Source organism: Bacteroidetes bacterium GWF2_43_63, assembly GCA_001769275.1.
In the GTDB taxonomy this organism is placed as follows: domain Bacteria; phylum Bacteroidota; class Bacteroidia; order Bacteroidales; family DTU049; genus GWF2-43-63.
This window is the reverse complement of the sequence record MEOQ01000028.1, coordinates 57,672-115,342: the sequence shown is the minus strand read 5'-3', so window position 1 is coordinate 115,342 and position 57,671 is coordinate 57,672. Positions and strand designations below refer to the sequence as shown.

At 38.7% G+C, this 57,671-nt stretch carries 52 protein-coding genes (2 of these 52 cut by a window edge); 22 read left to right on the top strand and 30 right to left on the bottom strand.

Annotation, left to right across the window (positions count from 1 at the left end; translation table 11 throughout):
• A protein-coding gene (locus A2W93_09535) for a hypothetical protein (protein ID OFY54535.1) crosses the window boundary here: on the top strand, positions 1 to 1,184 show its 3' portion. 259 nt of this gene lie to the left of the window's left edge; only the last 1,184 of its 1,443 coding nucleotides appear in the window; the start codon falls outside the window, past its left edge; the stop codon is at positions 1,182 to 1,184.
• A gap of 66 nt (positions 1,185 to 1,250) precedes the next feature.
• Here A2W93_09535 and A2W93_09530 read toward each other — a convergent pair whose 3' ends face one another.
• From A2W93_09530 to A2W93_09490, 9 genes are all read right to left on the bottom strand, one after another.
• Positions 1,251 to 2,372, bottom strand: coding sequence for a hypothetical protein (locus tag A2W93_09530; GenBank protein ID OFY54534.1), 1,122 nt, complete (start codon positions 2,370 to 2,372; stop codon positions 1,251 to 1,253).
• A 195-nt stretch (positions 2,373 to 2,567) separates the two neighbouring features.
• A complete protein-coding gene (locus tag A2W93_09525; GenBank protein OFY54543.1) occupies positions 2,568 to 4,082 on the bottom strand; it encodes a hypothetical protein in 1,515 nt (504 codons plus the stop codon).
• Positions 4,075 to 5,499, bottom strand: coding sequence for a hypothetical protein (locus A2W93_09520; GenBank protein ID OFY54533.1), 1,425 nt, complete (start codon positions 5,497 to 5,499; stop codon positions 4,075 to 4,077). The genes A2W93_09525 and A2W93_09520 overlap by 8 nt, the downstream gene beginning before the upstream one ends.
• 160 nt (positions 5,500 to 5,659) lie before the next feature.
• Positions 5,660 to 6,382, bottom strand: coding sequence for a hypothetical protein (locus A2W93_09515; GenBank protein ID OFY54532.1), 723 nt, complete (start codon positions 6,380 to 6,382; stop codon positions 5,660 to 5,662).
• Positions 6,383 to 6,385: 3 nt separating this feature from the next.
• Positions 6,386 to 6,979: a hypothetical protein gene (locus A2W93_09510; protein OFY54531.1), complete on the bottom strand. Its 594-nt coding sequence runs from the start codon at positions 6,977 to 6,979 to the stop codon at positions 6,386 to 6,388.
• 429 nt (positions 6,980 to 7,408) lie between these two features.
• Positions 7,409 to 7,864 carry a hypothetical protein gene (locus A2W93_09505; GenBank protein OFY54530.1) on the bottom strand — a complete coding sequence of 152 codons (456 nt, stop codon included), beginning with the start codon at positions 7,862 to 7,864 and terminating at the stop codon, positions 7,409 to 7,411.
• A gap of 140 nt (positions 7,865 to 8,004) precedes the next feature.
• Positions 8,005 to 8,256, bottom strand: a complete 252-nt coding sequence (locus tag A2W93_09500) for a hypothetical protein (protein OFY54529.1) — start codon at positions 8,254 to 8,256, stop codon at positions 8,005 to 8,007.
• A 63-nt stretch (positions 8,257 to 8,319) separates the two neighbouring features.
• Positions 8,320 to 8,589 (bottom strand): hypothetical protein, encoded by a 270-nt coding sequence (locus A2W93_09495; GenBank protein OFY54528.1) that lies wholly within the window; start codon positions 8,587 to 8,589, stop codon positions 8,320 to 8,322.
• Between the two features lie 132 nt (positions 8,590 to 8,721).
• A complete protein-coding gene (locus A2W93_09490) occupies positions 8,722 to 9,018 on the bottom strand; it encodes a hypothetical protein (GenBank protein OFY54527.1) in 297 nt (98 codons plus the stop codon).
• Positions 9,019 to 9,030: 12 nt separating this feature from the next.
• Here A2W93_09490 and A2W93_09485 point away from each other — a divergent pair, with 12 nt between their 5' ends.
• Together A2W93_09485 and A2W93_09480 are read left to right on the top strand one after the other, a co-directional pair.
• A complete protein-coding gene (locus A2W93_09485; GenBank protein ID OFY54526.1) occupies positions 9,031 to 9,549 on the top strand; it encodes a hypothetical protein in 519 nt (172 codons plus the stop codon).
• A complete protein-coding gene (locus A2W93_09480; GenBank protein OFY54525.1) occupies positions 9,539 to 10,225 on the top strand; it encodes a hypothetical protein in 687 nt (228 codons plus the stop codon). Before A2W93_09485 ends, A2W93_09480 begins: the two co-directional genes overlap by 11 nt.
• Positions 10,226 to 10,628: 403 nt before the next feature.
• Here the strand turns inward: A2W93_09480 and A2W93_09475 are convergent, their stop codons facing one another.
• The 3 genes from A2W93_09475 to A2W93_09465 all read right to left on the bottom strand — a co-directional run bounded on the left by A2W93_09475 (position 10,629) and on the right by A2W93_09465 (position 12,656).
• Positions 10,629 to 10,859 (bottom strand): hypothetical protein, encoded by a 231-nt coding sequence (locus tag A2W93_09475; GenBank protein OFY54524.1) that lies wholly within the window; start codon positions 10,857 to 10,859, stop codon positions 10,629 to 10,631.
• A gap of 232 nt (positions 10,860 to 11,091) precedes the next feature.
• Complete coding sequence (locus A2W93_09470) at positions 11,092 to 12,090, bottom strand: hypothetical protein (protein ID OFY54523.1); 999 nt, start codon at positions 12,088 to 12,090, stop codon at positions 11,092 to 11,094.
• Entirely contained in the window at positions 12,090 to 12,656 is a 567-nt protein-coding gene (locus A2W93_09465) for a hypothetical protein (protein OFY54522.1), read from the bottom strand. The genes A2W93_09470 and A2W93_09465 overlap by 1 nt, the downstream gene beginning before the upstream one ends.
• 1,368 nt (positions 12,657 to 14,024) lie before the next feature.
• Here A2W93_09465 and A2W93_09460 point away from each other — a divergent pair.
• Positions 14,025 to 14,813, top strand: a complete 789-nt coding sequence (locus A2W93_09460; protein ID OFY54542.1) for a hypothetical protein — start codon at positions 14,025 to 14,027, stop codon at positions 14,811 to 14,813.
• 293 nt (positions 14,814 to 15,106) lie between these two features.
• On the opposite strand, the gene A2W93_09455 is transcribed toward A2W93_09460, so the two are convergent.
• The 15 genes from A2W93_09455 to A2W93_09385 form a co-directional block, all read right to left on the bottom strand.
• Entirely contained in the window at positions 15,107 to 15,856 is a 750-nt protein-coding gene (locus A2W93_09455) for a hypothetical protein (protein ID OFY54521.1), read from the bottom strand.
• An 11-nt stretch (positions 15,857 to 15,867) separates the two neighbouring features.
• Complete coding sequence (locus A2W93_09450) at positions 15,868 to 16,719, bottom strand: hypothetical protein (GenBank protein OFY54520.1); 852 nt, start codon at positions 16,717 to 16,719, stop codon at positions 15,868 to 15,870.
• 45 nt (positions 16,720 to 16,764) lie between these two features.
• Positions 16,765 to 17,277, bottom strand: a complete 513-nt coding sequence (locus tag A2W93_09445; protein ID OFY54519.1) for a hypothetical protein — start codon at positions 17,275 to 17,277, stop codon at positions 16,765 to 16,767.
• Positions 17,278 to 17,279: 2 nt separating this feature from the next.
• Positions 17,280 to 18,188 (bottom strand): restriction endonuclease, encoded by a 909-nt coding sequence (locus A2W93_09440; GenBank protein ID OFY54541.1) that lies wholly within the window; start codon positions 18,186 to 18,188, stop codon positions 17,280 to 17,282.
• Between the two features lie 26 nt (positions 18,189 to 18,214).
• Complete coding sequence (locus tag A2W93_09435) at positions 18,215 to 18,613, bottom strand: hypothetical protein (protein ID OFY54518.1); 399 nt, start codon at positions 18,611 to 18,613, stop codon at positions 18,215 to 18,217.
• An 18-nt stretch (positions 18,614 to 18,631) separates the two neighbouring features.
• Entirely contained in the window at positions 18,632 to 20,071 is a 1,440-nt protein-coding gene (locus A2W93_09430; protein OFY54517.1) for a hypothetical protein, read from the bottom strand.
• Positions 19,995 to 21,506, bottom strand: coding sequence for a hypothetical protein (locus tag A2W93_09425; GenBank protein ID OFY54516.1), 1,512 nt, complete (start codon positions 21,504 to 21,506; stop codon positions 19,995 to 19,997). The genes A2W93_09430 and A2W93_09425 overlap by 77 nt, the downstream gene beginning before the upstream one ends.
• A complete protein-coding gene (locus A2W93_09420; GenBank protein OFY54515.1) occupies positions 21,503 to 22,900 on the bottom strand; it encodes an SAM-dependent methyltransferase in 1,398 nt (465 codons plus the stop codon). Before A2W93_09420 ends, A2W93_09425 begins: the two co-directional genes overlap by 4 nt.
• A gap of 15 nt (positions 22,901 to 22,915) precedes the next feature.
• Positions 22,916 to 26,191 carry a type I restriction-modification system endonuclease gene (locus A2W93_09415; protein ID OFY54514.1) on the bottom strand — a complete coding sequence of 1,092 codons (3,276 nt, stop codon included), beginning with the start codon at positions 26,189 to 26,191 and terminating at the stop codon, positions 22,916 to 22,918.
• Between the two features lie 21 nt (positions 26,192 to 26,212).
• Entirely contained in the window at positions 26,213 to 27,385 is a 1,173-nt protein-coding gene (locus A2W93_09410) for a hypothetical protein (protein OFY54513.1), read from the bottom strand.
• 2 nt (positions 27,386 to 27,387) lie between these two features.
• Entirely contained in the window at positions 27,388 to 29,835 is a 2,448-nt protein-coding gene (locus tag A2W93_09405) for a hypothetical protein (GenBank protein OFY54512.1), read from the bottom strand.
• A gap of 61 nt (positions 29,836 to 29,896) precedes the next feature.
• Positions 29,897 to 30,907 carry a WYL domain-containing protein gene (locus tag A2W93_09400; protein ID OFY54511.1) on the bottom strand — a complete coding sequence of 337 codons (1,011 nt, stop codon included), beginning with the start codon at positions 30,905 to 30,907 and terminating at the stop codon, positions 29,897 to 29,899.
• Positions 30,908 to 31,259: 352 nt separating this feature from the next.
• Positions 31,260 to 31,466: a hypothetical protein gene (locus A2W93_09395; GenBank protein OFY54510.1), complete on the bottom strand. Its 207-nt coding sequence runs from the start codon at positions 31,464 to 31,466 to the stop codon at positions 31,260 to 31,262.
• Positions 31,456 to 31,746 carry a DNA-binding protein gene (locus tag A2W93_09390; protein ID OFY54509.1) on the bottom strand — a complete coding sequence of 97 codons (291 nt, stop codon included), beginning with the start codon at positions 31,744 to 31,746 and terminating at the stop codon, positions 31,456 to 31,458. The genes A2W93_09395 and A2W93_09390 overlap by 11 nt, the downstream gene beginning before the upstream one ends.
• 142 nt (positions 31,747 to 31,888) lie before the next feature.
• Positions 31,889 to 33,001, bottom strand: coding sequence for a hypothetical protein (locus tag A2W93_09385; protein ID OFY54508.1), 1,113 nt, complete (start codon positions 32,999 to 33,001; stop codon positions 31,889 to 31,891).
• A 496-nt stretch (positions 33,002 to 33,497) separates the two neighbouring features.
• On the opposite strand from A2W93_09385, the gene A2W93_09380 reads away from it, so the two are divergent.
• The 3 genes from A2W93_09380 (at position 33,498) to A2W93_09370 (ending at position 35,756) form a co-directional block, all read left to right on the top strand.
• Positions 33,498 to 34,250 (top strand): hypothetical protein, encoded by a 753-nt coding sequence (locus A2W93_09380; GenBank protein ID OFY54507.1) that lies wholly within the window; start codon positions 33,498 to 33,500, stop codon positions 34,248 to 34,250.
• Positions 34,251 to 34,439: 189 nt separating this feature from the next.
• A complete protein-coding gene (locus tag A2W93_09375; protein ID OFY54506.1) occupies positions 34,440 to 34,832 on the top strand; it encodes a hypothetical protein in 393 nt (130 codons plus the stop codon).
• A 3-nt stretch (positions 34,833 to 34,835) separates the two neighbouring features.
• The gene (locus tag A2W93_09370; GenBank protein OFY54505.1) at positions 34,836 to 35,756 is read left to right on the top strand and encodes a hypothetical protein; all 921 of its coding nucleotides are present in this window, start codon (positions 34,836 to 34,838) and stop codon (positions 35,754 to 35,756) included.
• Positions 35,757 to 36,146: 390 nt separating this feature from the next.
• Here the strand turns inward: A2W93_09370 and A2W93_09365 are convergent, their stop codons facing one another.
• Positions 36,147 to 36,452: a hypothetical protein gene (locus A2W93_09365; GenBank protein OFY54540.1), complete on the bottom strand. Its 306-nt coding sequence runs from the start codon at positions 36,450 to 36,452 to the stop codon at positions 36,147 to 36,149.
• A gap of 73 nt (positions 36,453 to 36,525) precedes the next feature.
• Positions 36,526 to 38,070, bottom strand: a complete 1,545-nt coding sequence (locus A2W93_09360) for a methylmalonyl-CoA carboxyltransferase (protein OFY54504.1) — start codon at positions 38,068 to 38,070, stop codon at positions 36,526 to 36,528.
• A 582-nt stretch (positions 38,071 to 38,652) separates the two neighbouring features.
• On the opposite strand from A2W93_09360, the gene A2W93_09355 reads away from it, so the two are divergent.
• Positions 38,653 to 39,315, top strand: coding sequence for a hypothetical protein (locus A2W93_09355; GenBank protein OFY54503.1), 663 nt, complete (start codon positions 38,653 to 38,655; stop codon positions 39,313 to 39,315).
• Positions 39,316 to 39,662: 347 nt separating this feature from the next.
• Here A2W93_09355 and A2W93_09350 read toward each other — a convergent pair whose 3' ends face one another.
• The gene (locus A2W93_09350; protein OFY54502.1) at positions 39,663 to 40,052 is read right to left on the bottom strand and encodes a hypothetical protein; all 390 of its coding nucleotides are present in this window, start codon (positions 40,050 to 40,052) and stop codon (positions 39,663 to 39,665) included.
• A gap of 139 nt (positions 40,053 to 40,191) precedes the next feature.
• Here A2W93_09350 and A2W93_09345 point away from each other — a divergent pair, with 139 nt between their 5' ends.
• The 14 genes from A2W93_09345 to A2W93_09280 form a co-directional block, all read left to right on the top strand.
• Positions 40,192 to 41,490 (top strand): hypothetical protein, encoded by a 1,299-nt coding sequence (locus A2W93_09345; GenBank protein OFY54501.1) that lies wholly within the window; start codon positions 40,192 to 40,194, stop codon positions 41,488 to 41,490.
• Positions 41,491 to 41,580: 90 nt separating this feature from the next.
• The gene (locus A2W93_09340; protein ID OFY54500.1) at positions 41,581 to 43,248 is read left to right on the top strand and encodes a sodium:calcium symporter; all 1,668 of its coding nucleotides are present in this window, start codon (positions 41,581 to 41,583) and stop codon (positions 43,246 to 43,248) included.
• A 158-nt stretch (positions 43,249 to 43,406) separates the two neighbouring features.
• Positions 43,407 to 44,165: a hypothetical protein gene (locus A2W93_09335; protein ID OFY54499.1), complete on the top strand. Its 759-nt coding sequence runs from the start codon at positions 43,407 to 43,409 to the stop codon at positions 44,163 to 44,165.
• Between the two features lie 331 nt (positions 44,166 to 44,496).
• Positions 44,497 to 45,369 (top strand): hypothetical protein, encoded by an 873-nt coding sequence (locus A2W93_09330; protein OFY54498.1) that lies wholly within the window; start codon positions 44,497 to 44,499, stop codon positions 45,367 to 45,369.
• Positions 45,370 to 45,468: 99 nt separating this feature from the next.
• The gene (locus A2W93_09325; protein ID OFY54497.1) at positions 45,469 to 46,167 is read left to right on the top strand and encodes a hypothetical protein; all 699 of its coding nucleotides are present in this window, start codon (positions 45,469 to 45,471) and stop codon (positions 46,165 to 46,167) included.
• 339 nt (positions 46,168 to 46,506) lie between these two features.
• Positions 46,507 to 47,871, top strand: a complete 1,365-nt coding sequence (locus tag A2W93_09320) for an aldehyde dehydrogenase (GenBank protein OFY54496.1) — start codon at positions 46,507 to 46,509, stop codon at positions 47,869 to 47,871.
• Between the two features lie 8 nt (positions 47,872 to 47,879).
• Entirely contained in the window at positions 47,880 to 48,710 is an 831-nt protein-coding gene (locus A2W93_09315) for a hypothetical protein (protein ID OFY54495.1), read from the top strand.
• A 6-nt stretch (positions 48,711 to 48,716) separates the two neighbouring features.
• On the top strand, positions 48,717 to 49,421 hold the full coding sequence (locus tag A2W93_09310; GenBank protein OFY54494.1) for a hypothetical protein: 705 nt from the start codon (positions 48,717 to 48,719) through the stop codon (positions 49,419 to 49,421).
• A gap of 307 nt (positions 49,422 to 49,728) precedes the next feature.
• Positions 49,729 to 50,832 (top strand): hypothetical protein, encoded by a 1,104-nt coding sequence (locus A2W93_09305; protein ID OFY54493.1) that lies wholly within the window; start codon positions 49,729 to 49,731, stop codon positions 50,830 to 50,832.
• 382 nt (positions 50,833 to 51,214) lie between these two features.
• A complete protein-coding gene (locus A2W93_09300) occupies positions 51,215 to 53,032 on the top strand; it encodes a hypothetical protein (protein OFY54492.1) in 1,818 nt (605 codons plus the stop codon).
• The gene (locus A2W93_09295; GenBank protein OFY54491.1) at positions 53,022 to 53,681 is read left to right on the top strand and encodes a hypothetical protein; all 660 of its coding nucleotides are present in this window, start codon (positions 53,022 to 53,024) and stop codon (positions 53,679 to 53,681) included. The genes A2W93_09300 and A2W93_09295 overlap by 11 nt, the downstream gene beginning before the upstream one ends.
• A 554-nt stretch (positions 53,682 to 54,235) precedes the next feature.
• Positions 54,236 to 55,006 carry a hypothetical protein gene (locus tag A2W93_09290; GenBank protein OFY54490.1) on the top strand — a complete coding sequence of 257 codons (771 nt, stop codon included), beginning with the start codon at positions 54,236 to 54,238 and terminating at the stop codon, positions 55,004 to 55,006.
• Between the two features lie 19 nt (positions 55,007 to 55,025).
• Complete coding sequence (locus tag A2W93_09285) at positions 55,026 to 56,243, top strand: ammonium transporter (protein OFY54489.1); 1,218 nt, start codon at positions 55,026 to 55,028, stop codon at positions 56,241 to 56,243.
• Between the two features lie 280 nt (positions 56,244 to 56,523).
• Positions 56,524 to 57,671, top strand: partial view of a hypothetical protein gene (locus tag A2W93_09280; protein OFY54488.1) — the 5' portion only. Its footprint extends 313 nt past the window's final position; the window shows 1,148 of its 1,461 coding nt (coding positions 1-1,148); it begins with the start codon at positions 56,524 to 56,526; its stop codon lies off the right edge, out of view.

Here is a 57,671-nt window from a genome sequence, read left to right as displayed (position 1 = left end):
CAAAGGCAAAACAGGCACCGAAAGAAAAACCAGCTGCATCTTCGAGAAAAGAGCCTGAACAGGTTGAAAAAGTTATTCCCGAAGTTCAGTTTATCAAGCGTTATGTAGCGATGCATGGCAAAACGAAAACACAGGATGAAATTCTGCGATTTCTGGATTCCTTACAGAAAGCCATTCTCGAAAAGAGAATCCGGAAAACTTCGCCATACGCAAAAGAGATCGAAAAAATTCAGAGTCAGCTGATCAAATGCTACGAACAAATGGGCGAAGCCATTGAAATCACAATCGAAAAGAAGTCACTGGAAAACCTGACAACCATTGCTGAAAGCCAGAAACCGATGTTGTCCGTTTCATTCATCAGGCAATATATTTCGCTGCATGGCAAAAAGAATGTGAAGGATAAAGCAAAAGCTCTTCTTTCAAAAATACATAAGGCTGCCGACACTCAGAAAGTTCGGAAAACAGACCCGTATGCAGATCGCCTGACCAAACTCTACAATTCGCTGAGTGATTATATCAGTGGAAAGACACAGGCGCCGCAAATAAGCGAAAGCCAGCTCAACGGCCTCATGGGCCTGCTTGGATGCAATCAAAAAAAAAGTCCAGAGCTAAACGGAATAGAAAGGGAAGAAAATCCTGAAGTGATCCGCAGCACCGATCTGGCCGGAATGCAATTTGAAACCATCGGCCTGCAGGGCAAATACCGCGAGCTGATCGGTGATCCCAGCATAGGATTTTCCGCCATGGTTTATGGTCTGCCCAAATCCGGCAAATCTACTCTTTGTATTGATTTTGCAAAACATCTGGCGGAGCACCATGGCAAAGTGCTCTATTGCGCCATTGAAGAGAAATTCGGTTACACGCTGAAAGAAAAAATCGAACGCCTCCAGGCAACCCATCCCAATCTCTACGTTTCCGAAACCATTCCCGACGATCTCTCAAAATACGACTTCGTCTTCATCGACAGTGTTTCCCGCGCCGGCCTCGACATGGACGCCATCCGCAAATTACGCATGGACAACCCGCGCACTGCATTCATTTTCATCTACCACACCACCAAAGAAGGCAACTTCCGAGGCAAAAATGAAAATGCGCATGAGGTGGATGTTATTGTTGAAGTCGCCGACGGGAAAGCTACCGGCAATGGGCGGTTTGGGATTGGGGGGAACGTGGGGGTGTTTTGAGGCTTGGCGGTATAAGATCGTTTGAGAGTGGTGGTGTTTCGAAAGACTTTTCTACTCACCGACCTTCTACTTTTTATCGTTTAGCAGTCTTTCAATTTTTATGAAAATATCTTTCAATGGTGTTTGTATAATTTGGTTGTATACATAGTTTGTAAAGTCTTTTATGTCTTCTTGTGATGGTTTTACTTTTCTTGTCGCGTAATGAATATAAGTCTTACGAACTTTTGTTGTTTCGTCAAGTAGCTTTTTCTCTTCGTCTGTAAATGAAATTTTGTTTATATTGTCAATAACCCCTAATCCTTCTTCATTTAATTCAACGAATATACAAATTTCTCCATCGCCATTAAATAAATCGTCAAGCCAAACAGTAAAATATACGGGTGCTGAATTTGAGAAAAAATAGCGAAGCTGTGAGCTGAATCTTCCTTGTAACTTAAGTCCAAGATTTAGCTTTTCGCAGACATCGTCCACTTGTTTGAAAACATCATTTTTGATTGTTAAATATAAAGAGTTTATTTCTTTAATTTTGTCATGATGTTTTAGAAAAAACTCATATTGTTCTTTTAAATCTATTGTCTGCGACATAGCTTTGATGTTTTGAATGAAGTCCTTTAGGATTACAGTTTGTTTTAAATCAGCGTTTAAAAAATACGAACCAGATGATTGTTCGATTTGATTTGTAAATTCATCGTGAGTAATACTGATAAACTGTTTAGGCAAGTTTTTTTCAGGTCGCAATGATAAAACAACACCAACTTTGTTTTTATTAACCTTTATTGAATCGTAATACTCAATTAAGTCATTATAAACAGCAGCGTTTACTTTATTTTCTATAATAATTGCATTTTCAACTTCATTACTAATTTCTGATGGTTCATTTATTACTATATCAATATATTTGCCATTGCTTGTACGCACTTCTCTCTCTGTATAGCAAATTTTTGAATTTTCGATTACAGAAAGTCCTTTAGCCTTACGCTCAATAATGTCGGACAATGCAGAAATGAAAAGGTCACCTAGTCCGTGCTGTCCGCTTGGGTTTAGGTAAAACGAATAAAAGTTACTCAAGACCGTTTCGTAATGAGGAAATCCCGCAATATCAAAAAGTGTTGTTGCCTTTTCAGGTAAAACCTTCAAGTCGGCTTGTAAAAACTCTTCGTAATGATTTTCAAGTTCTTTTAATGTCATTAAATATCTTGTTGTTAACTTTTGCAGTGTTATTTTCTAAAGCGATCTCCAGCCTCTTTGCCTTTTACTTATCGTTCTTTTACAAATATACAAATAAACATATTAAAAGGCGGCATTTCGCGCAACAGTGCTTCAGGTTTGGCATCGTTCAATAGACACTGAAAACATGAGTTATTAGGTGCAGGATTTTTGTCGTTATAAATAATGTTTAAATGGTAAAACTTCTGATTTAATATCACGCCCAGCTGTTAACACCTCGCCAATTGAGTCTGCGAAGCGCAAAGTAACTGGTGATCCGTCAGCGAAAATGCAAGCATTGTAATTAAGCTTTGTCAATGCAAGTATGTCCTTACAAACAGTTTCAATATCTTTTTCTCCTCTAACTACCTCAACACTTATTGGGTTTGGAGTTTCAAGTCCTAGTTGTGTTTGAATTCTTGGGATATAACCCTTTGTCCAAAGATATGCCGAGTTCTCAGTAACAATTAATGCAGTTCCTCTAGGAACGCAGTAAGAAAAATCTCTGTAAAGTTTAAATGCACTATCATCCTTAATTCTAACACCAATTATTTTGCTTTTCCCTACTGTTGCTTCTTTAAATCCCTCCCATTCTTCATCATTAAAATATGTTTTTGAGTGAATGAAAATCTCATTTGGATATTCTTTAGTTTCTGATTTGTCTTTGAATGATTCAATTGACATTGATAATAAGCTGTTCGCATCTTTTTTTGTTATATGATACTCTTTTGTTTTTGGATTAAACCAAGGGCCGATATTTCCGCGAAATACCATGCCATCACCTGAATCTAAAAACATTTGTGCGGCACAACAAGCATTCTTCCTGTCAATTGACTGTTCAATTTGTTTGTAAACCAAACCTAAATAACAAACATTCTTTCTTACTTCCCCCAATTTCCAAGGCAAACCACCTGATTTGTAATACAAAGTAGTAGAAATATTCCAAGCTTTTGCAGTGTCGAATAATCTTTCATATTCAATTTTCTCTTGGTCAGTCCAAAGCTCCTCATAAGCAATTGTACTTTCTCTAATTATTTGAGTTACAATTTTATCATTTAGAAGTTTTGCCTTTAACTGGTTGTGAAAGTTAATCTCAAAATCATAAGCCGCCTTCAGTTCATTCATTTCATCGAAAAGGAATAAGGCAGATGGATCTCGCTCCCTTTTTCGTAATCCAATTGATTTGTTATCATCCGATTTTGGTATCTTAGATTTTGGCCTTCCATATTGGTAAATTTCATCTGGAATTGCAACGAACCAAACTGTAACAGGAATTTCCTCTTCGTTCAAATATTTTTTTAGTTTGTCTGAATAGAGATTAGTTAAATTATACACTCTTTGATATCCGTCTGAATATTTCAAATATTCATCAATAATTTCTCTTTGAATATCAATTTCTTGTATTGCCTCAAAGTTGATTGAAATATCGAAAGTCGATTCTATCCCTGGGAAAAAAGGTCTTGCAATATCTGATCGTTTACTTATTATTGGCTTGTGAATTTTTTTTATATACGCCTTTACATGATCTCTTTGCTCTTTTGGGCCAATAATGCCAATACTTATTTGTCCTGAATGTTTGTTTTTGGAATATGATCCGAAAAGAGTTAAACCATCTCTTGGGTCTTCCATTTTTTGATCAAACCCAAAAGTTAATTTTGGCTCACGTATATGTATAAGTTTTGGCTCAATCATCTTCTTCAAAATTATCATCTTCAAAATCATACATTGATAACAAACCCTGTCTTGTTTTATCCTTTGGGTCAAAATAGCCAAAATCCGCCCAAAACATTTCTGGATAAACAGGCATATCTAATATGAAATTTGAAGAAAGCTTTATTTCAATTTTCCCATCTTTTTTTAAGGCACTGATAAAAGCTAAAAACAAATCACGCCAATCTTCATTAAATAATCGCTTCCCCTTCTTTCTGCGTTCCCTATGAATTTTTTCTTTATCAACCTCGTTTTTATCCGTTTTCCATACATTGAGCCCATCATCCGTGAACGCAATATGATTTTTAAGACTAAAGCTCAAGACAGGTGACAAAATCGGTTTAACTGATACCGCAAAATGCCAATACCCATTTGTGCTGTTTTTACCAATCAAATTTTTATTCTTTGACTTGTTAGTTTTTCGATTTGGAAAATCAAATTTTACTTTCAAAGATGTCAGATTACTTGTAGTATAATAATATGCTAACCTTTTATTAGCCATCTCATACCAAAACATGCCTCTATTCTTCATTATTTGATGAAATACTTTTTTCAATAGTTGCTTGAAATGATTTTCAGTGTCACGATGATTCGGAAATTTACTTGATTCAAAACCCATCAAAACGTCTGTTACTTTAATTTCGAAAATGCACTTGGGTTTAATTGTAATTTTACTTTCATTTTGTTGTAAATCAAAATCTGAAAGCTCTTCAAACGAACTCAAATTATTTGTAATTTGACTAATGGGAAAATTTGTTTTTTGCTTTGCAATATGATTAGCTTGTTCTTTATTTTCAAACTGATAGATAAAGAAACTCTCAGGTAGTTTGGGTATTGACCACCAATTTGAATAATACAATTCGTTTTTGGGTAAAACCTTTTGTTGAGTTATAAAATGGTTCTCATACCAATCTCCAAAACCAGTATTTTGATATTCTGATTGTTTTAAAACCTCTTCCTTTATCAACTTTTTTTCTAGTTGCTTTAATCCAGACGACCAATTTTCATAAAATGGTATTTGATTAAGCCTGTCTGCGCCTATAAATAAATTATAATCAGCATTATCAATGTTCATCAAAATAATAAAGTCTCCCAAATTATACTTTTTCCCAATACTTTCTGCGAAGCTGTATTCTTTGTAAACACCATCTTTAAGTTTTCCTTCCTTAATAATTCCATTGACGTCCTTTTGGAAAATGTTTTTTGAATAAACCAATAGAAATTTGACAGCCTCGTCCCTAATAACATTGTCTATTGTTTCCCAAAATTTCTCGCCACCTAGTAACCCGTTTTTATCAATCCATATCTTATATCCTAGAAGTTCAAGTCTCGATGCTAACCAGATTGTAAAATCGTTGTCTTCAGGTGTTGCGTGACTAATAAAAATTGTTTCCCTCATTAAAAATCGATTATTTGTCAAATTGTTTTGGCTTCTTTATGGTTGCACCTAACGGTTTACAAAAATACCCAGTAGCCGTTTTGCGTCACCCGATTCAAATTTCCTGCGGGACACTGCTGTTTCAATTTGCTCTTTCATAGGCTATTGGGCAGAGTTGCTGTTACATGCCGTTATTTATATTGTCAACCTGTATATCAATCAAAGATTTGTATTTAATTAATCTAATACCGTAAATATAATCTTCGTCTTTATTCCCTTTACATACAAGAGAAACTAAGTTTCCATCATTATCGAAAATTGGGGCTCCACTTGTTCCTCTAAAGTATTCATGTCCAGGGTGTTTATTTGGAAGTTTGAAAACGTAAAAAGAACCATCATCTCTTACATATTCCAAATTCATGACTAATTTACCAACAGGTATTATTATTTTACCATTATTTTTAAATTCAGTTTGTCCAAAGAAAGAATACTTTTTGTCAAAAGATGGTTTCGTTGCAAAATCATAGTCAATTATTAATCTTTCATGCTCAAATATCTGATTTGACTCAATATCGATAACTTGGTGAAAGGACTTGATGTCAGAGGGTAATGTATTATAAGAAAAATCTATTCTATTAATTTCTTCACAGTCTATACTCGCTTCAACAGCATTACCCATTTGTCCTAGCTCCTTAAGCCAAGTTCCATTTTTAAAATCAGATTTTATTTCAATCGCCCAGTTAGTAAAATCTCTTGTTGCATGAAATACACTCATAATTACTTTTTTATTACAGTAATTAATTATTACGCCTGAAGCATAATTTTTTGGCATTCCATTTTCGCCAATTTGTCTTAAAGGCACACACGATAGAATCGTTTTGAATATTAAATCTTCTTCTTTCATATATTAACAATTAAAATCCTCATTTGCTTTTCTTTGAAAATCTTCAAAATCTTTTCTTGTCTGACCATAATTAATTGGCTCCCATAGTCCAGTAGCTTTATTGTAAATAAATTTTGCTTGATTATAGTCATATTCTTTTGATAGAAAATCTCTATTGTTTAATATTTCCTTAATCTGCTCTTGTTTTATTGTATCAAATGATTTGTCAATAGCTCTCTCAATTAAATCGTCAGATAAATTTGTTTCAATCTCAAACTCTATGATTTTACCATATATTCTATGATTAATACTAATTTTTCTTAGGTTTTCAGTTTGTTCTTTGGGAGATTTCTTCTTTAACCCTTTGATTAGTTTTGTAATTGAAAACTTTAGCAAGTCATAACTTGCACGTACAATGAGACCTGAAACAATTAATCCTGTCTGGTTCTCATTGATAAATATGACAATGTCATTAAAAAGATTTCCTGTTGAGTAGTGGTATTCAGAGTCTGGTTGTTTTTCAACAATTACGGTGAATTCTTTAAGGTCTTCTTGAAATTCGAAAATAATTTCTTCTGGAACTGTTTCTTGATACTGAATTAAAAAGTTTTCATTCATGATATTTAGGATTTAATTTTCTGTCTTATAATGGTCTGTAACGTCTTTGTGACACACCTTTTTTAACACCCAATGATGGGATTTTTATCAATAATGGGTTGTATATCCCACCTTTTTAACAAAAGAGATGGTGTGTTATTTGTCCAAAGATCATTACAAAATATCCAATTTTACGAAAATTGTGTAGTAACCAGTATCATCTCATCACACATCTTCCAACCCCAAATATATACAGAATTTTGTTAAATGAAGGATTTCTAACGAAAATATTTTGAAATATCTTCGATGAGTTTGATGGAAAGCCGTATAAATGTAGTTTGCAGAGGACTAATTATCTACATCCCACATTTAATCGTTACTGCGTAATTCAGTATTGCGGAGCTTTGGCTCATAGTGCTAGCTTGCTGTTGCCTGTAAGATAGTGCATAATCAATGCACCCCATACATATCAAGCGTAGCATCATCAGATTTGCGGGAGTCGATTGGTTTGGGCAGTTTTGAGGTGTTCGGTTTGACTCGGCTATTGATGAGTTTTTGCTGCTTTTTGTCAACCATCTCTTTCATCTTTTTTTCTTTGATGCGAATTTCGGGAATCCCGTTTTTGCAAATCAAAGTCCAATCGGCATCTCCAATCCTGATTAATTCATCCCTTGAGGTTTTGGTGCTTTTTATTTTGAGCCTTTCCCAAGTCCGCATCATTTCCAATTTTGGTCCGAATTCTTTGACCCAATTAAACAAAGTGGTTTGTCGCACACCGATCAATGATTCAATTTTTGTAATGCTTAATCCAAAAAGGTACAATACAACAGCTATTCGCTTGACATCCTGATCAAATCTTTGTTTACGAATAGCAACCGTAAAATGGTATTTGCATTCTTTGCACAAATATCGCTGTCGTTTCAAAACGATACCATCTTTTATCAATATCCCTGATCCACACCTCGGGCAAGTTTTTGAAGGGTCAAAACTCATATTATTAATCCAAAATTTAGGAGCAAAGCTAATAAATATAACTCTGCACAGCCTTATTCGGCTGGCAACCCCTCAATCAACCCCTCAACCACCTCCAGCTCAAATCCCGTCAACAACACAATATCCTCAACACAATATCCAGCGTAATGCAATATGATTGCTTCGCGCTTTGTCTCTATGTTTTCGGAATCCTGTAATACCGGAATCGTCAGATTAAACCCACACACAGAGCATGAGTACAGGCTTCGGCCATTCACAGTTCCTTCTTCGCTGAAATTTTCAGCCTTGCATTTCGGGCAGAACATAGTTAATAGGAATTATTTCCGGCAGGCGTAATAAAACCATGCCAGGGCAGTAGCTAATTTATTTTACCAAGCTCTTCTTCGTGTCTTTCGGGGTCTGTAATCGTCTTCTTCGATTATATTTGCGTTGAAGGGAACCTCTTTTTGATAAACAGTCTTCCACATATCATACTCTGCCCGTGAAAGCTGTTTCTCCGCAAAGGCGAGTTCAAGCTTGTTCAGCTTATCCAGCGTGGTAGGTTTGTCTGATTTAGTCTTTTTAGCAGCGGTCTTTGCGGGCGTGGCTTTAGCAGCTGTGGCCTTTTTGGCCGGGGTCTTTGCAGAAGTCTTTTTCATGGATTTGTTGAAATAGGGTCGCAAAGATAATAATGTTTTGATTTGATTGATTGAGGTTTAACAGGAGTAAATGAAAATATGTAAAAATCTTTATATGTTGTTTTTTTCAGTGGCGCTGTTTGGGCCGGAATATCAGGCATGGTCTCTAAAATTTCTGGTTAAAAAGACTTCAGTTTTTGTGATTAGGGGTGGCGCTGTTTGGGCCGGAATCGGTGGCACTCTTTGCTCCGAAATAGTCGGATTGTCAATTGTTTGGGCCTGATAAAATGCTGAAAGGAAGGTTGTTTTGGAAGTGGCGCTGATTTGGCCGGAATATGTGGCGACGATATCGTCACATACAATATCGCATATCGCAATACGCGATATATATTTAAAAAACATTTGTTTATCAATGATTTTTGTTGTAATATTGCATATCGCAATACGCAATATTTGAAAAACATGAAATCAGCAACCATACAAATGAAGCCGCAGGATGTTGTCATTCTGCTAAAGATTATCGCTATGCGCAGCGACAATTGGCAGCAAAAACCATTGGCCGATTCATTAAAGATGAGTCAGTCGGAAATAAGCCAGGCAGCATCGCGCATGCAATATGCCGGGCTCCTGTTGGGCAAGAAGGTGATGCGGCTTGCTTTTTTCGATTTTCTGAAATATGGGCTCAGCTATGTGTTTCCGCAAAAGCCCGGACCCATTGTAAGGGGCATGCCTACTGCGCACTCGGCACTACCGCTGAATAAAAAAATTATAAGCGAAGAACAATTTGTATGGCCTTATGCGGCCGGAAAAGTAAGAGGACACGGTATTGTTCCGCTCTATTCGTCGGTGCCCGATGCAGCCATGAATGACAGCGCACTATATGAGCTGCTGGCGTTGGTCGATGCGGTCAGAGTTGGCCGCACACGCGAAAAAGATCTGGCGCTGAAAGAACTCGAAAAAAGAATTGTGAATGGAGAATAAAACAATCAATCTCGGGATGGTGTCCGATGTCGCCAAAGCATTGCAGGAACTGAATGAGAAAATGGTTTTTGTGGGTGGCGCTGTTATAAGTGTTTACACCGACGACCCTGCTGCCGACGAGATTCGTCCCACATCCGATATAGATATGACCATTAAGCTGGCAACCTATTCCGAGTGGGTTAATCTTGAAAAAAGGTTGCTGGAACTGAAGTTTGCACCTAATCCGGAAGGACATGCGCTTTGCAGTTTTTTATACAACAAGATAGAAATTGACATCATGCCTTCGGAGCCAGGAGCATTGGGCGATTCCAACCGCTGGTATGAACCGGGCTTTGAGTCATTGCAGGAAATTAAAATCCATGGTCAAACCATTCGTGTGCTCTCAGCACCCTATTTTATTGCCACCAAACTTGAAGCTTTTCACAGCAGAGGCACTGATTACAGGACCAGTCACGATTTCGAAGATGTAATCTATATAATTGACAACCGCACCAATATTGTCAAAGAAGTGGCAGATGCCAATGATGCAGTTAAACAATATCTCAAAGACGAATTCACAAAAATTCTGAGCAATAAAAATTTCCCCGAGATTATAAGTGCTCATATTCATCCGTTGATGCTGGAAGAGCGGATGTCAATTGTGACAGATAAATTAAAAAATATGTGCGATTATTAATTTCAATAGCCCCAATTCAGTAGAACATTTTATCATTTACCAACTCGCCGCAACAAACCGAATACCACCCCGACGGAACGTTCACCCCGCTGGATGACGAAACCGCCACACACCCACTCGATATCGGACACTGGAAAGATTCAGAATTGAGGTTTGCGAAACATTATGCGGTGGAGAGGATGAGGGCGTGGTTGAGAGTTGCTTATGGGGTGGCGCTGGGTGGGCCGGAATAGTAAGCATAGCTACTCTCAAAAATACTTGTAATTTCAAGTTTCTTCATTCAATTACGAAAATGCAATAAAATAAGATGTTTCAACGGCTGCATTTCGTGTGATATTGATTCATCTTGAACTTTAATAAGAAGAAATATAATCCAAATCAATGAAATGTAATCTTCGGTTACCTAACCTAAAAATGTCGGCAAGGTTTCAATCCACCCTATTACAGTATCAATTGTTTCACTTTTAATGTCGCTGTCTGAAAAAGGATCGTACTTGTGCCATCTATTGTTTTCTTTGTCATAGTATGCGACATACGAGAACACGAAACGTCCATTACTAAGAGGTTTTGATGCACTTACAAGATATACTCCTGATTTCGATGGGAGTTTAGTTTTTATGTTTGTCCAATCCATATGTTTGGTATTTATTCGGTTTTAAGTTTCTTTAAAATTCCTTTCGTTTGCCTTATCAAATGTACAAAAACTTCATCCTATTCACCAATGTTAATCTTGTAACACAAAAAAAACAAGCAGCACTGAAATTGAATAGAAGCACAAAGCTAAAAGTTTGCACGACAGTCCGACTAACGAAAAAAACTTTGTTACAAGTTGGCCTGCATTCCATAAAGTAATACGACGTTTCAATTTACTCTTCTCCTTCTTCATTATTATCCATTGCTGCCTTTTTCAAACTGTCATAAAGCAATTGAGTTAGTTCTGATTTCAAAAAATCATCATTCAGTATTTTGATGAAAAGTTCCTTTGATGTTCTCGTTTTTAAACTAATTCTTGTTTGGTCGCCATTGAATTTAATTCTACGCTTAAGTTTTGGGTGGGCTAGAATAAAATTTTTCACATCATTAAACGGAATATTCAGAACTGGCGAATGATGCCGGATGCTCATTATCTTCTTTGCATACTTTAATTCACCTATTAGCTCTCTCAATTGTTCAATATCTTCCAAAAGATTGGTTGCCTCAATTGTCAACAAATTTTCTTCTGCTTTGTTTCTGATTATTTGGTCATAACCAAAACTATTCTGAAATGTTTTTAAACTCAATACAATCAAAGCATCGTTTACCAACATAAATTCAACTGTTTCATTTATTTTGATTACGTTATCAGTGAACCGTTCTAATCTTGTGTTAGAAGGCACTAAGCCGTAATATGAACCTTGCCGCATTAGACTAATCGGATACTGTTTTTTGTAAAGCACAACTTTGTTTGCCTCGTTGCCAAGGCAAATAATAAATGCTTTAATTTTCCCTAAATCATCTGCTTTAAAAGAGAAGTTTGCAAACGATTGTTCTCCGTCTTGTTGCAAAACAAATAATTCGGCTGCATTTACATCAAAAAGCGGTTGCAAAAGTGCAGGTTGCTCTTCTAAGTTGTAATAATATGCGGCATTTCCACTGTCGTCTGCTTCTGTAATTGAACCATAATTAAGATCTGCATTATTTGCAATCCGCTGTTGAATGTAGCCTGTAAACTGTGTTTTCAAATCAGTTGCAACTTGTGGAGAGATGTCTGCAAAGCGGATTAAACATTCTCCATTATCTTCCAGAACGAAATAAACTTTAATCCCAATCGGATTACCGTTGGCAAAAAGAAATGCAATGTTCTGATTTAGTTCTTCTCTTGTCATTATTGTAGTTTTGCGTAGTAAATATTGTCGCTGATGTGTTTGCAAAAAAGCCAGTCATCTTTTTTTGCTTTTCCTTTTACTATTACAATTATTCCTTCTTGTTTCAGAGTGCTGATTTTATAAATTTGAAAGCCCATAAGTGCCAATGTTGGGTTGGTGTAAAACATATTTGTTTTCAAGTAAATCCAACCTATTAAGAAAAGCACACAAAAAAGCATCAACAGATTTCTGTTTTCGTCAAGGTTGAAATCCAAATCGAAGCAAACCAACGGTATTATGTAAGTCGCAAGAAAAGTAATTGTTTCATAGTTGCAGTTTTCAATTTTTGTAACCTGAACTGGAAGATTAGTTGCTCCTTCAATGATTTGGTGATTGAAACGCAAATAAAAAAAAGCAGCCAATGTCATAAATATCAAACTTATGACGACAACAATATGGTCAGTAAATAGAGTTTTAAAGGAAATAAAACCACAGCCTTCACAAAAGCAATATGGGACCTTGTTAATGAATAACAAAAGAAAAAGTAGGAATATTGAGATGATATATAATTCAAACTTTTGCCACATTTCTCTGATCTTATTGTTTATAGATTGTCCATCTCTGTTGTATCGTTATTTAGTCTTGCTCGAACACCCTTATTAACTAACCCAATTCTGAACAAAAGTGTAGTCGCTAACCCTTCTGGTTAACCGTACCTTAACGCCCAAGAGGTCGACTTGTTTATCCGTCTAAAAGATTGTCTGTGTGTTAGGAATTATTTAACCGCCCACCACATCTTCCAACCCCAAATATATACACATTTTTGTTAAAAACAAGGTTTCTAGCGAAAATATTTTGAAATTTATTCGATGAATTGAGCGGAAAGCAGTATAAATGAGGGTTGGGCGTGGTGTCTGATAATAAACAGACACGGAACCATGGCTTTGCATGTTGTCTTCTTCCAAGTTGCGCTTCCAATCAGTAAATTGAATATGTTTTATGGGTGGTCAGTTTGCGCCGGCGCAAGGTGGTCAATTTGGTCCGGCGGAGGGTGGTCAATTTGCAGCGACGCGAACTGATTTTTTTAACGTTTTTTCCACTTACGTACATATTATCTAACAATGCATCAAGTGCGTTACTAACAGTGGACGGTTGTTGAATTATTGTTTTATACATTATATTTACTTGATATTTGTTTTCGAAATCTTGATGTTCTTTTTCTGTTGTGTGGGCAAAACCAAATTGGGTTTAATTGAGCAAGTGCTTTTGGGTGACATTTCAACTGTTGATAAAGAGCATTAAAAATTTAATCGTTAACTTAACATGAGCTAAAATAATTATTGATGTATTTTTGCAATTAATATTTAATAGAGCAATCCATGAGACAGATGTTAATGAAACTTTATGAAGAAATTCTTGAAGTAAATCCCACGGCAATTTTAACGGGCAGCATGGCGCTTGCATTCCAGAAAATTAGATTAAGACGAGAGCCTTGTGATTTAGACATAATTATCCCAAAAGCGGGGGGGGAATTCGTATTAATCCCCGGGCTTGAATACAAAACTGAAGAAGACACAGGAATTGGTGAAACCATCTATGAGGGCTCACCTTACATTTGTAAAAAATATTACTACATGAGTGACAATATTGAGACCCCTAGTAATTCAAAAAAAATAGTCGTCGATGTTTTTTTGCCAAAGTATGCGAAGGACGTTTATCCTGATTACTATGAAACACATGCTGGGCTGAAAATTGCAATGGCTTATGGGATTTGTGAAGCAAAAATTAGAGGGGCCTTAAACATAGAATATTCTGGAAGGCATAAACATGTTATTGATTTGATATATATTATTCTGAATAACTCAGATTTTGATCCAGTTTGCTTTAAAGAGCTGGCTGTTGAATTATTGGAAAAAAACTTCATTAACACTTATTCAAATAATAGAATTTCTCATATGTTGCGTTTAAGTCGACCATTAGTTTTCTTTGACACAGAAACAACAGGCACAGATACTGTAAATGATAGAATACTCGAAATATCGGCAATAAAAATACACCCATATGGAGAAAAAGAGACAATAACGCAAAGAATAAATCCTACGAGACCTATACCCAAAGAAGCATCGAATGTGCATGGGATTTATGATTCTGACGTAGAAAACATGCCTACCTTTTATGAATATAAAAATACTGTAATTGATTTTTTCAAGGACTGCGATGTTGCGGGGTTTAACATTCTTTCATATGACGTTCCAATATTAGTAGAAGAAATCCTTAGGGCTGAAGGCGATGAGCCATTTGATGAAAAGACAAAATTTATTGATGCCTTAAAGATATATCATGAAAATGAAAAAAGAGATTTATCTTCTGCATATAAGTTTTACTGTGATAAGAATTTAGAAGGGGCACATGGAGCTGAGGCAGATACAAACGCAACTATTGAAGTGCTGGAAAAGCAAATTGTAAAATATGGGCTGCCAAATACGGTTGAAGAATTGCATGAGATTTCCAATAAGGGTAACGCAATAGTTGACTACGGTAGAAAGTTTGTTAGAAATCAAAAAGGGAATATAGTTTTTTCATTTGGGAAACATAAGGACGAGAGCGTTCATCGGCATTTTGATTATTTAAAATGGATGCTAGGGGCAGATTTTTCAAAACATACAAAGTATATTATTCGACAAATACTTAATGGAAATTTCGGTAAAGAGCAAAGTGAATACCCTAAGGATTTATTTCTCTAAACACTTTCTGGGACTATAGAAGAAAAGTAGGTTGTAAGAGCTATGTAGATAACTAAAGCCATTGATGTTGCTGCATGTGTAAGTCTCCCCAAAATCCAGAAAGTCCATTGTCTTACAAGGATGCCGTTTTGAAAACTAATAATTACAGCAGCTTTACTTAACATCCAACTTCTCATGTGAATTAATTAGCAATAGAAATTAATTCCGACGATGGGCGGGGCTGCTGGCGAACGGGGGAATTAGCTTTCTGACCGAATCAGCTTTGCATTTTACTATTGGCGCAGCATGTAATTTTACTGGGTCTTAAACTTTCCGGCATTCTCCATACCCCACCAGGTCTCGTATGCAGTTATTTTTGAATGGTCGTTGAAATGATGTGATGGATACACGGCCTCTCGCAAGAGTGGGTTGATCCCTTTTGAAATCAGGATTTCAACTACTTCTTTTACGTTTTGCGTCATTTCTTTTGAAGCACTGTAAGTAGGGAAAGAAATATGGTTCACAATAAACAGTAAATGATTGTACCACACATAAACAGTGGGAATACTGCTTCTGATGTTTATTCCTTCTCTTTCAGACAAAATGATTTCGTATAGTTCTACAGCTGATAAAGACTCGGGATCAATATAATCTGTACCATCACATTGCGAAATCGAAGTTGTGTCTGCTGCCTGTATAACTGATGAATGCCCGGCTGTTACTCCGTACAGCTCACACAATCCCATTTTAATTAATAGGACGATACTGGTGCCGGCCGCTAATGAGATATTTTTATCATTGAGTAGTGAAACACTCAGAACTGCCCCGGCGGAATCAATGCACACAATTTCAGTTGGGATATAGCTTCTGAAATTGAACTTGCTTTCAAACAGAGAAATGTTGTTTATTAAAATGGCTGAAACGCCCCGGTTATAGTATGCTGTAGCGGATTCGAGTTCATTACCGGTATTAATAGAGTATGCCCATAAAATGAAACTGAGGCCGTTTACGGAGCTTAGTGAAAAGGGAATCGGATTTTGATAATTGGATGATTGCTCTGTCATAGTGTTTCAGGTTATATACGGTTGTAAAAGTAACTTTTCAATTGAGCGGCATCTAGCCCTTCAAGCTGCCTCAGGGTGCTAACATTATTCAGCGTGTTAAATGCGTTTCTAAAAGCAATTATTAAAGAGAAAAAGTTTTTGAAAGTCGCAAAATTATAGTCTTCTTCGATTGATTCTCTCGTGAAATATTTTGCATGCATAATAACATTTCGCAGTTTTGCAATTTTTTCACTTTCAATACCAGATAAACCAATCTTTGATTTTATCTCTGGTTCCAGCCATCTTGACTTAGAAAAGCCCAATAAATCACTTAAATACAGAACCTGCAGAATACCCACTTGCTCCGCGGATTTAATGGTTTTATCACTATTGAGTGATTTAATTTTTTCTACAAAATAATTGTCTTTTGAGTCCTTTTTGTGTTGATATTGAAAATAGTCTCTGAAAGATTGAATATCGAATCCAAATGTATTCAGGTGATTGCGAAGGGCTGTTTCAAAATTGAAAAAATTCTGATACAACGCCTGATATACTTCAAGGACATTGTAGTTCGTAAAATGAACAATACCACATAGTTTTTCGTTATCAAATGCAAAAAGCAAATTGCTCGGAGAGAGCTCCATACTTTTCAAAACTGACTGGTCAAAAATATTGCGTCGAATATCAACCTTTTGGTCAGCATCAATGGGGTTCGACGACCACTTGCCGTTTTGAAACTGCCAGTATGTTTCTCCCGATGCATCAGGCACGATATCGATGCCTAATGTTGTACAGATACGCGCACAGGTATCTGCATATTCTTTTGAATAAAATATCACATCGCTTGTGACAATACTTTCAATTTTGGGTTCTATCCAGTTCATGGTTAATTAATTATAAAAATGGGACGTGCTGAATGCTTTGAAATTTTAGATTTGTTGTGACAAGTTTCTCTCACTCCCCAAAAACTCCCCCACATACTCCCGATAAACCTTCAGCGACTCAGCACTCAACCCAAACAGATTATCACTGCGCAAGGCTGCCGGCTTCTTCCCGGCTTTCAAATCCTGATAGGTAATATGCAACATACTCCGATTCGTCACAATAATGAAATGTGCATTGGTGTACGGATAATCTTCAATCAAATCTTTTAGCGCAAAATGGCCCCAGGCGCGGTATTTCACTTCCACATAAAACAACTCTCCGTTTCTGGTGTTTTGCATCACAAAATCGGGCATGCTGCGGATGGCTTTAGCTACCTCGCTGTTCAGCCCCTTAATGCCATGAATGATGGCCGGCACAGTGCGCTCCATGCCATAACTAAACACATTATAATCGTTTGCTTGAAACAATTCCTGAATGATCGTTTCCGCAACGCGGCCTTTGATGAGGTTGTGGGAGAAGTGGGTGGTGGACATGAATGATGAATTTTTGCTGAACAATATTATTCTTCACTAAAATAATCACTATCAATTCGCTTTACAGCATAAGTGTTGACCATAGACACTCCAATACCAAAATCAATCATAAACTGTGAGAGCTTTTCTCCGTCAATCAAAACTATTTTAGTTTCATTTCGTGGAGTATAATCAACAGCTTCTCTTGTAAAAGATGAGGTTGTTATGAAAATCCCCTTTTTCGCACCTTGGCCAGCCAAAGCACCGACAAATTTTTGAATCTCTGGGCGACCAACCACATTTCCTTTTTGCCACCGTTTTGCCTGAATATAAATGATGTCAAGACCTAGCCTGTCTTCTTTGATTGTTCCATCAATGCCTTCATCGCCACTGCGGCCAATTGCCCTGCCAGCATCGTTTATTGAGCCGCCATAACCCATCTTTACGAGCAACTCAACAACAAGGCGCTCAAAAAATGCCGGAGACATGCTTAATACTTGTTGAAGTAAGTCTTGCGCGAGTGACTTTCTCAATTCCTGATATGAAGCTTCAAGAGATTCTTCGGGAGTCTGCACTATTTCAGATTTTTGTTCGGCCTCATCAGTAATTTCCTTTTTGTTTCCAATGAAATCCGTAAAAGCTGGAAATCTCTTAAGATATGCAACATCAATTCTGTCTGGTTTTTCTTTTAAAACCATGAGTCCATCCTCAGTTATTACAGAATACCCACGTTTTGGGGACTCTATTAACTTAGCTTTCTTAAGATACGTTCTTGCCCATCCAATCCGATTATCAAAAATGTTTTGAGAACCACTTGGAAAAAACTCTTTTCTTTCTTCTTCCGTAACACTAAATTCCACAGCAAGATTTTCGATTATTTCTCTGAACCCATGCTCTTTTCCATCAGCAAGTTGTTTTAAAAATGGCAGCATTACAGTTTGGTAGTCTGGTATCATTGGTTGTTGTTTTTTAATTACATTGTTTACTTTTCGAGTTTTTCCCAATTATCTTTAAATTCTGAAGAATTTATTGTGTTCAAATCAATTATACCTCTTGTTACATATTGTTTTACTTTTTTACGCGCTTCATCAGCCGTGCAAATAAAATAATCCGGAAGAGCCATTGTGTCTGCATTCAGATTGACAAAAATGTAGAAACACTCATTTCTAACCTGATCTCTCATGATTGGCCAGCCGACATTCTTCTTTTTGTAAATTGATTTTACCTGAACAGCAATTCTCTTGTTGTCTTTTTCAGCAAAAAGATCAACTGCTTTTGCATTGCCAATGGTTATGCCCACTGACCAGCCACGCCTGTAGAGTTCTGCAGCCACGAAAAATTCTCCAGAGAGACCAGTGTTATTTCTAGGGATTTCTGCCATGCTAATTATTCTGTTACTTTATAATTCTATTCTGTTATCAAAACCCATCAATTTAATTGCATTATGGTAAAGACAATCTTTTCCTTTATCTACTGGATTTACTACTAAAAGTGGTTCTTGAAGACACAATTCATCATTTTTATAATCTGCTTTACAAATTTTAAATTCTGAATGAAAAGGGCAATTGCATTTTGAGCTATCTGTTAAATCTTCTAATACTTTGATAACCCCAAAGAAATATGTCAATGCATCAATTAAGTCAGAATTATATGTAGATATAATAGGAGTTTTATCTTTATATCTAATTATAGGAGTTCCTGTAGAATTTAATAAATCTACCCAAAATGCTTTATCCCTTAATAGAGTTGGATTGTCAAAGATTTTCTTACTACTAAAGTCATGATAAATATTATTCATTAATTGAGTAAATATTATTGAATTAAATTTATAAAAACTGTGATCAAAATATTTTGTACATAGAGCAAGCTGTTCAGTGATATTTTTTAAAGTTGCGTAGAATGAAAATGAAAAAGCAATTACTTCGGTTGGTGTTGCAAGAAATCCATGTACGATGTTTAATAAATTGTCTTTCCCACCTAATTCTTCTTTAAAGTCATTTAAAAACTTAAAAAATCTAATAATTGACCTATTGGGGCTCGCTGTAGATAATGAAGTAGAACATAATAAAACCAGTCCTTCTGCTACGTTTTTATAGTTATTTGTAAAGAAGAACTCAAATAATATCCAATATTCTGGATTTTTTTCAAGGGTGCCATTAGAGGTGCAGTGTATTTTTGAATTAATTAAATCCTGATGAATTTGTTCATCTGTATAATTTAAAAACAATAACGAAGAATATTCTGCCATGTGTTCTCTTATTGTACGTCCGTTAAGAGAAAATGATATTCTGCCATTATTAAAAATTATCACATCTTCGGAAATTTCTTTAATAACGACCTTTGGGTATTCACCAATTTTTTCAAAAGAAGTAGTGCCTTTTATATCGCCAATTAATGAATAAAACTTATTGTAGTGTTTAACTCCAGAATTCCATAATTCAGCATCAGAAATTTCTTTTATTTTTAACGGTAATTTTAAAATAATATTATCATTGACTTTTGAAGCCCCCATTTTATCTAAAGCTAGTACCAGTTCGCAAAAGACAAGTCCCCCCCAACTACAATAAAAGTTTTGTAAATAGTGAACATATTCATGAACAAAAATTCTTTCATTTTGAGTATTACCAAATTGTTTGCTCCCATTAATAATACTTTCAAGATCGATATCTTGTTTGTTAAAATTAAGATCGATATTCAGCGATGCCCAATTATAATTCCTGCCAATTGAAACTTGATCGATAAGATTAAAATAGTTTTCCATATTACCTTTTATTTTTTTTGCTGCTATTAGATATATTGTTTTTTTTGATCCTCTCCACCAACTTCTCTGCCGGTTCATCCTTGGGATTTTGCTTGACTAATGAACCTTCAAAAGCTTTTTTTAAAATTGAATGAGGTAATTGTTCAACAGAGGTTAAAACTGTTTTATATTTTTCTTCTATTGCATCCGCATAAAAAAATAAATTCTCGACACGACGAACAATTTCCTTTTGTTCGATAATTGACGGGATAGGTATTACAATTTTTCCAATTGGTTCGATAAAGAGATTGGCTTGTGCTGTAGCTTTCTGAAGCTTCTTAATCTGATTTTGTACAAGATCCGACCTTAAAACGAATTCAATATATTTTGCAGAATCCTGATTAGATTGAAGTTTTATCAATGCTGCACTTCTGACCATTACAAATTTTAAATTTATAGGGACAGTGCAAACTCTACCAACACTTCCAGAACATGATATTAATACATCATTAAATTCAGGATTACATCTTTTTTTAATTCTTAGATATTCGTCCTCCGGAACAAAATCAACCTTGTCAAGACTAATATAACCATTTTGAATATTTCTTGCTGATAACAAATAATATCCTTCAGAAGATCTTTTTGGGGTAGCATGTTCACCATCTGTGATTAAATCAGCAATATTTTTTATGTTTGCAATATTCCACGAGGTTGGTAATTTATAATTTTCATCAAGTTCAAACTTATTAAATGGAGTACTGTTAGGCTTCTTAGAATTTCCGACTTTACCTATTTTATCAAAATATTTCTGCCGATTACTCTGAATTTCAAGTAACCCATTTTTCAATTTTTTTCCTTTTCTCCAATCCTCAGTCAATTTACCACTCACGGCATACGAAAGTACTTGCTGGCGGAATTGCTTTAAAAGCTGCGGTATAGTATCAATGCGGGAATTAAGTGAATCAATATGCATAAATATGGTTTCGATTTTTTGAGAAATTCTATTTTGTTCTTGTCTGGGGGCAAGGGGAATATTAATTTCTTTATAATCGCTAAATCTCAGGTTTCTAAGATTATTGCTGCCACCCTGATACTTGATAATATCTCCAGATAAATAGTGAAAATGTAAATAATTCTGAATGTATCTTATATTTACAAAATCAGTCATACGAAGCAAGCGAAAAAAATTTGTGCAAACTAAAGGAACCGGGCTTTGTTCAATTGTTTCCTCATCAATATAAACTGTGCGACCAACAGGTTGGTCAGGTCCACCGCCAGAAATTTCTAAAATAATATCTCCTGATGTTAACTCCCTTGATTCAAGGCTAGAACCTTTGATTTTTCTGAGAGCTGCGGTTTTGCCTTTCTCAATTCGCCAATTTTTTAATTCTGCTGCTCTTATACAACCAACCTCAAAGAAATCATTGTTTGTTTCGTCTTCGACATCTTTTCCCCAATCACCACCAATGACAAATGTTGTTAAATCATTTAGTTTGATACTTGACCATCCTATTTTTGAATCTGCACTCATCATTTCAATTCTTTTGCGATTAATTCAATATCTTTTAAGATAGCTTTCAAGTTCTCGGAGGCGCTTTGTAACAATACTTCAGGTGAGGAAATGTTCTGAGATTTTAGAACATTATTGTCTTCAATTAAGCCCAAATCCAGATTATCGCCTTTTATTTTAATATCCTCCCGAGAATAGACAGACCAGCGTTCGTCTTTTATTTTACTACGGTCTTTGGCTTTGTATAATTTCACAAAATCGGTGAAATCCTCAGCAGATAACTGGTTTCGTTTACCAAAGCTTTCCATGTTGGTACGAAGGTCATAATACCAAACTTTCTTTGTGTTATTTGTGTCTTTTTCGCCACGCGTAAAGAACAACACATTGGTTTTAACACCTTGAGCGTAGAATATACCAGTAGGCAAGCGAAGAATTGTATGGAGGTTGCATTTGTTCAGGAGGTCGGTACGCACTTTTTGGCCATCACCATCCTGAAACAATACATTGTCGGGCAACACAACTGCTGCACGGGCTTTGCCATTTGGTTTTAGTGAACGATAGATGTGCTGTAAAAAATTCAATTGCTTGTTGCTGGTTTTAAAAGTGAGGTCGCTTCGAGTTGGACGTTCACCGCCTTTTTTTGTGCCGAAAGGAGGATTAGTAAGAACAAGATCATACCCTTTCAGTTTTTCACCAGCCTGTGATAGTGTATCTGCAAAATATATGGGGCCATCAATTTCATGTAGCATTGCATTCATCAAGGCCAGGCGATGTGTTTCCTGAACCAGTTCGCAACCAGACAAAGCTTTGGTGCGCTGAAAATTTGCATCAACACCATCGGCATAATAATCATCGTATTTTGCTCTGAGGTATTTATCAACTAGTACCATAAAACCAAAAGTGCCACAAGCGGGGTCGTTGCAAAGCTCGCCAGGCTTTGGTTCCATCAGGTTTACCATCACTTCAATCAGGGGGCGAGGGGTAAAATACTGCCCGGCACCTGATTTTTTTTCATTTGCATTTTTCTCCAACAGGCCTTCGTAAAGATTACCCAAGCCTTCCTCTTTTGCTGAATACCAGTCGAGTGCATCAATATTTTTGATGATTTTTTCAAGATTTTTTGGCTCATCAATATTTGTCTGAGCATTTGTGTAAATCTGTTTTACTTTGCCAGAGCCGATGGTGCCTAAATCAAGTAGAAGCTGGCGATAAAATTTCTTTAATTCGACGCCCTCCTTCTTTACTAATTTATCCCAACGATATTTTTCCGGAATTTTATCTTCTGTACCTGTTTCTTTTGCCATTTTAAGGAAAAGAATATAGGTGAGTTCAGAAACATATTGGTGATAAGTGATACCATCATCACGAAGAGTATTACACAAATTCCAAAGTTTGTCAACAATTTCTTTAGTGTTCATTTCAAATCAATTTAATTATGCTGTAAGTTGGTACAAGTTCTGATTTATCATATCAAGAACAGTATCCAATTCGTTGTTAAAAATCTTATTTATTCTGTCAAAACCACCATCTGCCTTGAATGGCTGCATGTTGAAATCCTCTTTTGTAAGTACATTTTCTTTTAATAATTGTTTTTCAAAACGGTCTAACCACTTCAACTGAATTACAGACCATTTGTGCTGACCACGAATTTTTTGAAAAGCTTTTTTAATGCGTTCCTCGTGACTGATCAATGAGCTACCTAATGCCATGGTGCGGACAAAAGAAATGATGTCAGCTGCGATATCTTCATTTCTTGCTTCTTTCCACGCTGTATTCAAGGTTGTTGCAGTAAACCCAGCAGAGTCAAGTGTCCTTTTAAGCTCTCTTAGTGTTTGCCTTGAAAGCTCTTTAGGCTTTGTGCAAACAACAGATAGGGCAGGAACTTTATTAACATTGTCTGTAATGAATTTCCTGAAACTTTCAATATAGTCTTCAGGTTTTTTTGCTTCTCCGTAACCACGGTCCACATCCTGAACTTGATCTGGATGTTCTGATATGAATTGTAATTCAGGTTCTTGAACCATTTTATCGAGAAAGCGAAAAAGGTTAATATGATTATTTATTAAACTCTTTGCTTTAGCTGTTGAAGATTTTCGCAAGCTTTTAATAAACTGTTCAGGGGTTTTACCACCAGAAAGCTTTATGAACGATTCGAGATTTTCATCCTTAATTCTGTTTTTTCTACGATTTAATCTAGCAATAATTTCGTCAATTACCTGTTTTGCTACATCTTTTTTCTTAATAATTAAAGCCTCTTTTACAAGTCCTTCAAGAGATGTTTTTACTGAAGTTACAACTGGCTTCATAGTCGTAAATTCCTCTAGCGTGCTATATAGGTCAACAGCATCAAAAATTTTAAAAACCTCTTTGTTTATATGATCCGCCTTTCGTGTGGCACGACCCAGCATCTGTTCATACAAAATGCGAGACTTTACTTTTCTTATAAAAACAAGATTGCAAATTTCAGGAATATCAACTCCTGTTGTAAGTAAATCTACTGTTACAACTATGTTCGGGTTTCTTTCATTTCTGAACAAATCGACTCTCTCCTGAGGAGTGGGTTTTTGAACTGATCCGGTAATTTTTAAAATCGCGTCATTTTCTAATTCAATTCCACCTTTTTCAAATTCCTTTATCAAAATATCTACAACCATATCTGCATGATTGTCTGAGGCTGCATAAATAAGCGTTTTTTGCTGCGATGCAGGATCAATATGATTCACTAGTTCTCCAAGAATTGCCTTATTAAAAGGCTCGGTGATGACCTTTTTATTGAATTCTTCTACATCGAATCCAAGTTCGTCCTTCAGTGCGTCGAGGACTTCTACAGATTGTGTTTTCCGGACATACACTGTGGGCCTTTCACCTTTCACCCATTTAATTCCTTTCTGATTAAGTTCGGTCTTAATTGTATACGGAGGCTCATGATCTACTAGATAATCGTCTAAAACCGCATCCCTGTATGTATAACGATACACCGGATTTCCAAAAATCTCAGTTGTATGAAGCGCTGGTGTAGCAGTCAAGCCAATTCTGAAAGCATCAAAATAATCAAGAACCATTTTGTATTTACTCATGAAATCTAATTGATCTTTGTAATCAATCAATGTTTCATCAATTTCGCGGTCGAGAATATATCCTCGGTGAGCTTCATCCACAATAATGCAATCATATGAGCCTATCGAAGGTGTTTCATCATCGCTATTAAATATTCGTTGCACCATCCCTTGAACAGTTGCAAAATGTATTTTTGTATCAACATCAGGTTTTCTTTCTTCTAAATCTTTAAGATCGTATATATCGGAGAACACCTGTAAATCTTCAATAATTACATCTTTGAACCGGTCAGAAGCCTGGCGTCCCAAAATGTTTCTATCAACCAAGAAAAGTATTCTTTTAAATCGATGTGTTTTGAGTAGGCGGTAACATAAACCAAGAATTGTTCTGGTTTTCCCAGTGCCTGTTGCCATTGCAACGAGAGCTCTGTTGTCAAATTTATCTGCATTTGCAATTGCATTTTCAACAGCTTCAATAGCATCTAACTGGTAATACCTAAGGGCCAATCCGTTTGGATCAGTCAGGTAATCTAATGGTTCTTCCTTTAAATCACTGTTGGCTTTATCTATGTCTTTTTCAAATAATGCTTTTAGATCGTTTGGCGAAAACCAATTACGCAGAACTTTAGGATGGTTTGTGCTTTTGCGGCCATCGAGAAACCACATCCCCGATTTTATTTCAAGCTGAGGATGATAAGGTCTACCATTTGCAGAAAACATAAAAGGAACGTTATAATCATCCCATTTCCCAAGTAAAATAGCAGTGTGTTTGTTTTCAGCGTTTTTAGAGTATATTTGAGCCTGACTAAGATCGGATATAACATCTTTGCCCTTCTTTTTGGCTTCTATTATCCCGATAAATTCTAAGCCACAAAACAGTGCATAGTCAGCCCAAAGTTTGCCAACTGGCCATTCTGCTATAGCAAGGTTTTTTCCTTTTTCTGGCAGAGTTTTATTTTTCTTGAAATTCAAAATCTGAGTATCCACTTCCCAGCCGGCATCTTTTAGTTGGCGATCAATTATAATGCGGGTTTCGCTTTCGTCGAGCTCTATTTTAGAAGCAATTAAAACAGCTTTTTCCTTTAATTTTTTCGTTTCTGCATCACTAAGCTGCTTCTTTGCCGTTTCGTGTTTTGATTTTAACTCTGCAAACTCCTTTTCTAGCTTATAAAATTCTTTTGAAAGCAATTGTAAAGCATGCCTCACATCGTGATTTTCTGGTTCAATAAATGATATTTTTTCTAAATCAATTTTCGATTTACCATAAACACCCTGAACCCACTTAGCCACTTTGAATGTACAGGATAATATTGTTATGGCTTCTTCTTTTGTACCGGTATTGTTATGAACAGCATGGTTGCCCTTATCTTTTATTGTATAGAGAAGATTGGTAATTGTAGGTGGTAATATGTCTTTGTATTTTAGAGCTCTTAAGCGATTGCTAAAATCATTTTTTTCTGGGTACATCAGAACATGATATTCAAACATGAGTTCTGTTAGTTTCTCTCCGAACAAACGAGATTTTGCAAGTGAAACAGCTGGATCGGAAAAACAGTAAAATTCGGCAGAAGTGCCGATATTGGCTAACAATGAAAAGTCAACTTCAAGAAACTTAAAATTGCTGTTAAAACTATTTTCGGATCTGCTTGTCATAGCTACAAATTTATTTAATTTCTAATGCACAGACTCTTGTTGTATTTCGATTACCTCCAAGCCCTTTCCCTTTGGAGTATACCTAGTCAGAATTCGTTGATTTTCACACAAGGAAAATTCAGTAACCAAAACACTTGGTATATAGGCATTTGGGGAGCCATTATCAGGCTTGAAGAATGCAAAGCCCGCTTTAGAATTAATGTTGATGACTTTACCGGGGATCAGTTCAACTGTTGACTCGCATATATCTTTAACAGCTTCAACTTTTACCCAATTCTCAGTTTTTGGATTAGAATCTACATGCATTTTAAACCAAACCAACACATCTAAAAGCTGAAAAAGAACACTTTTGAAAAGGTATGGCGTTTTGATGGTCTTTAAATATAAATCAATACTTGATCTATGAGACCCTGCTTGCGTTACAGATAAAATACATCTCAAATACGATGCGATTAGGGGTGGAAGATGAGTTTCTTGTGAATGACGATATCCCTTTTCTATAAATAAGGTTTCATTTGAGCCTTTTCCTGTCAAAAACTTACTGCTTTCATTTAAAGCAACAAATGGCTTCACAAATTCATCAGGTAATAAGCCTAATTTATTGAATGCGAAAAAAAGGTCTTCAATAATTTTTCTGATGGTATTTAGGTGATTGTCAATATCAGCCTCGTTATTGACTTTCAACAAGCTCAAAATATCATGCCCTGCATGTTCACCAATGTATTTTTTCGTACAAACTTCAAATACACGTTTATAGCAATGGCGGATTTGAGTGTCTTCTTGTTTGTCAGAAGAAAGCTTAATCTCTTTAAATAAACGGTCAATTTCCTCGTCACTGCCTTTTTTGTAAACCCTGGTATAAGCTTTTTTAAAGGTTTTGTCTTCATAAGCCTCCGACTGGCCTGTAAGAACAAACACCTCAAACTTCTTGTCAATTTGAAGCATCCGCTCCGTTGCTCTAAATAAGTTGTAGGTGTCTTCTGTGCCTTTTACATCATCTTCGTTTTCAAAGATTTTAGCGTCAAACAAAATACCATCATAGAATGAATAATTCCGTTCCAATTCATCCATGCCATTATTCAATGATTTAAATGGCATCAAATTAATGCTGTTTCGCTTTGCTCTGCCTTTCAGTCCAGTAAGGGTTTCATGTTCATCGTCTATCCACAAAATATTGTAAATTTTATCTTCCATAATCAATTTATTAGTTTGATTGGAAATTGAAAAATAAATATCACAGGAAACAATGGGTCCTTGTTCAATGATAAAATCCAATCTGGGTTATTAAATTCTGTTGCAATTCTGTGAATGTCATACCCGCCTATACCACTACCATTCTGTGAGTCAGCTGTGGAATATTTGGTAATGAATTTCTCCCTATCGAAGTTTTTCGGGAAAGGCTTTCCGTTATTTTTAATCTCAAGCAAAAGAGAAGTTTCAACCACTGTTAATTCAATAATCACATCGTTTCCTGCTGCCTTTTTGTCAAAGGCATATTTATTAGCATTCGTCAAGAGGTTGTCCAGTAATATTTTAAAAAGTGTTCTATTCGCATAAATTCCTCTTTCTTTTAATTTTTCGCCTTTAAGTAACAACTTTTTAATTTTAAAGATGAATCCATTATTTGAAAGTTCACCAACAATGCTATTTATTTCTAAAAGCGAGATTGTTTGCTTTTCATATTCAGAAAGAACAAGGCCATTTTCACCTTTTTCAAGAACGTCAGTAATGAAATTTGTATCTCGTTTGATTTCTTTTAACGCCGAAATGATATCAATGTCATAAAATTCAGCGAATGCCTTATTTAATAATTCAAATCCTTCATTTTTCCTATTTAAAAAATCAAGCAAATTGTCTGACCAATCAAGAATATTCTGCCGAGGCCTTCCCAATGTATGTTTTAAAGAAGAAAATTCATTGAATTGCCTGATTAACTTTCCGTGAGCCAAAGCATCACGTTCATCCTGAAGTTTTTGAATTTTATTTGAAAGCTCAAAAAGACCTTGAACTTTAGCTCGTTGCTCTGCTAAAGATGGCAGTTTAATAACGGCATCTAGAATATCCTCTTTCCTTAATGATGGAATAATAGCCCCTGTTCTCACAAATTCAAGCTGTTCCAGGACATAGTCTGCATGTAATTCGTTGATTAAATATTTTAGGTCAACAATTGATTCATCAATTTTGAACGAGAGAATATCTTGACTTAGGAATAAGGATTCATTAATATACTCAAAATAGGTTGGTTTAATCGTTCTCCATCGCGTTGCCAGAAGCAAGCAAGACTCATTAATCATACGAACAGCCGGCCTTCTTAATTCCATGTCCTCTAGGGATGAAAGATCCAACTTGAAATTGAATTTATCATCTTTCAAGTTTTTAATTTGGATAAATTTTCCTGTGGCTGGAATATTTGCTCTTTCGCCTCTCACAACCTCAAGAATCTCTCTGAGTTTTACTCCATCTATTTCCTTTCGAAAATACCTTGACACACTTAAGTTATAATCCTGGTCCCAAACTTTTTCAATCTCAATGTGTCGAACGAATTTTGCATTCTTGTTGTCAGAAATGGCCGAAATCATAGCAATATCATTGAGTTGTTTTTCCCTTCTGGAATTTGTTTCAATGAAAGCCGTACCATCAATGAACCGAACAAAACCTGGAGTATCTTTTTTCTTGCTAATAACTAAAATTGCCAATGACATTCCTGTGTTATAAAGCAATCCTCCAGGAAATGAAATTACGGCATCTACCAGATCCTGATCTAAAAGGCGCTCTCTCAGCTGCCGTGCTTGTCCACTTTGGAAAAGAAATCCTTGTGGAATTAAAGCTATTAATTTTCCACTTTTTGTTAGGGACGATAGTCCTCTATCAATAAAAAATGATTCAACTGTACTGTAGTTACCTGCAATGTCATGATAATAATTCCCAATACGCATTCCAAATGGAGGATTGGCAACAATAAGGTCAAATTTTTCTAATGATTTAGGCCAATGTTTTATTGAGTCATCACAGATATATTTTACCTGATTTCCTATTTCATGAGCCAAAATTCGTAGTGTCCCAATAGCCCATGTGCGTTGGTCAATTTCTTGCCCGAAATACTTTTCATTATCGTTCAGAATTACCCCAAATGATGCAAAACCAGCAAATGGATTAAATATTTTAGCAGAGTTTCCAGCCAATGCATTAATGAGTCGAGTAAGCTCAATTGGTTGTATGTACTCTCCACCAAATCGACCTTGAGATTGTGAAATACGATAGAGTATACTATCAAAAATATCTGGAAAATTTTCAGAAAGACACTTTTTATCAAGTCCATGGAATACCTGAAAAATCTCACGAATTCCAATATCGCTCATGTTTTCAATACCTGACTTGAAACTATCCAATAAAGGCCTGTATCTAACTATTGTCTCATTTGAAGATTCGTTAATTGTTTTACAAATCATCTTTTTCAGATCTGTCTCAGAAAAAAGAGTTTCTTTTGAAATTATACCATCTTTAAATACAGACAAAAAAAACAAAACGATGTAATAATCTCTTGCCACAACGTTTTCATTTCTTAAAACATTGAATACTGACCAAATGCGAGTCTTAATATTCTCAATAGTTGTGGCCGAGATGGTATTAGCGTTCTTCATCATAAACAATTATTTGATTGATGAAGCAAAGGTGAAATACATCTGTGCAGTACAAGCGCATAGGTCAAAGGTATTTATTATAAATGATTTCTGACCTTTTTTTAAACAACACCCTAAGTGGTTCTGGTTCAAGCACTTCAATAGCATCCATGTACGAAAACAAAAGCGCATTTAATTCATGATTAATTTGCACTGTAAGCTCGATTTCTACCCCCGATTGGGTTTTTCGCTTAATTCTTTGTGACCCATGAAGCGGCTTGCTTTCAATATAAGGCCAGACTTCATCAGAAACAATGATTTTAATTTTCTCAACTTTGGCATTTTCTTTCACTGTAACACCGATTACATCAAAAAAGTAATCATCAAAATCTATGTCAAGGTTTTCAATGTATGTTTTTTTCGACTCTTTTATTGATTTTATTCTGTCAATTGCCAGATTCGAGATTGAGTTGTACCCATCGTTTAAACCAAATAAAAACCATCTGTCATTGAATTCTTTCAAAAACCATGGATGAAAAACAAGTTCTACAGGGCTATCTTGTTTAAATCCTTGATACTCGATTTCTAAAGCTTTCTGGTTCTTTATGGCATTAAATAAATCCGAAAAATGGCTTAGCCCTTTCAAGAATGGATTCTGCTCGAAAGCAACTACTGATTTAGAATGATCTGATAATTTAAACGTGTCTACCAGGCGAATTTGTATTTCATCAATCCAGTCAAATTGTGGCATGCCTTTAAACCGGGAAAGAATCGATAGCGTCTCGCTTAGTTGTTTTGCTTCAGATTGATTAATTCCTTGATTTGTAATTGAAAATGATTTGTCTGAGTATCGATAATAGACCCGTCGGCCTTCTTTGATGCGCTCAAGAGGTATGGCCCAACCTTGATCACTTTCCATAAAAGTGATATCATCAAAAACTTGTCTCCTCTTTATTCCATCAGAAATTCCTGCAAATTCGAAAATAGCATCATTACAAGCCACAATAAGATCTTCAACAAAGTACTTGCGGCCAAAGTTGCTAAAGCAACGGTCCAGCGCCAAATATCTCATTGTAGCATGCTTGTTTGTAGCCATTATATTTTCTTCAATTCAATCTATCAGAATGTTTCTCTGGGCTAAAATACAAATAATTGTGAATTGAACGTCAAATATTTGAATACAAATCAAAAGTAGGACAAATGATTTCTATACTTCAAAGCCTTTCCCATTGCTCATTCAAACAACTTAACTATTATTAGTCAAGCTATGTGTCTTTTTCAATTCAGCTGAGTGCTAGATTCCCCCTTTTTCTAATAATTGGTTATTATACAGAATGACTTTTTGAGTAAAGCTTGATACTTTTAATTGAAAACACTCAAATCCAAAACAATATCCTCCCCAAAACCTCCCCGGAATTACTCAAAATCATCTGACAATCATCTGAGATTTACCCGATTTTACCCAAAATTATCCAAAATCGTCCAAAATTGCCCGGTTTTCGTCCATTTTCGTCCGAAATTGCCTGAAAAACGCCCAAAATCGTCTGGAATTGCCCGAATTTCGTCCGGAAATAAACAAAAAAATGACCCGGCGGAGGAAATTGCCGGATCATTTTTGTGATTTTGTTGTTTTTGGAGGGTTTTTCAATACCCAAGCAAGGGTTTGTAGTTTTTCGTGAGAAATTTCTGTACATCGGAGGCTTTGAAGTAGATCTTGTGGTGGATCTGGGAGAAGGGAATCTTTTTGTCATCGCGATACGTCTGCAATAATCGCTTGCTGATACTGAGAACCCGACAAACCTCTGAGTTGTCGAGCCAGCGATCGGCCAGCGGGTTATGAGCTTTCTTTACTATGTCCAGAATTTTCTGTTCAATGTCGTCAATGCGCCTGACTATTGCGGCGAAGGCTTCGGATTCTATGGTTATTACGTCCATCTTGGTTTGATTTTAAAAGTTAAACAATCTGTTGATGGTTCGTTGCAACTAAAACCAAAGCAAGAATACGCAGGAAAAAACGGTCTTTTAGTCTTAAAAGGGTCTCAGGTACCTGAAAAGACCCTTTTTGCACTTTGCTGGCTCATTCCTCTGTTTCAAAAAGGCCGGAAAGGTCAATTCTTTTGGGGTTGTCCTGCTTGATATGCTTGTCAACCCGGTATGGCTTCAACAAAGTATTAATAGTGGGTGAGCTCAAAGGCTTGTTATTCCTGTCAACGAAGTTAGCCACTAAAAAGGCTTCGAGGTTTTCGCGCGAGGTTTCAAGGAATGGCCCATCGGGAGTTCTTTGTTGGTCAATCAACTGAGTGAATATATCCACCAGAACGTTGATCTGACCATTGATTTTGATGGGTTGATATTTCACATTGCCAATGTTTTCATTGGTCTTCATGTTGTTTGAAAAAGTCTTTCCGCAATTGATAAAGCTTCTCAGCATGGATATACCCGGATCTGCAGTGTTTCCAAGAAAAGACTTTTGCAAAGACTCCAGGTTCTGCATCAGATAATCCTTCAGAATTTTGTCGATTTTGCTGAATGATATTTCTTCAAGAATTTCAAAAAACATAATTTCTTTTTTTTCTTCCGGCGCATTGATGTAGGGCCTGAACAGGTGCTGGTAGAAAAGGATTGTGCGGACAATGAAAATATTCAGAATTATCAAAATGTAGATGTTTTCAGCAACCATTGTTTCCTGAATCTCGTTCAGGGCTCTTTTGGACTCGGCAAACAACTGCTTGGCCTTTTGAATATGTTTGAGCGCATAGGCGCATACCAAATCGCGGTCGTTGCAGAATTCGAGCATCCAGCCAGCCCGTATCTTAATTCTTTCAAATTCGTCACAAATCAGTTCACAATAGTATTTGCTCTTAATGCTTCCAAACAGGGGTATCTTTATTCTCTCATGCAGTTCATAGATTTTGACAGGGCGTATCTGAATTTCAAATTTCCCATCTGGTCGCTTTACCACTTCAGTCAGGTAATCATCTTTGTTTTTATAACCAAAAGCAAGCAGGTCAATACTGCCGAGATATGCATTGGGATTATCCCCTGCTGATATCACTGCGACCGTGGTAGTCTGCGCCTCAAGGACAAGATTTTCCAATACCAACCGGTTACTGAACCGCGGTATTTCAGGGAAGTATTTTCCCTGGACAATTTCACAATACACTCCTATGTGAATCTTGTCAAAGCACATTTGACTAAATTAAAACGTGTTGTTAAAAAACTACAAAATCGCGGTTTTATTGTGGTTTTTAGCTACAAAAATCATGGAATTGTACAAAAATCTTTGAGTCTTGTCAAGAGTGATTTTTTTTGATTAAAAAAGTAAAAAAGCAAACGAAAGGTGGCTGTCGATATAATGCGAATACATGCCTATGAAGCACTAATATTATTATTTAAAAGGTTTGATTTTTAATGAAATAATGTATATCTTTGCAGTGCCGAAAAGCTAAGTTCTTTATATTCAGCTCATAACGCTAAAAAAGCCAAGTGGATTTTTGAGTGGACTAACTTAAAAATTCTTTGTTTATGAGTGTATATCGGAGGTTGACGAGTGGGTTTTTATCCCTGTCTCTCCGCCACCCAATCACAAACAGCCATGCCGTCGCGTGGCTGTTTTTTGTTGCTGTGCGCTGAAAGCCTGCCGCAATACACTCCCTGGAAACCGGATTTTTCATACTTTTGCATCAATGTGGCCGTCCGGACAAAAAACTGAATTACATCTTATGAAATCGACCCTGATACTTTTTTTTGCAATCGTTGCTCTTTTTTTTAATGGCCCCTTATCGGCGCAAAGCAAAAAAGAATTACAGCTGGAAAACGAAATGCTTAGGTTATCAAATGCTGTCTTGCAATTAAGACTGGACAGTTGTGAATTAGCGGGAAGAGAACTATTTGAGCAGCTTGAGCCAAAAATAGTGGAAGCGGATGAGTTGACGCAAAAGATTTCGGCTTACGAAGTAGAAATACTCTCCAGAATTGACACTTCTGAAAAAGACGCAGATGCAGTTGACAGAGCCGTTGCCTGGAACGATACGATCGTACATGATCAGAAAAAAATGCTTGATTTAGAGTCCGACTTTATTGACGCCATTGTTGATGGAAAAGATATTTCGGACATTGAAAACAGTTTTAAAATATACGCGGCCTTTCTGTATACATTGGCTAAGAAATACAAAGATATAGCACCTTTTGACGAAACAGACACCTTCAGAAAAGCAATGATAGAGCTGGTTAATGAATTCAAAAGTGTGGCTGATAACGAATATAAAGAAATGATAAAAATATATTCCAAGGATGCAGAAGCGCTTACCGACGCAGATTTTGATAGATGGGGTGTACTGACCGACATAGTTGACGAAAAAGAAGGTGTTGCCAACGAATTATTCCTGCTCAGGCAGAAAATTTTTACCGTTGAATACCATTTCACATTGCAGAACTGATTGAAACAAAATGTCCCCGATCTGATTGCGTAAGACAATGTGTGAAAAATCGCCTTCTAAAATCAAGTTAAACATCTTTACGGAAGATTTGTGTCTGTTTATCTATAAACTTAACACCTCAAATCCTGATATTCAACAGCTTTCGTGCAACTATTCCTGGCTTTAATGTATCTTTGCAGTAAATTTACAATGATGAAAAAGTGGTTTTTAGCGCTCGTGATGGTTCTTTCTTTTTCAGGATTGAAAGCAGAAGGCGGTGACACTATATATGAAGGTTTGAATCTTTCTGAAGAATTTTTGTTATTCATGCCCAACGCGTTCTCTCCCAATGGTGACGGACACAACGACAAATTTGCTCCCGTCGGCGCTGGCATTACCCTCGATTATTTTGAAATGAGAATTTACAGTCGTCGGGGAAATCTTGTATATTTGAGCACCGATATCAACCAACCCTGGGACGGCGACATTACAGGAAAGCGATACGATGAGAACTCCACAGAAGTTTTTGCCTATCACATTACTGTCAGAACGTACAAGGGAGTCGAACGGGAATATTTCGGCTACGTCGTACGATTACCATAATGCATGAACCGATTCAAATTCATTAAGGAATTTCTGAATTTATCCAAAACCGAAAAAGCCGGAATCTGGCTTCTGATTTCGATTTTTATAACTGTTATTCTGCTTTCTTCATTTCTTCGCTCCGCAAAAACCAGCGTAGCTGATACTGATTTTTCGCAATTTGAACAACAGATTCTGGCCTGGGAAAGCAGCATCTGTAGCGACGATAAGCAATACAACAATATTAAAAGTGATCTCGATGCGCCCGGTTATTCATCTGCAAAATCGAAGCTGAATCCATTTGCATTTAATCCAAACGAGCTCGATGCTGACGGCTGGAAGCGGCTTGGGCTCACTGATAAGCAAACAAAGTCTATTCTGAATTACCGGCAGAAAGGTGGCGAATTCCGCATCAAAAAAGACTTTGCAAAAATGTATACCATCAGCGAAGAAGAATATTTGGTGCTTGAGCCATTTATTCAGCTTCCTGAAAAACAAGCTCAGAAGCCCGATTACAAAGCTTCTTCGTATGAAAAAAAAGAAGTCGTGCGTGTTGAAATTAATTCAGCAGATACCTCCGCCTTGATGAAAGTGAGAGGCATCGGCCCTGCCTTTGCAATGCGCATTGTCAGCTACCGGAGCAGGATTCACGGATATATCAGCATTGATCAGCTGAAAGAAGTAAAAGGAATTGATTCATTGAAATTCGCCGAGATTTCTCCATCGCTTTTTGTAAACCCATATCTGGTGCGTAAGATAAACATCAACACAGTTACTTTTGATGAATTGAAAGGCCATCCATATTTCGGCTACAACATTTCATTGTCGCTCATCAATTACCGCAAGCAGCACGGAGAATACAAAGTGCTCACCGATATCAAAAAATCGGCGCTGGTCACCGAAGAAGTTTACAAAAAAATCAGCCCTTACCTGACGGTGCAGTGATCGGGCTGCCTGCATAAAGAAAGCCGTGTTGTAAGTGGTCAGTGGTGAGTGAAACAGAACTGGCTACTGAACGCTGATACAATGATGTGAAAATGTGATGCTGCGCATATGTGGCGCTTCGCGCATGTGGAAATATTTGATTCTGGAAAAAATTTGTAACGACTGTAACGTTTGTAACGAGTAACGACCCTAACGACTCAGCCCCTTCTTTAACCTCTCTGCGTCGCGCAGCGACCTGAGTGCGTTAAAGAAGCACCCACTTCTCTGCCACTTCTCAGAGCACCGACGCTGCGGTCGGCACATTCTGCTGAAAGCTGACAGCTATAAAAAAAGGAGGCCCGTATCGATGCCTCCCTTTTTGTCTTTCCGTGAATAAATTACGGAACGCTCTTATTCGAATTCTACCATCAGAAAATTCTTTGGAACGCGTACGCCTTCTGTTACATGAATCGACTTAATAATTCCACTCATGGGAGCAAGAATTTTATTATGCATTTTCATAGCGTCAAGTTCAAGCAGTACATCGCCTTCAGCCACTTCATCCTTCAATGCAATGTTAAGCTTTATAATGGTTCCCGGAATAGCTGAGATCACATTTTTGATGTTCAATGGAGCATAGTTTTTCCGAATCAGATATTTTCTCGAAAACGTGGTTTTGTATTCACCCTGTTCGGTCACTAAAATGTCATATTTCACATCGGCAACCGCAGCTTTCTTTTCGGCTTTCTTGCCTATTCTTTTTGTTGTTAATTTCATAGCTTCGGATTTTTCAGAATGGAGGAATGCCGTGTTTTTTGGTAGGACGAGTTACCATTTTCTGCACCGAAACTTCAAGTGCATGAGCAATAAAGCTGCGTGTTTCGTCAGGATTGATAACTGCATCAACATATCCGTAAGCAGCTGCTACATATGGGTTGGCAAATTTATCCTTGTATTCCTGCACCTTTTTCAAACGCATTTCTTCTGGATTTTCAGCAGCCAGAATTTCGGCACGGAAAATAATGTTTGCAGCGCCCTCTGGTCCCATCACGGCAATTTCGGAAGTCGGCCACGCAAAAACAAAGTCGGCTTTCAGGTGACGTGAAGACATGGCAATGTATCCTCCACCATATGCTTTGCGCAGAATGATGGTGATTTTTGGAACAATTGCTTCGCTGTAAGCGTACAGCAACTTGGCTCCGTGGCGGATTACACCGGCAAATTCCTGGTCAACGCCCGGCAGATAACCCGGAAGGTCAACCAATGTTATAATCGGAATATTGAAAGCGTCGCAGAAACGTACAAAGCGCGCAGCTTTGTCGCTGCTGTCAACGTCAAGCACGCCGGCCAACACCAGTGGTTGATTGGCAACAAGCCCGACCGTATCTCCTTCGATTCTTGCAAAACCAATTACAATATTGGGTGCAAAAAGTTCCATAACTTCAAAGAAATCACTGTCATCGGACAATGCCCTGATAACCTCGCGCACATCGTACGGAGTCTTAGGGTCAGTCGGAAGTATCGAAGATATTTTATATTTCTTGTTTGGTTTTACAGATTCAAACCGATCCGCTTTTTTCGTGTTGTTCCACGGAATAAACGACAAAAGGGCTTTTATCTGTGCAAAACACTCAAACTCATTGTGGGCAAAGAAATGGGCATTTCCTGTAATCTCAGCATGAACGCGGGCTCCGCCAAGATCTTCCATCGAAATTTCCTCTCCAAGCACTGTTTTGATTACTTCGGGGCCGGTAATGAACATTTTTGAAATATTGTCCACTACAAACACAAAGTCGGTCAGGGCCGGGCTGTAAACTGCACCACCAGCACAAGGGCCCAGAATCACAGAAATCTGTGGAATTACACCAGAGGCAAGGGTGTTTCTGTAAAAAATTTCGCCATAACCTGCCAGGGAGTTCACGCCTTCCTGAATACGGGCGCCACCTGAATCGTTGATGCCGATAAGTGGCACCTGCATTTTCATTGCATGATCCATGATTTTGGTAATCTTCATGGCGTGCATATATCCCAGCGAACCACCGGCTACGGTGAAGTCCTGCGCATAAATACAGATGGGATAGCCATTAACGGTTCCCGTTCCTGTAATAACGCCATCTCCGGGGAGATGTTTTTTATCCATGTCAAAATCTCTTCCGGCATGTTCCACAAACATATCATATTCATGGAAAGAGTCCGGATCCAGAAGGGCAAGAATACGCTCACGGGCTGTTAGTTTACCCATAGCAACCTGTTTAGCTATGGCTTTGGTACCACCGCCCTGGCTCGCATCAAGCACTCGCTTCCGAAGGTCATTTGATTTCGATCTGATTGACATAATTTATTTTTTGGTTATACTTTCATTTTCGAAAATTCGGGCAAAGTAAAGCATATTATTGCGGACCCGCGGTTAATAACTCTCTGACAAAATGACAGCGATACTCACTCAAAGCTTGTTCTGAAGCGCCTTTCCAACACTTCCGAAGCACCCCTACTATTAACATTTTTTAACTTAACTGCGGATTGAAATTATCTCAATTATAGACTGTATAAAAAGCAGTCAGCGCAAGCTCTGTTCCTAAGCTTCGCCCGTTTCAACCCCCCGACTATTTTGAGCCCTTTGAGTGGTACCCCCAGACGCCTGTTGCAGAGTCTGTCTAAAAATGATGTCGAAGGCAAAAACAACATTCCACCGTCAGAAAGCGACGTAGGAGCTGAAGGACATGGAACCGTTGTTTTTGCAGTTGTTACGACGGTTCCATGTTCCGGCCTGTTTAGAAAACCCTCAAAGAGTTCGAAACTCTTCGAGAGTAAATTGTGGCCGGAACGGTGGAATGTCGTAACAATTAACTATTTTTGGACGGTCACGCAATCATTAGGTGGTTTTTGAAAAAATATGTACTTTTGAAAAAAAAAGGATATGAAAAATCTGTTTGCTTTCTTTTTTGTGGCTCTTTTTTCTGTCACATTGTTTGCACAGGAAGAAGATCTTGAGATTTCAAACCGCTTCGGGAAAGCCGACCGGCTCATGATAGACCTTTACAACGACACCTGGATCGGCGCACCCGATTCCATTGATTTCAAAGGTTACAATCCTGGAGCAGCGATCAATGTTGTCAAGGACTTTCCGCTCGGTGCAACCAATTTCAGCTTTGCCATCGGAGTTGGAATCGGTACCCACAATATGAGATACAATGCTCATATATATAACGATCCTACAACTTTCGAAAACTACTTTGTAAACAGGGTAGATACCCCAAAGCAGTACAAAATGGTTCTGTCGTTTGTCGATATTCCTGCTGAAATCCGCTTCAGAACAAAGCGCGACAATGTTTTCCGTATTGCCGTAGGTGGCAAAATCGGCTATAATATCAACAATCACATCAAGCATGTGGACGATGATTTTAAGATCAAAACATATAACACTGAATATATTAATAAACTCCGTTATGGCGTAACCGCCCGCGTGGGTTATAAAATGTTCAACGCATATGTCTATTACGGGCTCTCAACCCTGTTTGAAAAGAAACATGGACCTGAAATGGCACCGCTGTCATTTGGTATTTCGCTTATTCCATTCTGATGAAAAAATAATTTCACAAAAAAGGCCTCCGTATAAGGGGCCTTTTTTTATTGCCAACTATAATCCTTAAACTGGGCGCGCGTCTCCTGACGCGTGACCATTCGCTGTAATAGGTGCTGGGCTCGTTTATTGTGTTCCATGGACTCTGTCCCAAACCAAAATAAGCAGCGCTTTTTGTACTTCGTGGCTTTTTTTGCCTACACGTAAAACGTGACACGATCGGCTCTCAACCCTATCTTCAATTCAAAAAATCTCAAATCAAATCTGAAATCAAAAATCTTATATCTGATTTCTTATATCAAAAAAGGCCTCCACCGGAGGCCTTCTGAAAAATATTTTCTTTCGTTTTAACGAAGCTTGAATTCAACAGGAATATTGAGCTTGACACGAACTTCCTTACCTTCTTTAATGCCCGGTTTCCACACAGGCATCAGTCCGATCAAACGCAGCACTTCTTCGTCGCAGCCATGTCCGATACCGGAAACGATGGTTGGCTTGGATACTTTTCCGTCTTTTTCAACAATAAAGGATGCTATGACAACACCTTCGACCTTGGCGTCCAGCGCTTCGCGCGGATAAGATTGGTTTGAACGGATGAAATTTCCCAGACCGTTGGGGCCACCGGGAAATTCGGGCATCTGGTCAACCACAACATAAATGGGCTCATCGCTTTGTGCGGAAACTGAAACCGGCATAATGAGCGCCAGAAACGGAAGTAAAAACAATAAGGTTCGCATGGTTGGTGTTTTTGCAAAGTTATTAAAAATCTGACAACTACGTTTCAAAAGAAATGCTTATATTATAGGCGAATATTTTGCCGACAATCTAATCATTCGTGTAAAACGCCATATCAACAAACGTAAAACTGTGCCAGTTATGAATCTACCTGAATCTTTCATTCATTATGTCTGGGAAAAAGGACTTGCCGGACAGCAGTTTATCCTTGACACCGGCGATGATTGCCGCATTCTGAAACCCGGAAAACGAGGCAACCGCGACGGACCCGACTTCGAAAACACGGAAGTCATCATCAATAAGCAACATCTGGCCGGAAATGCTGAAATTCATCTTAGCAGCAGCGATTGGTTCCGCCACGGACACCACACCGATCCGGCCTACGACAAAACAATTCTGCACATCGTTCTGAAAAACGATGCGATTATCTGCAACAAAGACGGATGCCTGATTCCCTCCATCGTGCTTCCGGCGGACGAAATCATGCAACTGTACGAAAACTACTCCGAGAAAAGTCTTTTCAGCATGGGAAAATTGCACTGCAGTGAATATATTTCTGCTGTTGATCCGGAATTTTTCATGAACTATGTGGCGATTCAGGCAAAAGACAGATTTATCCGCAAGTCTGCCAGAATAAATACTTTGCTTGAACAAAACAATTACGACTGGCCGGAAACCGCATGGAAGACCATTGCGTGGGCCTATGGCCTGACTCAGAATACTGTTCCGATGGAATGGCTGAGCAATACAATATCGTGGAAAAACCTGTGCCGGGCCGGCAATGTTTTTTCGGTCGAAGCCATTTTACTTGGGCAGGCAGGATTTCTCGACAAGGATTTGCCTGCAGAAAACGGTTATTTATGCGCCCTTAAGCAAGAATACGCTCATTGGAAAAATCTGTTTTCATTAACCGCCATTGATGTGAATGTGTGGAAGTATAATCCTGTCAGACCATCAGCGATGCCCGAAACGCGGCTTGCGCAAATTGCGGCGCTGGTAAGCCAGATTCCGGATTTATTCAGTGAAATTACAGCAGCTAAAACAAAAAAAGATTTTTATCGCATTCTGCGGCAGCCCGTATCAGGTTTCTGGAAAAGTCATTGCCGTCCTCAAACAGAGCGAAAGAGTTCATCAACAGGCAAAACAGGAAAGACCAGTGCCGATCTGATTATCATCAATGCCATTGTTCCCCTTTTGATTGCGTTTTCGGAATACACCGGCAACAGGAGTTATGAAAACACCGCCTGGCATTTATTAAAAAACATTGCGCCCGAGCAAAATAAAATTATTGATATATTTGTGCGAAATGCCGGCATAAAAGTCTGCAACGCTTTTGAATCACAGGGTTTGATCGGATTGTTTGATAAGCTCTGTTCTTCAAATAACTGCATGGCCTGCCCGGTGATGAATGAACTCGTCCGAACAACTGGCCATGACTGAACACATGGAATTTTCAAGACGACCTGGATTGGCTGCTACAACAACAGCCAGCAGAATAGTATTCTCTGACAATATATCAATACCAAACCTATGAGTCCAACCAAACAAGCGTGGGGAACACGAGTCGGGTTAGTCCTTGCAATGGCGGGCAACGCTGTCGGCTTCGGAAATTTTCTACGGTTTCCAGTCCAGGCCATTCAGAATGGCGGCGGAGCTTTTATTATTCCTTATCTGGTCAGCTTTGTTATGCTGGGATTGCCTTTGCTTTTTATTGAATGGAGCATCGGACGTTACGGCGGCACACGCGGATTTCACAGCACTCCTTTTATGATGCAAAGCATGGATCGCCGACGAATGTGGAAATATGTGGGCGTATTCGGTATTTTCAGCAACATTGGAATTGCATCCTATTACTGTTACATGGAGTCGTGGACGCTGGCGTATATTTTTCACAGTGTGATTGGCACTTTCAATGGCATGGATCAGCATCAGGTGGTGCAGCTTTTCAACGATTATGTTTCGCTCGACAAAGCCACCCTGATTCCCTTTGAGCCCATTGTGTTTTTTCTGATTTGTCTTGGAATCAACGTTTATATTTTGAGCAAAGGGCTAAGCGGAGGAGTTGAAAAAGTGGCAAAAATCGGCGTTCCTTTGCTGCTGGTTTTTGGTCTTATACTCGCCATACGCGCGGTCACACTAAAAGCCGGAACAGCAGGCGCTATAAACGACAGTTCCGTCGGTCTAAACTTTCTATGGACGCCTGATTTCGATTCTATTTACAATCCAAAAGTCTGGTTTGCCGCCGCTAGTCAGATCTTTTTTACACTATCGCTTGGAATGGGTTCCATTCAGGCCTATGCCTCCTATTTGCGGAAAAAAGATGACATTGCGCTCAACGCCATGTCGGCCGGCTGGATGAACGAATTTGTAGAAGTAGTGCTGGGAGCCGCTATCATTATTCCGATCTCGGTTGGATACCTTGGGGTGGCGAAAGTTCAGGAATTGGCAGGGCTCGGGGGACTCGGACTTGGTTTTAAAACCATTCCGTATTTATTTTCTCAATGGGGGCCGCTTATGGCAACAATTGCCGGCGTTTTTTGGTTTGGACTCTTGTTTTTCGCCGGAATCACATCGTCTCTGGCCATGGGAACGCCAGTTCAGGGTTTTCTGGAAGATGAATTCAAATGGTCGCGAAAGAAAACCGCACTTGCTTTTGGACTGATTATTCTTGTCATCGGAATGCCCACCGTTATATTCTTTAATCAGGGTGTTTTTGATGAATATGATTACTGGACAGGATCCTTCGCGTTGTTTGTGTTTGCAGCGTTTGAGGCCATTCTGTTTGCGTGGTTCTTTGGTATAAAGAAAGGATGGAAAGAAATAAATACAGGCGCGGATATCAAAGTCAGCCGCATTTTCCGCTTTCTGATTGCATACGTCACGCCTGTTTTACTGATAATCGTTTTTCTCGGAGCAGTATTCACGCCTGTCCACAACGACTGGATCTCAGCTTTTCAGGGATTGTCCGACGGTCATGGATGGGCTTTTGACCACGAAAGTCTGGTTGGAAAATTAATGAACAATGGACTGAAAGAGAAGATTGCAGCAGCCACCGACCCAACTGTGATTGCCGATCTTAAATACCGCCTGCTGTTGACAAATCTTTCCCGATTGTTGCTCCTTGCTGTTTTCGTTGGAATCGCATTACTTGTTCGTAAAGCTTATTATCGTCATAAAAAAGAAGGGAGACTGAAATGAAAACCGAAGCGTTGATTATGATGCTGATTACAATATCTGCCGTTGCCGCGGTTACAGCATATTTTTTTATAAAAGTTCTGACATCCAAGCCCAAGCAGGAACCCGACTCCTACAGCGAAAACGATGAAGAGCCCCGTTGATCCGGGCAGCGTTTTTATATGATTACTGACATTGCAAAGGAAGGTCTGACGCTGATTTCGAAGTATCGGATTACTTCGGCCGACACCGATATGTATGCACGTCTGAAACCATCGGCATTGCTCGGCTTTATGATACAATCGGCCATTGATTCGGCCGACAACATTGGATTTGGATTTCGTGACCTGCGAAAACAAAAACTCTTTTGGGTGCTCAGCCGGCTTACGCTGGAAATGGATTCAATTCCACAATGGTATGATGAAATTGAAATAGAGACCTGGCCGCGTGATATTGAAAAAATTCTGTACCGGCGTGACTATCTGATCCGGCAAAACGGAAAAGTCATTGGTCGCTCAACATCGCACTGGCTGGCCATTGACAGGGATTCCAAGAAGCCGGGGAAAGTAGCGCTCGAAGACGAATGGATGTTTCTGTCGCTGCGCGAAAAACAGGCCATTGCAAAAGCTCCGGTAAAAATTATGCCAATCGATTCTCAGAATTCTGACACCATAGAGACAAACTTCACCGACTTTGATCTGAACGGACACGTTACTTCCACTCGATATCTGGAATGGGCTATGAATGCGATTCCTGCTATATTTCACAAAGAACATGTTTTTGAAAAACTCACTGTGAATTATATCAAAGAAACCTTGTCCGGAGAAAAATTAAATACGAAGATTCAATTGATTGAAAACAAAATTTACCATTTCGAGGCACAACATAAATCAAGTGATAATGCGGCTTTCAGGAGTGTTGTGGTTTTCAGGAATGTTTGAGAAATATCTTACTAATGATATTGACACGACCTGCAGAGCAGGTCAAACAATAATAGCGCGGCCTGAAAGGCCGGGAAAAAGATTGAACAGAAAACGACCTCGTAGAGGTCCAATGAAGGAAAATTCGTTGGTAATAATTTTTGAATATATGTGTATTAGACCCTGACAGGGTCTAAACTATTTACATTTTTACATCCGCCAGCTGGCGGACGCTATAATTATTTGACATCTTCCAGATGTCACCTATAATTTCAATGTCTTTTTTCTTCAGCACAAAATATCGAAATTATCCCAATATGTAGTATATTTGTTCCAATCAACCCGCAAAATAATGGAAGTCATCAAACTTGAAGGGGTGAACAAATCGTACGGCAAAGTCCGTGCGCTCACCAATCTGAGTCTTTCGGTAAACGAAGGCGAGATCTACGGTTTCATCGGTCCAAACGGTGCCGGGAAATCAACGACCATTCGTTTGCTGCTGAATTTTCTTCGCCCTGAAAGCGGTGCCATGTCGGTACTAGGCATGAATCCGCTTACACAGAATGTTGCAATAAAAAAACAAACCGGATATGTTTCAGCTGAATCGTTTATGTACAACGATATGCGGGTGAGCGAATTGTTCCGCTTTACGGAACACTATCACGGAATCCGCGACGGTGCAAAAATCAAAAAACTGGTCGAAATGCTCGACATTGATACTGAAAAAAAGTTTGAGCAACTTTCGTTCGGCAACCGCAAGAAAGTATCTGTGGCCTGCGCCCTGCTTCATTCTCCGAAGCTACTCATCCTCGATGAACCATCAAATGGTTTGGATCCGGTGATACGAAATAATCTCTACGAATTGTTGCAGGAAGAACAAAAAAACGGCGCCACTATTTTCTTTTCATCGCACGTTTTGAGCGAGGTTCAGAAAGTCTGCACACGAATAGGGTTGCTGAAGGAAGGACAACTAATACGCGAAAACAGCGCAACTGATTTTACCAATATCGGGTATCGGCAAGTGGAAGTTGAAACGACCGACACTTTGAATATTAGCTCTGTAAGCGGGGTTGAAAACCTTGAGCACAAAAACAGTCATTATCATTTTCTCTTTTCCGGAACGGCTAATGATTTGCTGAAATTGCTTGCAACCATCAATGTAACTTCGGTACGCATCGAAGAACCAGAGCTCGAAACCGTATTCATGCACTTCTTCAAACAATAAGGGGGTAATATGTTGTTTAAAAGAGAAATAAAAAGAAATTATAAGTCATTCCTGACCGTCACACTTATCTGTGCTTTTTTTCAGGTGTACATTATTTCCATGTCGCTCACATTTGGTGCCGATGTGAAACAAATTCTGGATATGAAAATGCCGCCTGAATTTCAGAAAGCCATTGGAATGGCCGGCCTCAATTTAAACGATCCATTGGGTTTTACCGGAATTGGATTTTCGTATGTTTATCTGTTTTTCAGTATTGCATTTGCCAGCGTATTTGCAACCATCGTATCGAAGGAATTCAGTGAAAAAACAGCGGAGTATTTATTTTCACTGCCGGTAAAACGAGTAAATCTTCTGCGCACAAAAATTTTATTTTCGCTCACTTATGTTGTGTCAGCAGCTTTGATTCTTTTTCTTGCAACGGCCATTGGAATGGGCGCCATCATTGGCGGCGAAATACCATGGTTAACCATTACGCTAATGACGCTTGCATGGATTCTTGGCGGTGCCGCCCTTGGCTCTGTTGCATTTCTGATCTCCTCCTTTTTCCCGCGATCACGCACAGCATCGGCTGTTTCGATGGGTGTGGTATTAGGAATGTATTTGTTGCAGGTTGTTATTTCAATGAACAAAGAACTTGATTTTCTGAAATACATTTCGCCTTTCGACTGGTATAAAGGATCAGAAATCATTAATATGAATGAACTTTCTGTGGTGTATTCGCTCATTGCCATTGGTATTTCAGCGCTGTGTTTGTTCTTTGGAATAAGACGTTTTAATCGCATGGATGTGTTGATATAGGCATAGGGCATGCGGTGCGGTGCGAGCAAAGTTCGGCCCTTCCCGACGATTCCACGTCAGCAATGACGTGTTTAAACCCCTTTTAGCGGACGGTAGAATGTCAGGGAATCACAAGTCTTAGCCCAGCTGTCATTCAGAGTGTTTGCGGAAGTAGCTTGAAAAAGCAGCAGACTCCAAATGTATCGAAGAACGACAGCTGGGCTGCTGTCTCCTTCGATACGTCGCAGGTTAATCGCTTGAAAATCGCTTTATGAGCGACACTCAGGATGACAGCAGTTTTTATGCTGACGGTAGAATGTCGGGAAAGCTGGCTTCTAAAAATTTTCTATCTTTGAAATCATGGAATATACAGCAATAATTCAACGCCAGCGCGATTTCTTTCACAGCAATGTCACCAAAGATATCAGCTTCAGAACTGAACAATTGAACCGATTGAGAACTATTCTTCAGACAAACGAAAAGCGGCTCTGTGAGGCCATTTACGATGATTTCAAAAAAGGAGAATTCGAGACCTATGCCACCGAGCTTGGAATTTTGTACAGCGACATTGGCGAATCGTTGAAAAAAATGAAGCGCTGGAGTCGGCCAAAGCGCGTTCTGACCAACATTCCAAACATGCCAGCACGTTCGTTTATTATGCCTGAACCGTATGGAGTGTGTCTCGTTATCGGCGCCTGGAACTATCCGTACCAGCTTTCGTTCGCACCAGCCATTGCCGCTCTGGCAGCAGGAAACACTGTTGTTTTGAAACCCAGCGAATTGTCATCACACACATCGGCATTGATGGCGGAACTGGTAAATAATAATTTCGATCCGGGCGTTTTTCATGTGGTTGAAGGCGGCGTGCCCGAAACAACAGCATTGCTGAAAGAAAAATTCGATAAAATATTTTTCACCGGAAGTGTACCTGTTGGAAACATTGTTTACCAGGCAGCCGCCAAAAACCTGACTCCGGTCACGCTGGAGTTGGGCGGAAAAAGTCCAGCCTTTGTGTTTGCCGATACCAACCTCGAGGTCACTGCAAAACGCCTTGTGTGGGGAAAATTTCTCAATGCCGGTCAAACCTGCATAGCGCCTGATTATGTGCTGGTTGAAAATAAAATCAAGGAGAAATTTCTGCAAGCCATCAAGGCTCAGATAGATGATTTCCGCTATTCCTTCGAAAATAAAAATCATGTGCAGATCATCAATGAGCGCAATTTCGATCGTCTGGAAAAAATGATTGACACAATAAAAGTATTCACCGGTGGCGAACACAACCGCGAGGAGCGATACATCAGCCCGACAGTGCTTACGGATATTGAGTTTTCACACCCGGTGATGGACGATGAAATCTTCGGCCCCATTCTTCCTGTGATTGGCTTTGATGACCTTGAAAAAATAATTATCGAAGTAAAGGATCGTCCAAAGCCGCTTGCCTGCTATGTTTTCACGAAAAGCAAAAAAATTCGCAGAAAAATATTGCATGAAATTTCGTTTGGCGGCGGTGCCATCAACGACACCATCATGCATATTTCAAATCCGCGGCTGCCCTTCGGAGGCGTGGGTCACAGCGGCACCGGAAGTTATCACGGCGAAGCCGGTTTCCGTACTTTTTCGCACTACAAAAGCGTTATGTATAAACCATTCCGCTTTGAACCCAACCTGAAATATCCGCCTTATACAAAAGGAAAAATGAAATGGTTGAAACGGTTTTTGAGATAATGCAATAAATGAATTACTCAATATTTGTCATATCAGTTTCTTTGCTTTTTGGGCTTGTTTCATGCAAACAAGCTGACATTAAAAAAGAGATCGTCGGCGCATGGTATGTTGATGACGGTTATATAATTCCTAACGACGATTTTTTAAATCATCTGCAAACAACAAAGATTCGCAAACCGGCTGGCTGTGATCAGAAAGGATTTTTTCTTTTTTCTGATGGTCAGGCAGAAGCATTCCGTGGATTCTGGAATGACAAAAAAGACAACAATGATGCATATTTGGGAACGATCGGATCATGGGAAATCCGGAATGATTCAATTATCATCACTGATCCGCTGAAGAAAGAGTGGCTTAAAAGCAAAATTATCAGGATAGATAAAGATACGCTATTCCTTTCAAACAATGAGAAACCAACAAACTGGGTTCGGTTCAGGCCAACGTTTCGTCAGGTCAAATTTGATTCTCTGCATCTGAATTTTTTCAATGGATGGAATATTTGGCATCGATATTCACTGTTTTCAAACGGCAAATTCAATCTCACATACATATATGATGAAGAATCGTTTTGCACCGGACAACTAGATTCTGCAGAAATGAAAAATATTTCAACCCGACTGTCTTATTCGGACATTTTAAATTGTTCCCGCGAAACATATTCATCAGGTGTTGATGCTGCCGTATATTCTTTCACAATATTCTATCATGGGAATATATCAAAAAAAATCGTTTTCAGTCATTTCAATGCTCCGATGAAAACATCATGGGCCATTCTATATGTTTTTAATTTGCTCCAGCAACATGCCAATGAAAACTGCAGTATAAAAATCATCAAACCATAGAAAAAAATGAAAAGAATATTTGCTGTCGCCTCGTTTCTTTTCATTGTTTTTCCTTCCTGTAAGGATATAAATGACATTTCTGAAACATATTCCAATCCCGAAATAACAACTTACACTCAAATTGATTCCGTATACAATTCGTTTCAGAAAATCAGTTTCAGTGAACTGCCGCAAAAATACCGGGAGGTGACAGGTCTCACCAAAAGCCATGAAAAGACATATGCTAACAGGGAGTTTCTGATTATCCGCCGGAAAGATCTTGACAGAAATCTGGTCGCTGATGTTTCCGTTTCTGCATTTCTGCCTGAATACAATCCCATCTGCCCGCCATCATTCAGTTGTGGCAGAAACACCTTTTTTCTTCTGGTAAAAAAAGAACTGTTGTACAGAATTCTGGATCTGAAAATAGCGCTTGAAAAGAATGGTTACAATAAAAACGGTTTTGCTGTTCGTGAAAGTTTCCGGCCACCGGTTCTGAACGAGGCTGTGGGCGGCGCCCGCGGCAGCCAGCACATGTATGGCAATGCCGCCGATCTGATCGTTCGGGATGTTGACAACAACGGAACAGTTGATGTCAGAGATAAACAGATTTTGCTTGAATTGCTCGAAATAATCATTGGCAACTCTGGCGGAATCGGACGCTATCCGGGCACAACAACCATACACATCGATGTGCGTGGATTCCGCTCCAGATGGGATTTTCAGAAATAATAAATAAAGTTTGTTCCGCTTAATAATCAAGATGATGTTGCGAATTATGATAGCACATTGTTTTTTCTCGAATCAAAATCGGGTTGTGCGATGGAAAATTGCCTAACTGACTTCCGGATAATTATGAGTCTGGGTTATGACATGTACGATATCTCCCTCGAGCTCGAATTCCGCGACGGTGATGTTTTTATTGTGAAAAATTATATGGATGCTTTTGAACTGGAGTAAAACAAATCCACTCATATTCAAAAGTTTTATTATATTTGTTTGAATAACGAGAATCAATATCACTCTAAAACATACTGCTATGAAAAAGTTTTTACTGTTTGCCATTGTTCTGTTGTCGGTTTGTATCACATACGCACAGGGCGGATGGAAATTTGTCGGATACGAATTTATCGACGGCACCAAAACTACCGAAACGGTCCTGGCTGGAACAAGTGACTACATGGTCGATGTAGCAAAATTTTCGGGTAACAAAGGGAATATAGAAATTGTCAAAAAACGCAACGACAAAAGCAGTGGAAAGTTGCTAGCCGGCGTTACGTATAATGTCACATGGACCGATCCGCAAAACACTATTTTTCCCGGTGATATTATTCGCATGAACTATACCTTGAAAACAGTGTCCTCCACAAGCTGGAAACCAGAGCAGCAAAGCGCCAAATTTGAGCAGGGAATCTATGGCATTTATCTGGCCAATACCGCCGGAGAAATATACTTCAATAAAGATTTCAGCTCACAAATTTCGAGTCAGAAAGCCATTGACAAGGGATATAAAGACAAGGAAATCAAAAAACTAGTAGTAAACATGGGCAGTGGTTTCAAAGCCGTTTATTCCTACGAATGGAATGCCACACTCACCCGCTCCAATATTACCGAAACACCCACCAACACAACCGTTGCTGGCAATAAGCCCGGCTGGTATTTTGTGAAATACGAATTTTACGACGCAACCAACACCAGCGAAAAGCCATTGGCAGGAACCAGTGATTACATGGTTGATGTGGTGAAATTTTCGGGGAACAAAGGAAACATAGAAATTGTCAAAAAACGCAACGATAAAAGCAGCGGAAAATTGCTGGCAGGCGTGACCTACAATGTTGTCTGGACGGATCCACAAACATACATTGCTGCCGGCGAAAAAATAAAACTGAACTATACGCTGAAAACAATTTCTACTACTGCCAGCTGGAGACCAGACCAACAAATGGCCAAATTCAGTCAGGGCATTTATGGACTCAACCTGGCCAATAGCGCCGGAGAAATTTATTTCACCAAAGATTTTAGCTCTGAAATTATCAGCCAGAAACCTCTTGAAAAAGGGGCGAAAGAGAAAGATCAGAAAACCCTGACGGTTTTCCTCGGCGGCAGTTTCAAAGCGATTTATCATTACGAGTGGAGAAATTGAGTCTGAATTAGTTTTAAGTTGACTTCAGGTTGTCTTTTTGTTTGAAAAGACAAAATGCCGTATTATACCAAAGTAAAATATATAATGGTCCTGCAATCTGAAGGCGGATGTCTCAAAACGAAGCCTTCTTCAAAACAATATTCCATCGTCCGATAGCGACGTAGGAGCGAAAGGATATGGAATCGTTGTTTTTGAAGCTGTTACGACGATTCCATATTCCGGCCTGTTTATAAAACCCTCGAAGAGTTTGGAACTCTTCGAGGGTTAATTTTGGCCGGAACGATGGAATATCGTAACGATTTTCAATTTTGAGACAACCTCAATATAGAGAGGGCTGTTGTGAGAAACACAGAACCCGTATATTTGTACCACCTGATTAAAAATGAAAACCAACCTCCGCGACCGCTTTGTATTGTTCCTGTCGTTGACGGGCATTGCCATCATTGCGGTTACCGGACTGCTTACGTATCGCATTGCACGTGACTCGGTGACAGACCGGACCTTCTCACAGCTTAAAACCATTCGCAATGCGCGAAAATTTCAGTTGGAACAATACTTCCGCGATCGGCAAACCGAAGTGTTGCAACTTGGGCTTTCGCAGGAATTAAACAATGTTTTTTCAGCATTCAACCAGCAATCCGAACAACTGCAATCAGGCGATACGCTTACTCTTTCTACAGCTGGCGATTATCTTTTTTCAGCTGTTTTTGACCGGCCGGGACACCATCAGCTACTATTGGTTTCAACCGACAATAAAAGCTTCATCATTTCCCGAAATCAAAAAAAACAAATTGTTGCTGACTATTTTTCCGAAGTTAATAACGCTCATTATCTAATAACGGCTCAACAATCAATTGCTGAAAACGCCGTTCAAATAAGCGATTATGACACAACCAATGGTTTGCCGCTGATGTACGTTTTTGCACCTGTTCTTGAAAAATCAAAAATCATCGGTGCTGTTGGTATTAGTATTTCAGCCGACGCATTGAACAGTATTTTACTCGAACAAAACGACCAGAACGGACTTGGATACAGCGGCGAAGTATATATAATCGGCAGCGACTATATGATGCGCAGCCAATCGCGCTTCTTGAAAAAATCGGTCATGAGTGTGAAAGCGGAAACCATTCCTGCCAAACAGGTTTTTCAACAGAACGAAGGTGAAATGATCAGTAATGATTATCGGGGCATTCCGGTATTAAGTTCCAGCAGTCGCTTACAGATTCCGGGACTCGACTGGGCCATTCTGGCCGAAATCGATAAAAAAGAAGCGCTGATGCCCCTTCTAAACTTACGGAACACGCTGCTTTTTGTAAGCATTGCCATTGTATTCATTCTCGTTTTTGTTTCTTTCTGGCTTTCCCGGTTTTTTACACGTCCGCTTTTGCGGTTGAAAACAGCTGTTTCACAAATAAGCACAGGTCAGCTGGGTGTGCAGGTCGATTATCAAAGCAACGATGAGCTGGGCGAGCTGGCGGGCGCTTTCAACGAAATGTCGCAGAAGCTTTGTGAACAACAACAAGAAATATCCACCCGCGAATTGCAACTTGAAGCCGAAAGAAGTCAACGGATTGAATCGTTTATCGAGGGCCAGGAAAAGGAACGCCAGCGGCTTTCACGCGAATTGCACGATGGTATAGGACAGATTTTTGTTGCCGCTCGTTTTCAACTGGAAAGTATGGGGCAATACGAAAACATTCAGAATCTGGCTCCATATGCGGCTTCGAAAAAATTGGTCAATCAGGGAATCACCGAATTGCGTAAAATATCGAAAGGGCTTGCGCCTTCCGAATTGTCGGAGTTTGGCCTTACAAGCGCACTTCGTAGCTTATGCAATCAAATGGAAGAAAGTTCCGGAATAAAAATTATTCAAGCCATCGACGAAGTAACACTGCCACTGAGCGAAATGGAAGCAACACATTTGTATCGCATTTTACAGGAAGCATTGAGCAATGCGTTAAAACACAGCAATGCCTCTGAAATTAAAGTTGGATTTTCCTTTAATACCCCTTTGATTTTGATGCAAATTCAGGACAACGGATGCGGATTCGGATCGGAAGAAACTGCGCGTGGAAAGGGGCTTGCCAATATCAGGGAAAGAGCCGCCCTGATTGGTGCCAACCTGAATATTGATTCAAAACAAAACTGTGGAACAAAAATAGAACTGCACTATACATTAAACGAAAGTCATGGAGCATAAAATTAAAATCATGCTGGTTGATGATCACGACATTGTGCGTGACGGCGTGAAAGCGATCATTTCAGGAACGCAGGACATCAACGTCGTTGCTGAGGCCAGTTCGGCTGCAGAAGCTCTTAATACGCTGGAGAACACTTTTCCCGATGTTCTTATTCTCGATATTTCGCTTCCCGACAAATCGGGGATTGATGCGCTTCCGCTGATTTTGCAGATGAGACCTGCTTTACCAGTACTCATTCTTTCCATGCACAACGATGAAGAATATATCATTCGTGCTATTAAAGCTGGCGCAAAAGGGTATCTGCCAAAAAACATTCCGGCGCGCGAACTCACCGATGCCATACGTCGGCTTTATGCCGGCGAAGAATATTTCGGTGAAGCCACTTCCGACGTGCTGCGAAAAGCTCTGATGCGAAAACTGGAAAAAGAAGAAAATCCGGATCCATCGACAGAGCCATTGTCTCAACGCGAAAACGAAGTGCTACACCTGTTCTGCGAAGGACTTTCCAATCTGGAAATTGCCGGGAAACTATTTATCAGCATTCGCACTGTTGAGACTCACAAAACGCATATCATGCAGAAACTGGAATTAAAAACAACGGTGGAGCTGATTAAATATGCCATCCGAAATAAAATCATTGAAATCTGATTTTCCTGACTTCGCCATTAGGACACTATGGTTATATTTTTATAGTTTTGTGATGATACATCCAATGAATAGAATTGAAGAGTATCAATGCATGTCATGAATTTTAACCGACCTGCAGCGCAGGTCAAATAATAATAGCCCGGCAAAGCCGGGAAAGAGAAAGAAAAAAACCGACCTCGGAGAGGTCAAATAAAGGATAATCAAAACAATATTTTTTCACGATAACAGGGGTGTTAGACCCTGACGGGGTCTTGTTTTTTGTGCTATTCTACATCCGGCTTCACGTAAAACGTGACAAGTTCGCCGGACGCTATTATTGTTTGACATCCTCCGGACGTCAGTATTCTTTAAGAAAGAAAACGCAAAGTGTCGAAGTCAGGAATAGTTGAGCTGATTAAATATGCCATCCGAAATAAAATCATCGAAATCTGATTTTAGAAAAATACGTGAATCACGTAGGACTTTTTCAGAAAGCCACGTAATCATTTCCGTTAATTCGGTATTGTACATCTGACGCAGTATTTATTGCTTTGCTTCGAATTAAAACGAAGCATATGAAGCAAAAATTTTTATCAGTATTCTTTTTTCTTTGCGTGTCTCTGATTCCTTATTTCATGGAAGGTCAGGAAAAAGACACATCAAAGGTAGAATTAAACAGTGGGGCAGATATCATGAGTCGCTACGTGTGGCGGGGAAGTGATTTTGGCTCGTCACCCAGCATTCAGCCTACGGTTTCGCTCACTGGTTTCAACTTTACATTCGGAGTTTGGGGCGCATTTGCCACCAATAATTTTTCACAGGCGCAAGAAACCGATTTGTTTCTCACCTACACGCTGAAAGACAAGATTGATATTACGGTTACCGATTATTTCTTTCCGAACGAAACCCCGGGAGCATTCAATAATTACTTTGAATACAACGACTCATTGAGCGGGCACATTTTCGAAGGCACCATTAAATGGAAAGGAACCGAAGAACTGCCTTTGTCGTTTCTTGTTGCTGCCAATTTTTACGGCGCCGATACCCGACATGCCGATGGCAAGTTGTTTTATTCGACCTATATGGAATTGTGCTACAGTGGTAAATGTGGTAGTACCAGCTACGATCTTTTTGCGGGCTTCACACCGAACAAACCAAACGATGCCGATAAACTGGCAGGCGTTTCACGCGGGTTTTACGGCAACACAATGGGATTTGTCAATCTCGGATTAAAAGTAAAAAAGGATGTGAAAATAAGCGGAGATTTCACGCTACCATTGTCAACTTCTTTCATTGTAAACCCCATGGCGGAAAATATATTTTTGGTTTTTGGATTCACACTTTAAAAAATAGGAGAATATAAAAATGATTGACACAGGTTCAACCGGCTTTATGTTGCTTGCAACAAGCCTTGTAATGCTCATGACTCCGGGTCTGGCATTTTTCTACGGTGGATTGGCCACCAAACGAAATATTTTGGGCGTCATGATACAAAGTTTTGTTTCGCTTGGCTGGACAACGGTTTTATGGGTTGCTTTCGGTTATTCACTTTGTTTCAGTGGTGGTGACGGCGGCATTTTCGGCAATTTCGACAAGGCTTTTCTGGCTGGAGTTGGAATGGATTCGATGTACACCAACGGACAAATTCCCGAATTTGTTTTCATTGCCTATCAGATGATGTTTGCCATTATCACACCGGCACTCATTACCGGAGCATTTGCAAACCGCGTGACTTTCAAATCGTATATGATCTTTTTAACCGTGTGGCAAATTCTGGTTTATTACCCATTTGTACACATGATCTGGGGCGGGGGGCTACTGGCCGACTGGGGTGTTCTTGATTTTGCCGGAGGTATTGTTGTTCATGCAACCGCCGGATTTGCAGCACTGGCATCTGTTTTTTATGTCGGTGCCCGCGTTGATAAAAACAGCACGCCCAACAGCATTCCGCTGGTCGCAATCGGAAGCGGACTGCTTTGGTTCGGCTGGTATGGCTTCAATGCCGGCAGCGAAGTGGCTGTTGACAACATAACTTCGCTGGCCTTTTTAAACACCGATATTGCTGCATCGTTTGCAACCGTGGCGTGGGTTATCATTGAATGGATACACGTCGGCAGACCAAAGTTAATCGGACTTCTGACCGGTTCCATTGCAGGATTGGCAACCATTACGCCTTGCGCCGGGTTTGTTCCGCTATGGGCATCTCCGATTATTGGCATTGCCGCAGGCGCTGTTTGTTATCTGGCCGTGCAATTAAAAAACAGAATGAAATGGGATGATGCGCTTGATGTTTGGGGTGTTCACGGAATCGGAGGTGTTATCGGAACTGTTCTGCTGGGTGTTTTTGCCTCTACAGCCGTTAATGCAGCCGGAGCCGACGGATTGTATTTCGGTGGCAGCGATTTTTTCTTCAAAGAAATAGTAGCCGTGGTTGCTGCCGGTGCCTACGCCTTTATTTTCACCTACATTATGCTTATTCTTATCAATCTGTTTGTAAAAGTTCGCGTTAGTGAAGCACAGGAAATGGAAGGATTAGACAGCTCCATTCATGGTGAAAACGCTTACGATTCAGGCGCTCTCTGAGTTTTGTGTTTGGGTACAATTTGAATGTAGCGGGCGAAAGTTTTCGCCCGCTTTTTTATTTTATACCGTGTTTACTTAAATAATAGTCCAATATTAAAACCGGATTGCTTGCCAATTTATGTTTGCTAACGGCATAAATGCCGTGTTGAAAACAATTTATTTGTTCATTATTTTTCAACGGCACATACCAAATTTGAAATTGAAGTACGTCTTTGGACAATCTGCAATTTCAATTTGGTATTAAACATTTCTCCTATATTTGTTGAAAATTATCAATTGTATGAAAAAACAAAAATTTCTTTTCATTTTCTGCGCGATGCTTTCTTTTGCATCAACCGCTCAGCTAGCAACCGAAAAACGCATCGAAATTGAACTGCGGAAAGGTTATTCATATGAAAAGATCTATCATTCTTCTGAGGGATTCTTTGTTATGGCATCCACAGCAGATAAAGAGGTTGATGGACAGATCGAAGAAAAATATGATTTTTACAATAGCGATCTGGAATTGATAAAAACAGAAACCATACTGGTGCCAGAAGGATTAAATTACGATCTGTCATATAGCAATGATGAAAGCTTATTCATTTTGTACAATAACTGGAAAAAAGGAGAGTTGTTCATTTCGGAAATACAGATAAATATGCAGGAAGTATCGGGAACAAAGGTAGCCATCGAACCAAAAGCATCAATTGATAATATGATAGTGTTGGGAGATCAGGCTTACTTATACATGTTTACAAAAGAAGGTCATGAGTTATACAATATTGATCTTGAATCCGGAACAGGAACAGAAATTCCTTTTCATTTCGGTTCAAGAACCTCGAAATCACTTGATTTATTCTACTTTCAGGTTCTGGAAAGGACAAAAGAAATTTTTTTCATTGAATATGTGTACAATGAAAATGGATCTTATGAAACCTATATTATTAGTATTACAAAAAACAATACTATTAATGATCCTGTCAAAATCTCCGAAAACTTTGAAAATGGTCTTTTATCAGTAACTCCATACAGGATTGATGAAGAAACAATGATTCTGACAGGAACATATTCTAAAATGAATCAGTATTCACAAGGTATTTATTTTTGTCAGGTGACAAATGGTTTTATTGACTACATACATTACTATAACTTTCTTGATCTGAAAGATTTTATTCCCTATTTGCCTGAGCAGGCGCAGAAAGAAATAGAACGCAAACAAAAAACCGCAGAAAAGAACGACAAGGAACTTCTTCTTAATTATTCGATGGTGAATCACGATATTATCATTCTTGACGACGGATACCTGTTTCTGGGAGAAGCTTGCTATCCAACTTATAAGGAAATTATCTATGAAAACAGCTCGCAAATCGTATTTGATGGCTATGATTATACACATGCGGTTCTCTGTAAATTTTCAAAAACTGGTGAAATAATGTGGAACACTTG

Coding starts and splice junctions, on each gene's coding strand:
- A2W93_09350 (OFY54502.1), bottom strand. CDS start 40,052: ATGCGAACCTTATTGTTTTTACTTCCGTTTCTGGCGCTCATTATGCCG.
- A2W93_09520 (OFY54533.1), bottom strand. CDS start 5,499: ATGAGGGAAACAATTTTTATTAGTCACGCAACACCTGAAGACAACGAT.
- A2W93_09295 (OFY54491.1), top strand. CDS start 53,022: ATGGAGCATAAAATTAAAATCATGCTGGTTGATGATCACGACATTGTG.
- A2W93_09400 (OFY54511.1), bottom strand. CDS start 30,907: ATGGCTACAAACAAGCATGCTACAATGAGATATTTGGCGCTGGACCGT.
- A2W93_09310 (OFY54494.1), top strand. CDS start 48,717: ATGAAAAGAATATTTGCTGTCGCCTCGTTTCTTTTCATTGTTTTTCCT.
- A2W93_09430 (OFY54517.1), bottom strand. CDS start 20,071: ATGAACCGGCAGAGAAGTTGGTGGAGAGGATCAAAAAAAACAATATAT.
- A2W93_09495 (OFY54528.1), bottom strand. CDS start 8,589: ATGAAAAAGACTTCTGCAAAGACCCCGGCCAAAAAGGCCACAGCTGCT.
- A2W93_09325 (OFY54497.1), top strand. CDS start 45,469: ATGTCGCTCACATTTGGTGCCGATGTGAAACAAATTCTGGATATGAAA.
- A2W93_09410 (OFY54513.1), bottom strand. CDS start 27,385: ATGGAAGATAAAATTTACAATATTTTGTGGATAGACGATGAACATGAA.
- A2W93_09415 (OFY54514.1), bottom strand. CDS start 26,191: ATGACAAGCAGATCCGAAAATAGTTTTAACAGCAATTTTAAGTTTCTT.
- A2W93_09420 (OFY54515.1), bottom strand. CDS start 22,900: ATGAACACTAAAGAAATTGTTGACAAACTTTGGAATTTGTGTAATACT.
- A2W93_09405 (OFY54512.1), bottom strand. CDS start 29,835: ATGATGAAGAACGCTAATACCATCTCGGCCACAACTATTGAGAATATT.
- A2W93_09470 (OFY54523.1), bottom strand. CDS start 12,090: ATGACAAGAGAAGAACTAAATCAGAACATTGCATTTCTTTTTGCCAAC.
- A2W93_09515 (OFY54532.1), bottom strand. CDS start 6,382: ATGAAAGAAGAAGATTTAATATTCAAAACGATTCTATCGTGTGTGCCT.
- A2W93_09525 (OFY54543.1), bottom strand. CDS start 4,082: ATGATTGAGCCAAAACTTATACATATACGTGAGCCAAAATTAACTTTT.
- A2W93_09455 (OFY54521.1), bottom strand. CDS start 15,856: ATGACAGAGCAATCATCCAATTATCAAAATCCGATTCCCTTTTCACTA.
- A2W93_09335 (OFY54499.1), top strand. CDS start 43,407: ATGATTACTGACATTGCAAAGGAAGGTCTGACGCTGATTTCGAAGTAT.
- A2W93_09300 (OFY54492.1), top strand. CDS start 51,215: ATGAAAACCAACCTCCGCGACCGCTTTGTATTGTTCCTGTCGTTGACG.
- A2W93_09425 (OFY54516.1), bottom strand. CDS start 21,506: ATGATGAGTGCAGATTCAAAAATAGGATGGTCAAGTATCAAACTAAAT.
- A2W93_09345 (OFY54501.1), top strand. CDS start 40,192: ATGAATCTACCTGAATCTTTCATTCATTATGTCTGGGAAAAAGGACTT.
- A2W93_09510 (OFY54531.1), bottom strand. CDS start 6,979: ATGAATGAAAACTTTTTAATTCAGTATCAAGAAACAGTTCCAGAAGAA.
- A2W93_09390 (OFY54509.1), bottom strand. CDS start 31,746: ATGGACGTAATAACCATAGAATCCGAAGCCTTCGCCGCAATAGTCAGG.
- A2W93_09355 (OFY54503.1), top strand. CDS start 38,653: ATGAAAAATCTGTTTGCTTTCTTTTTTGTGGCTCTTTTTTCTGTCACA.
- A2W93_09320 (OFY54496.1), top strand. CDS start 46,507: ATGGAATATACAGCAATAATTCAACGCCAGCGCGATTTCTTTCACAGC.
- A2W93_09530 (OFY54534.1), bottom strand. CDS start 2,372: ATGACATTAAAAGAACTTGAAAATCATTACGAAGAGTTTTTACAAGCC.
- A2W93_09460 (OFY54542.1), top strand. CDS start 14,025: ATGTTGCGTTTAAGTCGACCATTAGTTTTCTTTGACACAGAAACAACA.
- A2W93_09475 (OFY54524.1), bottom strand. CDS start 10,859: ATGGATTGGACAAACATAAAAACTAAACTCCCATCGAAATCAGGAGTA.
- A2W93_09435 (OFY54518.1), bottom strand. CDS start 18,613: ATGGCAGAAATCCCTAGAAATAACACTGGTCTCTCTGGAGAATTTTTC.
- A2W93_09370 (OFY54505.1), top strand. CDS start 34,836: ATGAACCGATTCAAATTCATTAAGGAATTTCTGAATTTATCCAAAACC.
- A2W93_09315 (OFY54495.1), top strand. CDS start 47,880: ATGAATTACTCAATATTTGTCATATCAGTTTCTTTGCTTTTTGGGCTT.
- A2W93_09450 (OFY54520.1), bottom strand. CDS start 16,719: ATGAACTGGATAGAACCCAAAATTGAAAGTATTGTCACAAGCGATGTG.
- A2W93_09440 (OFY54541.1), bottom strand. CDS start 18,188: ATGATACCAGACTACCAAACTGTAATGCTGCCATTTTTAAAACAACTT.
- A2W93_09360 (OFY54504.1), bottom strand. CDS start 38,070: ATGTCAATCAGATCGAAATCAAATGACCTTCGGAAGCGAGTGCTTGAT.
- A2W93_09330 (OFY54498.1), top strand. CDS start 44,497: ATGGAAGTCATCAAACTTGAAGGGGTGAACAAATCGTACGGCAAAGTC.
- A2W93_09290 (OFY54490.1), top strand. CDS start 54,236: ATGAAGCAAAAATTTTTATCAGTATTCTTTTTTCTTTGCGTGTCTCTG.
- A2W93_09385 (OFY54508.1), bottom strand. CDS start 33,001: ATGTGCTTTGACAAGATTCACATAGGAGTGTATTGTGAAATTGTCCAG.
- A2W93_09480 (OFY54525.1), top strand. CDS start 9,539: ATGGAGAATAAAACAATCAATCTCGGGATGGTGTCCGATGTCGCCAAA.
- A2W93_09500 (OFY54529.1), bottom strand. CDS start 8,256: ATGTTCTGCCCGAAATGCAAGGCTGAAAATTTCAGCGAAGAAGGAACT.
- A2W93_09380 (OFY54507.1), top strand. CDS start 33,498: ATGTGGCCGTCCGGACAAAAAACTGAATTACATCTTATGAAATCGACC.
- A2W93_09465 (OFY54522.1), bottom strand. CDS start 12,656: ATGTGGCAAAAGTTTGAATTATATATCATCTCAATATTCCTACTTTTT.
- A2W93_09375 (OFY54506.1), top strand. CDS start 34,440: ATGATGAAAAAGTGGTTTTTAGCGCTCGTGATGGTTCTTTCTTTTTCA.
- A2W93_09485 (OFY54526.1), top strand. CDS start 9,031: ATGAAATCAGCAACCATACAAATGAAGCCGCAGGATGTTGTCATTCTG.
- A2W93_09305 (OFY54493.1), top strand. CDS start 49,729: ATGAAAAAGTTTTTACTGTTTGCCATTGTTCTGTTGTCGGTTTGTATC.
- A2W93_09285 (OFY54489.1), top strand. CDS start 55,026: ATGATTGACACAGGTTCAACCGGCTTTATGTTGCTTGCAACAAGCCTT.
- A2W93_09340 (OFY54500.1), top strand. CDS start 41,581: ATGAGTCCAACCAAACAAGCGTGGGGAACACGAGTCGGGTTAGTCCTT.